Here is a 56,657-nt window from a genome sequence, read left to right on the forward strand (position 1 = left end):
GTCATCAAATGAGTAGACGGCCGTCCTCCCGGATAATCCCGCCATGGTCCTTGCCGAAATCACCGGCCTGTTCCTGTCCTGGCTGGCGCGCCTGATCACCGGCGCGCAGGGACATTGGAAAGGCTGTCCCCCGACGTCCGAACAACGCATCTACTTCGCCAACCATCAGAGCCACTTCGACTGGGTGCTGATCTGGGCCTCGCTGCCTGGCGAACTGCGTGCGCGCACCCGCCCCATCGCGGCGCGCGACTACTGGACGAGTTCCCCGCTCAAGACCTGGCTCACCAGCGCGGTCTTCAATGCGGTCTACGTGAGCCGCACGCGCGCCACGCCCGACGAGGATCCGCTCGAGCCGCTGGTCGACACGCTGCAGGGCGGCGATTCGCTGGTCATCTTCCCGGAGGGCACGCGCTCCCACAAGGGCGCGCCGCAGGCCTTCAAGGCCGGCCTCTACCACCTGTCCGAACAGTTCCCCGACGTGCAGCTCATCCCCACCTGGATCGACAACGTCCAGCGCGTCATGCCCAAGGGCGAGGTCGTGCCGGTGCCCATCCTGTGCACGGTCACCTTCGGGGCGCCGATCCGGATCGAACCCGGCGAGGACAAGCGCGCCTTCCTCGAACGCGCGCGCGCCGCGGTGATGGCGCTGCGTCCGGGAGGGTGGAAGGAATGAGATGGCTCAAATCCCTGAACAGCGGCGAGCAGGTGGCCTTCCTGTTCGTCGTGCTGTTCGGCGCGCTGCTGCTGGTGAGCATCGTCTCGGTGCTGTGGTCGCTGCGCGACCGTCCCGACGACGAGCAGGAAGCCTGGCAGGCGCGCTGGGCGCGCTTCCGGCACGAGCTCAACATGGTCTGGGTCGGCGCCTGCCTGTTCTGGGCCGCCTGGGTGTCGGGACCGGTGGGCGCGACGCTGCTGTTCGCGGTGTTCTCCTTCCTCGCGTTCCGCGAGTTCATCACGCTGCTGCACACCCGCCGGGCCGACCATCGCGGACTGATCATGGCCTTCTTCGTGATCCTGCCGCTGCAGTACGTGCTGGTGGGGACGCGCCACTTCGACCTGTTCTCGGTGCTGATCCCGGTCTACGGTTTCCTGGCGATCCCGGTGGCCAGCGCGCTGGCGGACGACCCGCATCGCTTCCTCGAACGCAACTCGAAGATCCAGTGGGGCATCATGGTCTGCGTCTACGGCCTGTCGCACGCGCCGGCGCTGCTGCTGCTGGAGTTCCCGAAGTACGAGGGTCGAGGCGCTTTCCTGCTGTTCTTCCTGGTGGCCGTGGTGGCCTGCGGCCAGATCGCGCAGGCGGTGGCGACCAGCCGCTTCCGGGCCAAGCCGGTGGCGCGACGGATCAGCCGCTCGTTCACGATGAAGGCCTGGTGGATAGGCGCGTTCGCGGCGGCCCTGGCGGGCGCGCTGCTGTACTGGATCACGCCGTTCAAGGCGGGCCAGGCGGCGATCGCCGCCTTCATCGCGGCGGGTTGCGGCAGCTTCGGCGTGTTCGTGATGCAGGCGCTCAAACGCGACGCGGGCATCAACGCCTGGGGCAATCGCAGCGCGATCACCGGCGCGGTCGGCCTGCTGGACCGCATCGCGGTGATGTGCTTCGCGGCGCCGGTGTTCTTCCATTCGGTGCGGTGGTATTTCCGCGCCGGTACCTGACGCGGCGGGAGGCGACGGCATGCGCATCCTCGGCATCGACCCCGGCCTGCAGACCACCGGCTTCGGCGTCATCGACGCGGACGGACCGCGGCTGTCGTACGTGGCCAGCGGCACGATCAAGACCAACGCGCTGCCGACCGGCGACCTGCCGGGACGGCTGAAGATCCTCTTCGACGGCATCCGCGAGGTGGTGTCGCGCTACCAGCCGACCTGCGCGGCGGTGGAGATCATCTTCGTCAACGTGAACCCGCAGTCGACGCTGCTGCTGGGACAGGCGCGCGGCGCGGCGCTGACGGCGCTGGTGTCGTGCGACCTGCACGTGTCGGAGTACACGGCGGTGCAGATGAAGAAGGCCATCACCGGGCACGGCGGCGCCGCGAAGGCGCAGGTGCAGGCGATGGTGGCGCGGCTGCTGAAGCTGCCCGGGGAACCGGGCAAGGACGCGGCCGACGCGCTGGGCATCGCGATCATGGACGCGCATGCGCGCGTGTCCTTCGAGGCGATGGGCAAGCAGACGACGCTGCAGCGGCGCCAGCACGCGCAGTTCAAGGGCTCGCGGACGTACTGAGCGCACGGGCGCATGTCGCGCGATACGCGCGCTTCGGCGGGTCTCTTCAAGGCTCATCCTGCCAGTAGTCGAGATCGCCCTCGCCCACCTTGCGGATGGCCTCGAAGGGGCGGGTCGCCTTGTCGGGGCCGTGCTCGGCCATGAACTTGTTCGAGTCCGGATAGACGCAGACTTCCGGCTGTTCCATCGTGCTGACGGACAGGTACTTCAGCGGCGCGTCCGAGGTGTTGATGATGTGGTGCGGGTACTCGGGCCCGGCGGGGATGAAGATCACGTCGCCGGCCTTGATCGGCAGACGCTCGCCGGCGACGCGCAGCGTGCCGGTGCCTTCGAGGACGATGAACATCTCCTCCTGCGCGTAGTGCAGGTGGTAGGGGCAGGTCGTCTTGCCGGGCTCGACGATGTCGTAGGACGCGCCGAGCTTGCGCGCGGCGGTCCCGCGCGCCAGGCGCGCGAAGCGCGACTCGTACAGCGGCTCGCGTTTGAACGAGGTCAGCTCGGCCTCGTGGAAGTTGCGGATCAGCTCGGCGGCGAGCGCCTGGGTGCGGTCGGTCATGCTGGGGTCTCCTGGCATCGCAGTCAGAACCCGCAGGCTAGTGCCCGGATCGTCATCGAGCAAATCGCGCTGTTGTCCCCGCTGCTGCGCGCCCCTGTCGCCCCTGCTGTTGCAACGGAATGTCTCACGATTGGAATAAGCTGCCCCTCTGCCGTGTTTCTTCAGCACCCATCCACCAGGAGACCCCATGAAGATCACCCTGAAGCTCACCACCGCCGCCTTCCTGATGGCGGCTGCCGGCCTGGCCGCCGCGCAGACGGCCCCCGCGACCGCCAAGGACGGCGCGCTGGTCGGCCCGAACGACATGACACTCTACACCTTCGACAAGGACACCGCCGGCAACGGCAAGAGCGTGTGCAACGGCGGCTGCGCCACCAACTGGCCGCCGCTGATGGCCCGCCCTGAGGACAAGGTCTCCGGCGACTGGTCCATCATCACCCGCGACGACGGCTCCAAGCAGTGGGCCTACAAGGGCAAGCCGCTGTACTTCTGGGCCAAGGACGCCAAGCCTGGCGACAAGACGGGCGACGGCATCAACCAGGTCTGGCATACGGCCAAACCTTAAAGGCTGAGCGCCCGCAGGCCGACCCACCCATGCCCCTGGTCCTCGACGAAGCGCTGCCGCTGCTTCCCCGCCTGCGCCGCCATGCGCGGCTGCTGTGCGGCGACCATGCCCGGGCGGACGACCTGTTGCAGGACACGCTGGAACGCGCCGCCCGCAAGGGCGCGCTGTTCCACGCCGAGGCCGGACCGATGCGCCAGGACGCCCTGCGCAACTGGCTGCTGACGCTGATGCACCGCCTCTACCTGAACCAGCGGCGCGACGCCCGCGAGGCGCTGCACGACTCGCTGGACGAGGACGACACGCCGCAGCCCGCGATCGAGGAGCCGCAGCAGCGCGTCGCCCTGCGGCTGGATCTCGAACGGGCGCTGGCGGCGCTGCCGGCCGCGTCGCGCGAGATCCTGCTGCTGGTCTGCGTCGAGGAACTGAGTTACCAGGACGCCGCCCGCGTGCTGGATGTGCCCGTGGGCACGGTGATGTCGCGGCTGTCCCGCGCCCGCGAACGGCTGCGGCTGTCCATGGACGGCGCCGCGCCGGGCCGCCCGCCGCTGCGGGTGGTGAAATGAGCGCCGCACCATGACGCACGACGAGATCGACATCGACGACCCCACCCTCCACGCCTACGTGGACGGACAACTGCCACCCGAGCGCGCCGCGCAGGTGGCGGACTGGCTGCTGCGCCACCCGCGCGCCGCGCAGCAGGTGCTCGGCTGGCGCGAACAGCGCGACTCGCTGAAGGCGCTGCATCGCGACTGGCTCGATGAGCCCGTGCCCCCGTCCCTCACCGCCGCGCTGCGTCCCCCCGCCGCGAAGGCCCCGCGCTGGCCGCGCGCCTGGGCGGCGGCGCTGCTGCTGGCGGTCGGCCTGGGTGCCGGCGTCGCCGGCGGCTGGGGCGGCCACGCGTGGTGGACCGGCAAGAAGGAAGCCGCCGAGATGGCGGCCGCCGCGGCGGCCTCCCGCGCCGCCGGCCGCGATCCGTCCATCCCCGAATACGTGCGCGACGCCGCCATCGCGCACGCCGTCTACCAGCCCGAGAAGCGACATCCGGTCGAGGTCGGCGCCGACCAGGCCGATCACCTGATCCAGTGGCTGAGCAAGCGGCTCGGCCAGCCGCTGTATGCGCCGACCCTGCGCGACTACGGCTGGAAGCTGGTCGGCGGCCGGCTGCTGCCCGCGGGCGACGATCCATCGACCGGCGCCTCGGCCGGCGCATCGGCCAGGACATCCGTCGGCGCGGCGCTGGCCCGCGCGCAGTTCATGTACGAGAACGAGGCCGGCGAGCGCTTCACGCTCTACGTGAGCACCGGCGCGAGTTCGCCCGAAGCGCCGGTGGCCTTTCGCCTGATGCAGCGCGTCGAAGGGGGCCAGACCACCCGCAGCCTGTTCTGGATCGACGGCAAGCTGGCCTATGCACTCAGCGGCAACTTCGACGAGCGACGGCTGCGCGTGCTCGCCGACCTGGTCCACGCCCGCATCGGCATGATCGCGCGGGCCTCGTCCGCGCCCGTGGCACCTTAGCGCCTTGGCGCCTTGGTGCCTTGGCGCTGCGGCGCGGCCCCGCGGCCCCGCGGCCCGCCCGGACCATGGCCCTGACCTTCCGACGGTCAGGAACCGCCGGGCACAATGCGCCGCCATGTCGTCGTCCCTCTCACGTCTGATCCTCGGCCATATCCGAGGCCATTGGCGGCCGTACGCCGCCAGCGCGCTGATGCTCAGCACCATCGCGGTCCTCACGGTCTGGATCCCGCGTCAGGTCGGTCACGTCGTCGACGCGCTGGTGTCACACCGCCTCGCCGGCTGGGACCTGGTCGGTCAGCTCGGCCTGCTCGTGCTGGCCGGCCTCGCGATCTACCTGCTGCGCGTGGGCTGGCGCCTGGCGTTGTTCCGCACCGCCTACGAACTCGGTCGTCAGCTGCGCATGCGCTTGTACGCGCAATTGACGAATCAAGGCCCCGCGTTCTTCCACGCCCAGCGCACCGGCGACCTGATGGCGCTGGCGACCAACGACGTCGACGCCATCGAGATGGCCGCTGGCGAAGCGCTGCTTGCCGCCTTCGACGGGTCGCTGACGCTGGTCCTCGTGCTGGGGATGATGACCATCAGCGTCGACTGGCGGCTGGGCCTGGCCGCGCTGGTGCCCTTCCCGCTGATGGCCTACGCGTTCTGGCGCATCTCGTCGCGCATCCATGTGGCATCCGCCGACTCGCTGAAGCGCTTCTCGACGCTCAACCAGCAGGTGCAGGACAGCCTCGCCGGCGTGCGCACCGTGCGGGCGCTGGGCCTGGTGCGCCGCAGCCGGGAGCAGTTCGGCGAACTGGCGCGCGAAGCCGGCGACGCCTCCTTCCAGGCGCAGCGATGGGAAGCGATGTTCGAACCGGCCGTGGGCCTGTCGCTCGGCGCGGCGACGGTGATCGCGCTGGGCGTCGGCGCGTGGCTGGTCGGCACCAACGTCATCAGCATCGGCCAGTTGACCGCGTTCACGATGTACCTCGGCCAGCTGATCTGGCCGATGTTCGCGGCGGGCTGGGTGCTGTCGCTGCTGGAACGCGGACGCGCCGCGTGGTCGCGTCTGCGGCCCGTGCTCGACGCGCCGGCCAGCCTGGTCGACACCGGCACGCGCGAGCTGCCGGCGAACGCCGACATCGCCTGGGACCGCGTGTCCTTCCGCTATCCCGGCATGGCGCAGCCGACGCTCGAGGACATCGCCCTGTCGCTGCCGCCGGGACGCACGCTGGGCATCGTCGGTGCGACCGGTTCCGGCAAGTCGACGCTGCTGCGGCTGCTGCTTCGCCAGTACGAGCCCGACGCGGGCGCCGTGCGGCTGGGCGGCGTCCCCGCGCCGGAGATCCGCCTGGCCGCGTTGCGCCGGGCACTCGCCTGGGTGCCCCAGGAGCCCTTCCTGTTCTCGGCCTCCGTGGCGGACAACATCGCCCTCGCCCGTCCGGATGCGACGCGCGAGCAGATCCGCGCGGTGGCGGAACTCGCGGCCGTGCACGACGACATCACACGGCTGCCGCAGGCCTACGACACGCTGGTCGGCGAGCGCGGCGTCACGCTGTCCGGCGGCCAGCGCCAGCGCATCGCGATCGCGCGGGCGCTGCTGGCCGAAGCGCCGGTGCTGCTGCTGGACGACGCGCTGTCGGCCGTGGACAGCGGCACGGAGACGCAGATCCTCGGCCACTGGCGCGAACTGCGCCAGCGGCACCCCGAGCGCAGCCTCGCCGTGGTCAGCCACCGCCTGTCGGCCGTGATGGAGGCCGACGAGATCGTCGTGCTGAAGCAGGGCCGCATCGTCGAGCGCGGTCGTCACGATGAACTTCTCGCGCTGGGCGGCTGGTACGCCGGCCAGTGGCGCTACCAGCAACTGGAGGCCAGCCTTGACGCCGCCTGAGACCGCGTCCGGCAAGGACGGCAAGAAACCGACGAACCCGCAGAGCGATCACTCGCCGCGCGAAGCGCTGGCGCTGCTGGCGCAGGCCGCCGCGCCGGAGCGCCGCGGGCTGATGAAGGGTCTGGGCTGGCTGGTCGTCGCCGCGGCGCTGGAAGCGATCGGTCCGATCCTGGGCAAGCACTTCATCGATGCGCACGTGCTGCCGCGCAACTTCGACCTGGGCTCGATGGCGCTGCTGCTGGGCGCGATGCTGCTCGCGGGCTGGACCGCCAGCCTGCTGCGCTACGCGCAACTGCGCCGCATGGCCTCGGTGGCGCGGCGTTCCGTGCTGCGCCTGCGCGAGCAGGTCTACGCGCACGTGCTCGCGCAGCCGATGGCCTTCTTCGACCGCAGCATCACCGGTCAGCTGCTGAGCCGAATCACCAACGACACCGACGCGGTCAACAACCTGTACCGGCAGGTGCTGTTCGTGATGCTGGATTCGACCATCGTCGTGGCCGGCGCGCTGGTCGCGATGGCGTGGCTGGACTGGCGGCTGATGCTGATCGTGCTGGCGCTGGTGCCGGCGAGTTCCGGGATCATCTGGCTCTACCAGCGCGCGAGCAGCGGTCCCGTGCAGCGCGCCCGCGCGCTGCGCGCCGACCTCAACGCGCAGATGGCCGAGAGCATGGCCGGCATGGCGATGCTGCAGTCGGCGGGCGCGGCGCAGCGCTTCGCCGCGCGCTACGAGACCGCCAACCGCGCGCAGCTGGAAGCGCGCGTGCAGGAGCTGCGCGCCAACGCCTGGCTGCTGCGTCCGGCGCTGGACCTGCTCAACGTGCTGCTGATCGTGACGGTGATCTACGGCTTCGGGCTGCGCGAGCTGTCGGGCCTGGAGGTCGGCCTGCTGTACGCCTTCCTCGCCTACATCGCGCGCGTCGTCGAGCCGCTGATCCAGATCACGATGCAGTTCAGCCAACTGCAGCAGGCGCTGGTGGCCGCGTCGCGCGTGCGCGCGCTGCTGCGCGAGCCCTGCGAGCCGAGGTCCTACCGGCCGGACCTCGTGGTCGGCGCGGGCGCGATCCGCTTCGAGCACCTGCAGTTCGCCTACAAGCCAGAGCAGCCGGTGCTGCGCGACCTGGACCTCGACATCCCGGCCGGCAGTTTCGTCGGCATCGCGGGGCACACGGGCTCGGGCAAGTCGACGCTGCTGGCGCTGCTGCTGCGGTTCTACCGGCCGCAGCAGGGACGCATCCTCATCGACGGCCAGCCGCTCGACCAGTTGCCCGACGAGACCTTCCACGCCGCGCTCGGCCTGGTGCCGCAGGAGCCCTACCTGGTGGCCGGCAGCGTGCGCGAGAACATCCGCATGGGTCGCGCGATCTCCGACGAGAAGATCGAGGCGGCGGCCCGCGCCTCGCGCGCGCATGACTTCCTCAGCGCGCTGCCGCAGGGCTACGACAGCCGGCTGGGCGACGGCGGGCTGGCGGTGTCGACGGGGCAGAAGCAGCTGATCGCGCTGGCCCGCGCGCTGGCCGGCGATCCGCGCATCCTGCTGCTGGACGAGGCGACGGCCAACATCGACAGCGCGACCGAGGCGCAGGTGGGCGAGGCCCTGCGCGCGCTGCGCGGCAAGGTCACGGTGATCGCGATCGCGCACCGGCTCTCGACCATCCGCGAGGCCGACCAGATCGTGGTGCTGAACCACGGCCACCTGGACGAACGCGGCACGCACGACGAGCTGATGGCGGTCGACGGCGGGATCTACCAGCGGCTGGTGCAGCTGCAGGCGTTGGAGGAGTAGATCTCCCGCCGCGGAAACACGAAGGCCGCTCGATGAGCGGCCTTCTTCGTTCTCGCGGGGTCGCGGGCCATGGGGCCGCGGCTACACCAGCAGCACCAACCGCTCCAGGATCAGCACCGCGAAGAAGCCGATGCCGGCGATCACGGTCCACTTGATCAGCAGGATGCCGCGCCGGCGCCAGATCGGCTGCTTCGTGCCGATGTAGATGGCGAAGCACAGCAGACCGGCAACCAGCAGCAGGGCGAAGACCAGGCGGAAAATCAGCATCAGCTCGCCGCCAGCGCAAAGCCGCTTCGAGCTGCAAGATCCGCGAACTTGTAGAAGTAGCGGCCATGGGTATTTCTCACCGCCTCTTCGCTAGGGGCGCTGAGCAACACGATCTCATTTTCGCGATCGCTCCGGAGCAGACTGAGTTCCAGCTTCAAACGGTCGTCCTGCGCCTGGAGCAACGCATCGTCTGAATAGCCAACAAATCGCTCCAGTCGCTGAGCGCGTCGATCGTAGTGAACGAGGAAGATCATGGTGATCTAGTCTGCCTTCAGAAGACGAACAGAAATGGCGTTCATGATTGAGCTGAGCAGTTCATGCAACGAGTCAAGATTTTTCCGAACCGTGGACAAGCGCTCTTGCAATGCATCGTCTGGCGACTTGGTACTTCCAAACAGATGTTCGAGTTCCCCGAGTTCCAGTTCGGCAACCTCCAACCTGGCCAGAACGTCCGAACACTTCGTCAGCATCTCGCCCACTTCTGGCGGACCGCCACCATACTTCACTGCATTGCCAAATCGATCCGCCAGTGTCTCGGAGAGTTGACCCCAAAGATGTTGAAGGGTGGTTCGCACCTGCACTTCGATGAGGAAGCCCTCATGGCGCACAACCACGTGCACCGCTCGATATCCGTGACTTGGCTTTTCCCGTCGGTCCTTGACTTCCACATCTGAGAATCGAGCGACCAGTTGTTCAACAACTTCTGACTGTACGCGTAGGTTCGGAACACTGATCCGGCAACCCGCGATGTCTTGGATGCGCCCCAGCCTCGACGTCTGGCGCCTCAGCTTCTCGATGATGGCTCTGCTGGACTTGGAGTTCCGTTCGGTCGGAACGATGCCCGTGCAAATGCGGACTTCGTTGGAGACCCATTTCCCGGGAACCTCGAAAGAGCGCCGGTACTCATCAAGAAGTTTCAGGTCCTGCTCTTGGGTGACATCCGCACGAAGGCGATCCCCGAGCTTGGTGAGCTGTGACTGGCTGAGCGGCATCCCGCCATCATCTCACCACGCCGGCGCCAGCTCGGCGAAGCCCGCCGGCGCGTCGCGTTCGTCCTCGAAGGTCACGATCTCGTAGGCCTCGGCGTCCTTCAGGAGCTCGCGCAGCAGCAGGTTGTTCAGCGCATGGCCGCCCTTGAACGACGTATACGCCGCCAGCAGCGGATGCCCCACGACCTGCATGTCGCCGATCGCGTCCAGGATCTTGTGCTTCACGAACTCGTCGTCGTAGCGCAGCCCTTCCGCGTTCAGCACGCGGTAGTCGTCGACCACGATCGCGTTGTCCATGCTGCCGCCCAGCGTCAGCCCGCGCGAGCGCATCAGCTCGATGTCCTTGGTCATGCCGAAGGTGCGCGCCCGCGCGATCTCGCGCTTGTACTGGCCGCTGCCCATGTCGAACACATACTGCTGCCCCGTCGCCGAGACCGCCGGGTTGTCGAACTCGATCTGGAAGCTCAGCGTGTAGCCGTGGTGCGGCGTCAGCTTCGCCCACATCAGGCTCTTGCCCTCGCCCTTGCGCACTTCCACCGGCTTCTTCACCCGCAGGAACTGCTTGGGCGCGTTCTGCAGCTCGATGCCCGCCGACTGCAGCAGGAAGACGTAGCTCGCCGCCGAGCCGTCCAGCACCGGGACCTCGTCCGCGTTGATGTCGATCAGCAGGTTGTCCAGCCCCAGGCCCGCGCAGGCCGAGAGCAGATGCTCGATCGTCTGCACCTTGGGCAGGCCCGGATCGCCCTGCGGGCTGATCGTCGTGGCCATGCGCGTGTCGCAGACGCTGTGCGTGTTCACCGGGATGTCGACCGGCTGCGCCAGGTCGACGCGCCGGAACACGATGCCGGTGCCGGGCGCCGCCGGACGCAGCGTGATCTCCACCTTCTGGCCGCTGTGGATGCCGACCCCGACCGCACGGGTCAGCGATTTGATGGTGCGTTGCTTGATCATGGGGCGTATTGTCCCAAAACGGGGTCAACCTTGCTGGCCGCTCGCCTGGACGACGGCCTCGCGATCAGCGCGCGACACCAGGAGCCGCAGCGTCACCACCGTGCCGTGACCCGGACTGCTGTCGACCCGCAGCGAACCGCCCAGCACCTTCGCGCGCCGCTGCAGCCCGCGCAGCCCGCGGCCCTGCGCGATCGAGGCCACGTCGAAGCCCTCGCCGTCGTCCTCGACGCGGATCTCCACGCGCTTGCCAAGGTCGCGCGTCACCACCCGCACCCGCGACGCCCGCGCATGCTTCAACGCGTTCGTGAGGGCCTCCTGCATCAGCCGCAGCACGTGCAGCGCGTCGGGCGGCTCCAGCCATTCCAGCGGCGGCAGGTCGTGCACGTCCCATTCGAGCTTGAGCCCGCCCAGCTGCAACCGCTTGCCCAGCCGGTAGCGCATCGTCGCCAGCAGCGACACGATGTCGTGCCCCACCGGCTCCAGCGAATCGATCACCAGCCGCAGGTCGTCCACGCATTCGCGCAGCACGGTCACCACCTGCTCCTGCGGCATCGTGCCCTGCTCCACCGCCACCATCGCCGACAGCAGCGACGAGCCCAGCCCGTCGTGCATGTCCTGCATGATCCGCTGCCGCTCCAGCAGCAGCGCCTGCTGCCGCTCGACCTCGCGCAGCTTGTCGTGCTGCGAACTCAGCTGGGCGCTCTGCTCCTGCAGCCGCTGGCCGAGTTCCCCGTTGGCGCGCTCCACGCCGCGCAGCGCCTCGATGTAGCGGAACTGCACCGCGTAGAGGAAGCTCGCCAGGATCACCAGCGTCGCGAAGGGCATGAGGTAGATGTGCTCCGGCCACCACCAGCCCGCGAGCAGCCCCAGGTCGTGCACGCCCAGCACGACGCCGATCACCAGCGCCGCGGCCATCACGCGCAGCTCGCGCGTGCCCTGGCGCCAGGCCACGCTGGCGACGAAACCGGTACCCGCCAGGCCGACGACCGCGTTGCAGAGGTGCAGCAGCACCAGCGCGTCGAAGCCGTTGCCCCACATCGGCATGGACGACAGGCTGGACACCAGCACGAAGAGCGCGATGCCCTTCTCGAAGCGGGCGAAGCGCTGCCGCGCGAAACGCAGCGCGAAGAGGAAGGTGAGCAACATCACCCACGACATCGAGGCATGCGTGACCCACCAGAACCATTCGAGCGCATCGCGCGTGCGCGGCAGGTCCAGGTGGTAATGCAGGTTGCGCACCAGCCATGCGACGCTGGCCAGCGAGAACAGCAGGTACGACGGATCCTCTCGCCGCTTGACCCAGAGCACGAGCGCGAACAGCCCCAGCGTCACCAGCGTCAGCCCGGTCGCCTGCGGGACGCCGATCTGCAGCACCCAGCGCCGGTCGTGGCGCGCCTCCAGGTCCTCGCGCGCGCCCAGCCAGACGCTGGACACCGAGTAGTAGCCGGACTGCATCACCGGCACCGCGATGACGACCTCGATCTCGCGCGCCTGCTGGATCTCGGTCAGCGCCGCGGGCAGCACCACCCACAGCGGCCGCACCCATTGCTCGCGCGCGCCGGACTGGTTGTCGAAGACCGGCCGCCAGCCGTCGTCCGTCTTCACCAACACCGCCGCCGCCAGCGCCACCAGGCGCGGCATGTAGAGCGCGACGCTGGTCGGCCAGCGGCCGTTCGGCGCGGCGTAGCGCACGCGGTACCAGCGCATCTGGAAGCGCGCGTCGCCGGTGTTGTTCGTGGCCTCGCGCTGACGGACTTCCGGGAGTTCGACGGCCTGCCATGCCTTCGGGTCCGAGGGCGGCAGCAGGCCTGGCGGCAAGGCGCCGTCCGCGCCGTCCATGACGCGCAATGCGCGCCACCAGGACTTCAACTGGTCCTGCGTCCAGTCGCTGGTGGCGACCTCGGCCGCGATCGCGCGCTGCGCGCCGGCAGGCTGCGCGGCTTCGGGCACCGGCCGGGCCGGTCCGAGCGGCGAGGCCTGCAGGACCTGCGCGTGCGGTGCCGCGCCGGTTGCATGGGCGGGCTGCCCACCCTGGGCGCGACCCACGTCGGGCGCCAACGCGAACAGCGCCAGCACCAGACAGGCCAGCAGCGCGATCAAGAGAGGCGTGGACGGACGCGACACCCACGCCAACCGCGCGCGCGCGGCCTGCGTTCCCGACGACGTTTCTCCAACCTCACCCTGGACCATGCATACGCTCTGTCTTGCTGCCTTGTGATCGCGCGCCAGTGTGCCGAAGTTCACGGCACGGCACGAGCGATCAATTGCAACAAGACCCCCCGGATCACGCGGCCTGGCGAATCGCGGTCACGTGACCGGCAGGGCTGCGATTCGGGATGCACCGCTAGGCGCAAACCGGAGCCATAGCCCAGCTATGGCGAGGATTTGCAACGACGCGGGGCGCCCGAAGCGCTGTCCTGCCGGTCGCGTGCGGAACTCAGTCGGCCTGCTTGCGCAGGAAGGCCGGGATCTCGATCTCGTCCATGCCGTTGGACGACAGCGCCTCGACCTTGGCCGCGGCGGTTCGGCCATGGCGCCAGACGCTGGGCACGCTCATGCCGCCGAAGTCGGTCGTGCTCATGGTCGCCGGCGCCTGCGCGCCCTGTGCGGCGGCCGAACCCGGCATGACCACCGGCTGCGTCAGCACCGGCATGTTGTCGGTGCCGGTGCGCAGCTGCGGTTGCTGCACGACCAGTTGCGGCTGCTGGCGCGCCGCGGCGCGCTGGCTCAGGCCGGTCGCGATCACGGTGACGCGCAGCTGGTCGCCCAGCGTGTCGTCGTAAGCCGTGCCGTAGATGATGTGCGCGTCTTCAGCGGCATAGCGCTTGATCGCGGTCATCGCGTTGCGGCTCTCGGCCAGCTTGAAGTTGTTGCGGCTCGCCGCGATCAGCACCAGCACGCCACGCGCGCCGGACAGATCGATGCCTTCCAGCAGCGGGCAGGCGACGGCGCCTTCCGCGGCCTTGGACGCGCGGTCCGGACCCGTGGCCACGGCCGTGCCCATCATCGCCTTGCCCGGCTCGCTCATCACGGTCTTCACGTCTTCGAAGTCGACGTTGACCAGGCCCGGCATGTGGATGATGTCGGAGATGCCGCCGACCGCGTTCTTCAGCACGTCGTTGGCGTGCGCGAAGGCCTGGTCCTGCGTGATGTCGTCGCCCAGCACTTCGAGCAGCTTGTCGTTCAGCACGACGATCAGCGAATCGACGTTCGCCTCGAGTTCCTGCAGGCCCAGGTCCGCAGCCTTGCCGCGGCGGTTGCCTTCGAACTCGAACGGCTTGGTGACCACGCCGACGGTCAGGATGCCCATCTCCTTGGCCACGCGGGCGATCACGGGCGCCGCGCCGGTGCCGGTCCCGCCGCCCATGCCGGCGGTGATGAACAGCATGTGCGCGCCGGTGATGGATTCGCGGATGCGCGCCTCGGCTTCCTCGGCGGCGGTTTTGCCGACCTCGGGTTTCGCGCCGGCGCCCAGGCCGGTATGGCCCAGTTGCAGGAGTTGATCGGCCTTGGAGCGATTCAGGGCTTGGGCATCCGTGTTGGCCACGATGAATTCCACGCCCTGGACACCTTGGCTGATCATGTGCTCGACCGCGTTGCCGCCGCCGCCGCCCACGCCGATCACCTTGATCTGGGTGCCTTGATCAAACTCTTCGATCATCTCGATCGCCATATCAAACCTCCTGTCCATATTGTGCAGTTGCCATCAGCAAAATAGAAGTGGATCCGGCCCTTTTTTAGGGGGCAAAACCCTCAAACGTCGTAAAGAAAGCGTCAACCCACCGGTCGGTGCCGGCTTCTCAGAAATTCCCCAGGAACCAATCCTTGGCGCGACCGAACAAGGTCTTCACAGACCCCGCCTGCTGCGCCGCCTTGAATCCCCGGGTGCGCGACAGCCGCGCTTCCTCCAACAATCCCATCACGGTGGCCGAACGGGGATTGGCCACCATGTCAAAAAGCGCGCCGTTGTAGGTGGGATTTCCCCGCCGTACCGGTTTCAGGAAAATATCCTCGGCCAGTTCCACCATCCCGGGCATCACCGAGGAGCCGCCCGACAGGACGATTCCGGAAGACAGCAGCTCTTCGTAGCCGGATTCCCGGATGACCTGGTGGACGAGCGAGAAGATTTCCTCGACCCGAGGTTCGATGACCCCGGCCAAAGCCTGCTTGGAGAGCATGCGGGGTGCCCGGTCGCCCAAACCCGGAACCTCCACCTGATCGGCGGGATCGGCCAGCAATTGCTTGGCCACGCCGTGCTCGACCTTGATTTCCTCCGCATCCTTGGTCGGGGTGCGCAGCGCCATCGCGATATCGCTGGTAATCAGGTCGCCGGCGATCGGAATCACCGCGGTATGGCGGATGGATCCGCCGGTGAAAATGGCCACGTCGGTCGTGCCGGCGCCGATGTCGACCAGCGCCACGCCCAGGTCGCGTTCGTCCGAAGTTAGTGCCGCCAAACTGGAAGCGCTTGGATTCAGAACGAGTTGCTCCACCTCCAGCCCGCAGCGACGCACGCACTTGACGATGTTTTCCGCCGCGCTCTGCGCGCCGGTCACGATATGGACCTTGACCTCCAGCCGGCCGCCGCTCATGCCGATCGGCTCTTTCACCTCGTGGCCGTCGATCACGAATTCCTGCGGTTCGACCAGCAGCAGGCGCTGGTCGTTCGGGATATTGATGGCCTTGGCGGTTTCCACCACCCGGGCGACATCCACCGGCGTGACTTCCTTGTCCCGCACGATGACCATCCCGGTCGAGTTCTGGCCGCGGATATGGCTGCCGGTAATCCCGGTATAAACCCTCGAAATCCGGCAGTCGGCCATCATTTCGGCCTCTTTCAGGGCCTGCTGGATGGACTGGACGGTGGCATCGATATTGACCACGACACCGCGCTTGAGCCCATGGCTGGGCGCAACACCCAGACCGGCGATGCGCAATTGGCCGTCCCCCATCACCTCGGCCACCACCGCCATGATCTTGGCGGTGCCGATGTCCAACCCGACGACCAAATCCTTGTATTCCTTGGCCATGCCTGTCCTCAATTCTTCTTGGCGCCCTTGGGCGCAGTGGTAACCGTCGTCACGCCCGCCAGCCGGACCGCATATCCGGATTCATGGCGGAGGTCCGCCGATACCAGCGCGGTGCGGTAACGGGCGGTGATCTGGGGAATGCTGGCGATGAACTGGCCATACCGGGCGACGACTTCGGCCTCGCTGCCGCGCCCGAGTTCGACGATGGCGCCTTTTTCCAGGGTCGCCTTCCAGGAACCGCGGCCGGACAAATCCAGCCGGGCGACGCCCTCGTCCAGTTTCCCGTGGGTCAGCGGATCGAGTTGCCGCCACATCGCCAGCATCGCCGCCGAGGATTTCGCCGGGCCGGCCAGCGTCGGCAGATCCTCGTCCTCGACGTCGCCGAGATTCGCCTCGAACACCTCGCCGAAACTGTTGACCAGCCGGGTATCGACGACCGCCTCGCTGTCGGCGTCGGCGTTGTCGACCTTGGTTTCCCAGTAGGCGGCGGGGCGGTGTTCCTCGAGCGCGACGATCAGGTGCAGCGGCCAGACGCGCCGCACCGTGGCGTGGCGCACCCAGGGCACCGCCTCGAAGGCGGCGCGCGCCTGCTGCAGGTTCATCGTCAGGAAATTGCCGCTCAGCCGGGGCAACGCGTTCGCGCGCAGCGAGGCGCTGCTGTTGCGGCTCACGTCGCCTTCGACCGTGATCGCCTTGATCGAGAACGCCGGTTGTCTGGCCAGCCAGTGCAGCCCCACGGCCCCGGCGGCCAGCGCCAGGACGGCCAGAAGCAGACCCGCGACGCCGTTCATCACGCGGATGTCCGGCGGCAGCGGGCTGGCAGTGTGGGTGAAGGTGGCGCCCATGGCGGTGGCTCGGGGTTTCGGGTGCGTGTCGGGGTCGTTCGGGGCCGGATCAGGCCTGGCTGTCCAGCCGCGCTTGCGACAGGAGGTAGAGGCACAGCTTCGGATAAGAGATGCCGACGGCGGCGGCCGCCTTAGGCACCAGCGAATGGGAGGTCATGCCCGGCGAGGTGTTGATCTCGAGGAGGAACAACTGGCCGTCGGACTTGCGACGCATCACATCGACGCGGCCCCAGCCGCGCGCGCCCAGCGAGCGGTAGGCGGCGAGCACCAGGTCCTGCACGCGGGCCTGCTCGTCGGCGGGCAGCTGACCGACCAGATACTGCGTCGTGTCGGTGAAATACTTGTTCTGGTAGTCGTAGTTGCCGCCCTCGGCGCGGATCTCGATCACCGGCAGCGCGATCGCGTCGGCGCCCTCGCCCAGCACCGGGCAGGTCAGCTCGGCACCGTCGACGAATTCCTCGCACAGCACTTCGGCGTCGTACTTGGCGGCGAGTTCGACGGCCTCCTGCATGTCGGAGTAGCCCATCACCTTGCTCGCCCCGATGGACGAGCCCTCGTGCGGCGGCTTGACGAAGATCGGCAGGCCGAGCTCGTCCGGCACGCCGCGCACGCGCTCGCGCTGCAGCTCGCCGCGCTTGAGACTGACCCAGCGCGGCGTCGACAGCTGGTCGGCCAGCCAGACGCGCTTCGTCGTGATCTTGTCCATCGCGATGGCCGAGGCCATCACGCCGGAGCCGGTGTACGGGATGCCCATCAGTTCGAGCGCGCCCTGCACGGTGCCGTCCTCGCCGTGGCGGCCGTGCAGCGCGATGAAGGCGCGCTGGAACCCTTCCGATTTCAGTTCGAGCAGGTTGCGCTGGCCCGGGTCGAAGGCATGCGCGTCCACGCCTTCGGACTGCAGCGCGGCGAGCACGCCGCTGCCCGACATCAGCGAGACCTCGCGCTCGGCCGAATCGCCGCCGAAGAGCACGGCGACCTTGCCGAGCGACTTCGCATCGATGCCGGCGATGGCCAGGTGTTGATAGAGCGCGGAATGCGCAGCGGGCGCCGAAGCGGCGTTGAGGTCCGTGGTCATGCGCGGCCTCCCTTCGTCATGAGTTCGACGGTGCGCGCGGGGACGGCGGCGATCGAGCCGGCCCCCATCACGATCACCACATCGCCGGCGCGCGCCTGGTGGGCGATCGCCTGCGGCAGTCCCTGCCAGTCGCCGACGAAGCCCGCCGCGGTGCCGCGGTCGGTCACCGCGCGCGCCAGGCTTTCGCCGCTGATGCCGGGCAGCGGGGACTCGCTGGCGGCATAGATCTCGGTGAGCAGCACGCCGTCGGCCTGCGCCAGGACGTCGGCGAATTCCTCGAAGCAGTCGCGGGTGCGCGTGTAGCGGTGCGGCTGGAAGGCCAGCACCAGACGACGGCCCGGATAGGCGCCGCGCGCGGCCTTGAGCACGGCCTGCATCTCGACCGGGTGGTGGCCGTAGTCGTCGATGAGCAGCGCGGTGCCTTCGGACGTCGGGCCATTCGCAGGCGACACCGGCAGCTCGCCATAGGACTGGAATCGACGGCCGACGCCGCCGAAGTTCGCCAGGCCCTGCAACAGCGCGGCGTCGTCGACACCCAGCTCCATCGCCATCGCGATCACCGACAGCGCGTTCAGCACGTTGTGCTGCCCGTTCAGACGCAGCATCACGTCCAGCGCCGGCAGCTCCCGGCCTTGACGGTCGCGACGTTGCGCGACGAAGCGCATGCCACCGCCGGCCTCCGCGGCGATGTCGGTCGCGCGCACGGCGTTGCCGTCGTCGACCCCGTACAGGATCACCGGCCGCGACAGCATCGGCACGATGCTGCGCACGCCCGCGTCGTCGCCGCACAGCACGGCCGCGCCCCAGAAGGGCATCCGGTGCAGGAAGTCGACGAAGGCCTGACGCAGACGGGCCATGTCGTGCCCGTAGGTGTCCATGTGGTCGGCGTCGATGTTGGTGACGATCGCCAGCTGCGGCAGCAGGTGCAGGAAGGAGGCGTCGGATTCGTCCGCCTCGACGACCATGTGCAGCCCGCCGCCCAGCGCCGCATTCGCTCCGGCGGCCAGCAGCTGCCCGCCGATCGCGTAGCTCGGATCGAGTCCGGCCTGCTGCATCACCGTCGTCAGCAGCGAGGTCGTCGTCGTCTTGCCGTGCGTACCGGCGACGGCGATGCCCAGCCGCGGGCGCATCAGCTCGGCCAGCATCTGCGCGCGCAGCAGCACGGGGATGCCGAGCTGGTGGGCGGCCATCAGCTCGGGGTTGTCGGCCTTGATCGCGCTGGACTTGACCAGCACCTGCGCCGCGCCGACGTGCTCCGCGGCGTGGCCGATCATCACGTCGACGCCCAGCGTGCGCAGGCGGCGTGTGGTGTCGCTCTCGCCCTGGTCGGAGCCGCTGACGCGGTAACCCTGCGCGGCCAGCAGCTCGGCGATGCCGCTCATGCCGGCGCCGCCGATGCCGGTGAAGTGGATGCGTTGGAGGGCGTGCTTCATGCGCGCGCTCCGTTCTCGGACTTGGCGTCGCGGGCGTTCACGAGTGCTTCGAGCTCATCGGCGACGCGCCCCGCCGCGCGCGGACGCGCCAGCGAGCGCGCCTTGGACGCCATCGCCAGCCAATGCTCGCGCGGCTGCTGCAGCAGGTCGAACAGCGCCTGCGCGCTGAGCTCGCCTTGCGGCAGGTGCGTGCCGGCGTTGTGCTGCGCCATGTATTGCGCGTTGTCGCGCTGGTGCGAGGTCGTGCTGACGACCAGCGGCACCAGGATGCTGGCGACGCCAGCGGCACACAGCTCGGACACCGTCACCGCGCCGGCGCGGCAGATCACCACGTCGGCCTCGGCCAGACGCTGCGCCATGTCGTTGATGAAGGGCACGACCTCGGCCTGCACGCCGACCTTGGCGTAGGCGGCCTGCACGAGCGGGAAGTTGGCCTCGCCCGTCTGGTGCGTGACCAGCGGACGCTGGTGCTCGTCCCACAACGCGAGCGTCTGCGGCAGCACGTCGTTGATCGCGCGCGCGCCCAGCGAGCCGCCCACGACCAGCACCTTCAGGGGACCGTTGCGATCGGCGAAACGCAGCTCGGGCGCGGGCAGGTCCTCGATCTCGACGCGCACCGGATTGCCGGTGACCACGCTCTTCTTCTGCTGCGCGGCGGCGAGGCCGTCGAAGCCGAAGGCGATCTTCTTCGCGACCGGCGCCAGCGCCTTGTTGGACAGCAGCAGCGCAGCATCGGCGTTCACCAGCATGAGCGGACGGCGCATCACCCAGGCCATCAGGCCGCCGGGGAAGCAGACGTAGCCGCCCATGCCGAGCACCGCGTCGGCCTTGCGCGCGCTGAACACATGCGCGCTCTGGCCGAGCGCCTTGAACATGCGCACGACGCCCAGCAGCGAATGCTTGAGACCCTTGCCGCGCAGGCCGGCGAAGGACAGCCGGTCCATCGGCAGGCCGGACGGCGGCACGAGCTTGTTCTCCATGCCGGCTTCGGTGCCGAGCCAGGACACGGTCCAGCCGCGACGCTGCATCTCCGCGGCGACGGCCAGTCCGGGAATCACGTGGCCGCCCGTACCGGCGGCCATCACGACGAGGTGACGCGTGCTCATGTGCGCCCTCCCCGCATCAGTTGTCTGTTCTCGATGTCGATTCGCAAGCAGATCGCCAATGCCACGCAGTTGAGGACGGTGGCCGAGCCGCCATAGCTCATCAGCGGCAGCGTCAGGCCCTTGGTCGGCAGCGCGCCGAGGTTCACGCCCATGTTGATGAAGGCCTGGCCGCCCATCCAGATGCCGATGCCCTGCGCGTAGAGCCCGGCGAAGACGCGGTCCAGCGCCACGGCCTGACGGCCGATGTGGAACAGCCGGCGCGACAGCCAGAAGAACGCGAAGATGACGATCGCGACGCCGATGAAGCCGAGCTCCTCGCCGATGACGGCGAGCAGGAAGTCGGTATGGGCCTCGGGCAGGTAGTGCAGCTTCTCGAGGCTGGAGCCCAGGCCCTGGCCGAAGAACTCGCCCCGGCCGAAAGCGATCAGCGAGTGCGTCAGCTGGTAGGCCTTACCCTGCGCGTACTTCTCGTCCCACGGATTCAGGTAGGCGAAGATCCGTTCGCGGCGGAAGTCGCTGAAGGTGATCATCAGCACGAAGGCGCCGATCAGCACCGCGACGCTGAGGAAGAACATGCGGCCGTTGACGCCGCCCAGGAACAGGATGCCCATCGCAATGGCCGCGATGACCATGAAGGCACCCATGTCCGGCTCGGCCAGCAGCAGCATGCCGGTGAAGGCGAGCGCGGCGGCCATCGGCCACACGGCGCGGACGAAGTTCTCCTTCACCTCCATCTTGCGGACCATGTAGTTGGCCGCGTACATCGCGATGGCCAGCTTGGCCAGCTCGGAGGGCTGGAAGTTCATGACGCCCAGCGGCAGCCAGCGGCGCGCGCCGTTCACGCCCTTGCCCACGTGCGGGATCAGCACGATCATCAGCAGCGCCAGCGCGACCACGAAGATCTTGGGCGCATGACGCTCCCAGAAGCTCACCGGCACCATCACGGTGATCCAGCCGGCCAGCAGGCCGATCACGATGAACAGGCTCTGACGCACGAAGAAGTGCATCGGCTGGTACTTCGCGAACTTGGGGTTGTCCGGCAGCGCAATCGACGCCGAATAGACCATCAGCAGGCCCAGCGCCAGCAGCGAGAGCACGACCCAGATCAGCGTGAGGTCGAAGCCCAGCAGCCGCGTGGGCTGGCCGGCCGAGGTGGAGACCCAGTCGCGCACCGGCACGTCGACGCTGCCGGCGCCGCCGGCGCCCGCGACGGTCGGACGGCGCGACGCCAGCGCGCGCACGCGCTCGCTCAGGGTTTCGAAGAAGGACGCGGCGCTCATCCGATGAGACCCTCGTCTTCCGCCATCTCGCGCACGGTGGCGATGAACACCTCGGCGCGATGGGCATAGTTGCGGAACATGTCCAGGCTGGCGCAGGCCGGGCTCAACAGCACGCTGTCGCCCGACAAGGCCTGCGCGAGCGACCAGCGCGTCGCGGCCTCGAGCGAGTCGTGGCGGTGCATGAGCACGCCGCTGTCCTGCAGCGCGGCCTCGATCTGCGGCGCATCCCGGCCGATCAGCGCCACCGCGCGGGCATGCAGCGCGATCGGCGTGGCCAGCGGGGAGAAGTCCTGCCCCTTGCCGTCGCCACCCAGGATCATCACCAGCTTGGCCGGTGCCCGGTCGGCGCCCAGGCCCATCACGGCGGCGACGGTCGCGCCGACGTTGGTGCCCTTGGAGTCGTCGTAGAAGTCGACACCCTTGATCGAGGTGACGAACTCGACGCGGTGCGGCTCGCCCTGGTATTCGCGCAGGCCGTGCAGCATCGGCGCCAGCGGGCAGTCGATGGAGGTGGCGAGCGCCAGCGCCGCCAGGGCATTCGCGGCGTTGTGGCGACCGCGCACGCGCAGCGCGTCGGCGGGCATCAGGCGCTGGATGATGAGATCTTCCTCGTCATCCTTGCGCCGCTTCAGGCCCTTCAGTTCTTCTTCCGCCTCGCGGGCGCGGACCAGCCACGCCATGCCGTTCTCGACCACGAGGCCGAAGTCGCCGGGACGGCGCGGCGCATCCAGACCGAAACGGACGACGCGGCGTTCGACGACCTTCGCCGGGCGACCGCGGCCTTGCTTGACGGTGATCGGCGCCGGGATCAGCGCTTCGACCTCGGGGTCGTCGCGGTTGATCACCAGCACACCGTGTTCGCCGAAGACGCGGCCCTTGGCGCGCGCGTAGGCCGGCATGTCGCCGTGCCAGTCCAGGTGGTCCTGCGTGATGTTGAGCACCGCGCCGGCGCTCGGCTCGAAGCCCTTCACACCGTCCAGCTGGAAGCTCGACAGCTCCAGCACCCAGACCTGCGGCAGCACCTCGAACTCGGCCGGCCTCGGTGGCGGCGGCTTGATCGGCAGCGGCTGCTCGTCGAGCAGTTCAGCGACGGTTTCCAGCGCCGTGCGATCGTCTGCAGGCACCTCGACAACAGGCTCGTCGACCGGCGCCAGCAGCACATCGGCCGGATCGTCGACGACAAGGTCGGCGGCTTCCTCTTCGGGCACTACGGCTTCGACCGCCAGATCGACGATCGCCTCTTCCGCCGGATCGACGTCAGTCGCCGCGTCGGCGACCTCGTCCTCCTTCGGCTGCGGCATCGGCTCCTTGTCGAGCGCGTCGCTCAAGGTGCCCAGCAGCGTCGGGCCGATGTTGCCGGCCATCGCGACGCGGCGGCCGGCGCGCTCGACCAGCAGCGCGGTCATGCTGGTGGTCGTCGTCTTGCCGTTGGTGCCGGTGATCGCGAGCACGCCCGGCTCGTAGCGGTACAGCGTCTTGAGCTCCGCCAGCGCCTGCGCGAACAGCTCCAGCTCGCCGCGCACGCGCAGGCCGATCTCCTCGGCGCGCTCGAACAGCGGCTTCAGCCGCGCGTCCAGCGGCGACAGGCCGGGGCTCTTCAGCAGCACCCAGCTGTGGTCGATCGTCGCCAGCAGTTCCGGCGAGAACTCGCCGTGCTCGAACGCAGCGTCCGGCAGACGCTCGCGCAGCGCGGCCAGCTGCGGCGGCTGCTCGCGGCTGTCCCAGACGGTGACGCGCGCGCCCAGGCGCGCGGCCCAGGCCGCCATCGCGAGCCCGGAGTCGCCCAGGCCCAGCACGAACGCATGCCGGTCCTGGAAGAGCGCCGGGAAGTGGAGGGAGGACATCGTCGTTCCGTTCCCGCTCAGCGCAGCTTCAGGCTGGCCAGGCCGACCAGGCACAGCAGCATCGTGATGATCCAGAACCGGATGACGACCTGCGTCTCCTTCCAGCCCGACTTCTCGAAGTGGTGATGCAGCGGCGCCATCTTGAAGATGCGCCGCCCTTCCCCGTACTTCTTCTTCGTGTACTTGAACCAGGTCACCTGGAGCATCACCGACAGCACCTCGGCGACGAAGACGCCGCCCATGATGCCGAGCACGATCTCCTGGCGCGTGATGACCGCCAGCGTGCCCAGGCCGCCGCCCAGCGCCAGCGCGCCCACGTCGCCCATGAACACCTGCGCCGGATGCGCGTTGAACCACAGGAAGGCCAGCCCCGCGCCGGCGAGCGCGGCGCAGAAGATCAGCAGCTCGCCGGCGCCCGGAATGTAGGGGAACAGCAGGTAGCGGCTGTACACCGACGAGCCCGTCACGTACGCGAAGACGCCCAGCGCCGAGCCCACCATCACCACCGGCATGATCGCCAGGCCGTCCAGGCCGTCGGTGAAGTTCACCGCGTTGCTGGTGCCGACGATGACCAGGTAGGACAGCCCGATGAAGCCGAACACGCCCAGCGGGTAGCTGATCGACTTGAAGAACGGCAGCATCAGGTCGGCCTTGGGCGGCAGCTCGGTCGAGAAGCCGCTCGTGACCCAGCGGAAGAACAGCTGCACGACGCCCAGGAAGCTGGTCTCCGACACGCTGAAGGCCAGGTAGATCGCCGCGATCAGGCCGATGATCGATTGCCACAGGAACTTCTCGCGGCTGCGCATGCCCTCGGGGTCCTTGTTGACCACCTTGCGGTAGTCGTCGACCCAGCCGATCAGGCCGAAGCCCATGGTCACCAGCATCACCACCCAGACGAAGCGGTTGGACCAGTCGAACCACAGCAGCGTCGACACGCCGATGCCGATCAGCACCAGCACGCCGCCCATGGTCGGCGTGCCGCTCTTGGCCAGATGCTGCTGCACGCCGTACTCGCGGATCGGCTGGCCGATCTTGAGTTCGGTCAGGCGGCGGATCACCCAGGGGCCGAAGGCCAGGCCGATCAGCAGCGCCGTCAGCGCCGCCATCACCGCGCGGAAGGTGATGTAGTTGAAGACGCGGAGGAACCCGAGTTCAGAGTAATTGGCCTGCAGCCATTGGGCCAGACTAAGCAGCATGGGGTTCTCCTGGGCCGCCGGACTGCAAGGCGGCCACGATCTGTTCCATCTTCATGAAGCGCGAACCCTTGACCAGGATGTTCTGCACTTGCGGGGCGTCCTGCGGCGCGTCCTTCAGCGCGGCGATCAGGTCGGCGACGGTGTCGAAGGCACGGGCGCCGGTGCCGTAGGCGGTCGCGGCGTCGCGCGCGGCGACGCCGGCGGTCCACAGCGCCGCCAGACCCTGGTCGGCCGCGTGGGCGCCGACTTCCTCGTGAAAGGCGGGGCCCTGCTCGCCCACTTCACCCATGTCGCCGAGGATCAGCCACGACGTGCCGGGCAGTTCAGCCAGGACGTCGATGGCGGCGCGGACGCTGTCGGGGTTGGCGTTGTAGCTGTCGTCGATCAGCGTGATGCGACGGCCCTGCCACACCGCCGTCTGCAGCGCGGAGCGGCCCTTCACGGCCTTGAACGACTGCAGCCCGTCGCGGATCGCCGCGAGCGGCGCGCCCGCGGCCAGCGTGCAGGCCGCGGCGGCCAGCGCGTTGCGCACGTTGTGCTGGCCCGCCATCGCCAGCGCGACGGGGATGGCCCCGGCGGGGGTGAGGATCTCGATCGCCCAGTGGCCCGCACTGCCGGCGGCGACGCTCGCGTCGGTCGGCGCGACCCATTGGGCGCGGCCCATCACGTCGGCCTGGCCCTGCAGCGCGAAGGTGAGCGTCGCGCGGCCCACGGCCTGCGACTGCCACACCGGCGCGCACGGATCCTCGGCCGGGAACACCGCGACGCCGGCCGTGCCGAGTGCGCCGATCACGGCGCCGTTCTCGCGCGCCACCGCCTCGACGGTGTGCATGAACTCCTGATGCTCGCGCTGCGCGTTGTTCACCAGCGCCACCGTCGGCTGCGTCATCGCGGCCAGCGGCGCGATCTCGCCGGGGTGGTTCATGCCGAGTTCGACGACCGCGGCGCGATGCCACGCGGCCTCGTTCTGGCGCAGGCGCAGCAGCGTGAGCGGCACGCCGATCTCGTTGTTGAAGTTGCCCTCGGTCGCGAGCATCGCCGCATCGCCCAGCCAGGCGCGCAGGATGGACGCGATCATCTGCGTCACCGTGGTCTTGCCGTTGCTCCCGGTGACGGCGATCACCGGCAGATGGTGCTGTTCGCGCCAGGCCTGAGAGAGCAGGCCCAGCGCGGTCTTCGCATCAGGCACGAGCAGGCCCGGCAGGCCGGTCTCGGCCAGGCCGCGCTCGGCGATGGCCGCGGCGGCGCCGGAGGCTTTCGCCTGCGCGAGGAAGTCGTTCGCGTCGAAACGCTCGCCGCGCAGCGCGACGAACAGGTCGCCCGCGCGCAGCGAGCGCGTGTCGGTGTGCACGCGCAGCAGCGGCGTGGACGGGTCGCCCACCAGCGTCGCGGCCGGCAGCAGCGGCGACAGCAGGTCGAAGGCGCGTGCGAGCGTCAGCATCACAGTCCCGCCCTCTCGATCAGAGCGGCGCGCGCCGCCTGCACGTCGGAGAACGCGCGGCGTTCGCCGTGGATCTCCTGGTAGTCCTCGTGACCCTTGCCGGCGACCAGCACGACGTCGCGCGCGCCCGCCTGGTCGACGGCGCGCGAGATCGCCGCGGCGCGGTCGGCGATCACTTCACGCGCGGCGCCCGCCGGCAGACCGGCCTCGATGTCGGCGAGGATCTTCAGCGGATCCTCGGTGCGCGGGTTGTCGCTGGTCAGCACGACATGCGCGGCCAGCCGGGCGGCGATCGCGCCCATCAACGGGCGCTTGGTCGGATCGCGGTCGCCGCCGCAGCCGAACACGACGCGCAGCTCGCCGCCGCGCGCGGCGGCCAGCGGTTGCAGCGCGCTCAGCGCCTTCTCCAGCGCGTCGGGCGTGTGCGCGTAGTCGACCACCAGCTGCGGCAGCTCACGGCCGCTGCCGACGCGTTGCATGCGACCGGGCACCGGCGTCACCAGCGCGGCGACGCCCGCGATGTCGTCGAGCCCATGGCCCAGCGCCCGCAGCCCGGCGATCACGCCGAGCAGGTTGGACACGTTGTAGTCGCCGATCAGGCCGGTCTGCACCGGCACCGACGCGGCGCCCTCGCGCAGCGTGAACGCGAGGCCGCTGGCGTCATGGCGCAGGTCGACGGCGCTCAGGCGCGCATCGGCGCGGTTGAGCCCGTAGGTCCACACGTCGAGCTGGCCGGCAGCGCGCAGCTCGGCGGCGAGTTCGACGCCCTTCGGATCGTCGATGTTGAGCACCGCGGCCTTCAGGCCGTCCCAGTCGAACAGCTTGCGCTTGGCCACCCAGTAGGCGTCCATGCCACCGTGGTAGTCCAGGTGGTCCTGCGTGAAATTGGTGAACAGCGCGACCTGGAGGGTGGTGCCGGTCAGCCGGTGTTCCTCGATGCCGATGGACGACGCCTCGATCGCGCACGCGCCGAAACCGTCGTCGGCCATGCGCTTGAAGGCTTCCTGCAGCCGGACGGGATCGGGCGTCGTCAAGCCGGTGGCTTCGATCGACGCGGCGGTCGCGGTGCCTGGCAGCGCGCCGGGCACCGGCGGCTGTCCGACGCCCAGCGTGCCGATCACGCCGCAGCGCGAGCCCAGCAGCGTCAGCGCCTGCGCGATCCACCAGGCGCTCGAGGTCTTGCCGTTGGTGCCGGTCACGGCGAGCACGTTCAGGCGCTGGCTCGGTTCGCCGTAGAACGCCGACGCGATGCGGCCGCAGTTCAGCTTGAGGTCCGGCAGCGACGCGATGCGCGCGTCGGTGAAACCGTACTCCGCCGCGCCGGCGTGTTCGACCAGCGCGGTCGCGGCGCCGGCTGCCAGCGCGCCGGCGACGAACTGACGCGCGTCCTTCGCATAACCCGGCCACGCGATGAACGCGTCGCCCGCGCCCACGGCGCGGCTGTCCGTGCGCAGCTGGCCGCTCGGGGTCCATTCCTGCAACCAGCGGGCGGCAGCTTCGGGGGATTTGAGATGCATCAACATGGTTCGTGCCCGCTCAGAAACTCTCGTCGACGGCTTGCAGCCGCTGCTGCGCCACGATCTGCGGCTTGACGTCGAGGTCCGGCGGCTCGCCCAGCAATCTGAGCGTCTGCGCCACGACCTGGCTGAACACCGGACCCGCGACCGCGCCGCCGAAGTACTGACCGTTCTTCGGCTCGTCGACCATCACCGCCACGATGATGCGCGGCTTGGAAATCGGCGCGATGCCCACGAACCACGAACGGTATTTGTGGCTCGCGTAGCCCTTGCCTTCCTGCTTGTGCGCCGTGCCGGACTTGCCGCCGACGCTGTAGCCCGGGACCATCGCCTGCGGCGCGGTGCCGCCGGGGCCGGCCGCCATCTGCAGCATCCCGCGGATCTCCGCGGCGACCTTGGGACTGAAGACCTTGATCCCGTTCACCGGCTGGTCGGCCGGACGCTTGGTCATCGTGATCGGGATGATGTCGCCTTCACGCGCGAAGACCGTGTAGGCGCGCGCCAGCTGCAGCAGCGACGCGGACAGCCCGTAGCCGTAGCTCATCGTCGCCTGCTCGATCGGCCGCCAGCTCTTCCACGGACGCAGCTTGCCGGTCACCGCACCGGGGAAGTCGATCTGCGGCCGCTGGCCCAGGCCGATCGCGGTGAACATCTCGTGCATCTCGCGCGGCTGCATCATCAGCGCGAGCCGCGCCGCGCCGATGTTGCTGGACTTCTGGATCACCTGCTGCACGGTCAGGTCGCCGTGCGGGTGCGCGTCGGTCGGCGACCAGCCCGAGATCACCACGCTGCGCGGACCGGTGCTGAGCAGCGTGTCGGGACGCACGCGGCCGGTCTCCAGCGCGAGGCCGGCGGTGAACGGCTTCATCGTCGAGCCGGGCTCGAACACGTCGGTCAGCGCGCGGTTGCGCAGCTGCTCGCCGGACAGGTTCTGCCGGTGGCCCGGGTCGTAGCTGGGGAAGTTGGCCAGCGCCAGGATCTCGCCGGTGCGCGCGTCCAGCACCACCACCGACCCCGCCTTGGCCTTGTTCTCCGCCACCGCGTCGCGCACGCGCTGGTAGGCGAAGAACTGGACCTTGGCGTCGATCGACAGCTCGATGTCCTTGCCGTTGGTCTCGGGGACGCGCTCGCCGATGTCCTCGACGACGCGGCCCAGCCGGTCGCGCACGACCGAGCGCGACCCGTCGCGGCCCTGCAGGTCCTTCTGGAACGCGAGCTCGATGCCTTCCTGGCCCTGCTCTTCGATGTTGGTGAAGCCGACGATGTGCGCGGCGGCTTCGCCTTCGGGATATTGGCGCTTGTATTCGCGGTCCTGGAACACGCCCTTGAGACCGAGTTCCTTGATCTTGCGCGCGGTCTCGTCGTCCGCCTGACGGCGCAGGAAGACGAAGCGGTTGGCCGGATCCAGGCGCTTGTCGAGCTCCGCGCGCGACATGTCCAGCAGCTTCGCGAGCTGGCGGCGCTTGTCGGGGTCGGTATCGACTTCCTTCGGGAAGGCCCAGATCGAGGGCACGGCGACGCTGGCGGCGAGCACCTGGCCGCCGCGGTCGCTGATCTTGCCGCGGCTGGCGGGCCGCTCCATCTTGTGCGCGTAACGGGCCTCGCCCTGACGCTGGAAGAAGTCCTCGCCGATCAGCTGGATGTAGGCCGCGCGCGCCAGCAGGCCGGTGAAGGCGAGCCCCACCAGCGCGACCAGGAAACGCGAGCGCCACGGCGGCGTCTTCGACGCCAGCAGCGGGCTGCTCGAATAGCTGACGCCGCGCGTCACGCCGTTTCTGGCGGCATTGCGAGACGCGTTGCGGGCGCTGTTGCCCAGCTTCCTGCGGAGCTTGCCGATCATCGGGCCGCTCCTTGCGCCGACCCTTGCGCCGACCCCTGCGCATTCGCCAGCGGGCGGCCGCGGACGCCGCTCGCCTCGATCGCCGGCGCGTCGGGATTGAAGGTGATCGCCGGCGAGATCGGACGCATCTTCAGCCGCTCGCGCGCGACCTGCTCGACGCGCAGGTTGGTCGCCTGCGCCTGGCGGTCGGCCATCAGCTTCTGGTAGTCGGCCTCGAGCCGGCGGCCCTCGGTCTGCGCGCGGTCGAGCTCGGTGAACAGGCGGCGCGAGTCATAGGCGCTGCGCACCATGTAGACGCCGGAGACCATCACGGCGGCGATCAGCAGGAGGTTGAGGCGGCCGATCATTTGCGGCCTCCCTTCCTGCGCTTGCCGGTGTCTGCCGGGACCGGCGGCGGCAGCGGCGCGTCGGTGCGTTCGGCCACGCGCAGGATGGACGAGCGCGCGCGCGGATTGGCCGACACCTCCGCCTCGCTCGGCTTGATGCGCGCGATGGCGCGCAGCGGCTGCGGCTTGGGCTCGGCGAACGGGGCGCGGCGGTCGAACACTTCCTTGCTGTGCTCGGCGATGAAGTTCTTGACGATGCGGTCTTCCAGGGAGTGGAAGCTGATGACCGCCAGCCGGCCGCCCGGCTTCAGCTTGGACAGCGCCGCGTTCAGCCCCTGCTGCAGCTCTTCAAGCTCGGCGTTGACGAATATCCGTAGAGCCTGAAATGTGCGCGTCGAAGGGTCCTTGCCCGGCTCGCGGGTTTTGACTGCACCAGCCACGACCTGGGAAAGCTCGGCGGTTGTGAGAACAGGGCGCCCGCCTTCCCGGCGAGCCACAAGCGCCTTTGCAATCGGGAGAGCAAACCGTTCTTCACCATAGTCGCGGATCACCTGTGCGAGTTGATCCACCTCCGCGCGGGCGATGAACTCCGCGGCGCTCTCGCCCCGCGTCGTGTCCATGCGCATGTCGAGGGGACCGTCGAAGCGGAAACTGAAGCCGCGCTCCGGGTTGTCGATCTGAGGGCTGGAGACGCCCAGGTCCAGCAGGATGCCGTCGACCTGCGCGATGCCCAGCGCGTCGAGTTGCGCGGCCATGTCGGCGAACGCGCTGTGGCAGATGTGGAAACGCGGGTCGTCGACCCGCGTTGGTCCGGTCGTCGCGGCCGCGACCGCTTCGGGGTCGCGGTCGATGGCGATCAACCGCCCTTTCTCCCCCAGCCGCGACAGCAGCAGGCGCGAATGGCCGCCGCGCCCGAAGGTGCCGTCCACGTACAGGCCGTCGGGGGTCGTGAAGACGCCGTCCACCGTCTCGTGCAGCAGCACGGTGGTGTGGGAGAAGGCGGGGGTGGCGGGGGACTGCTCGCTCATGACGGTCAGAAGCTGAAGTCTTGGAGCACGGCCGGCATCTCGGACTGCATGACGGCGGCCTCATGGGCGGCGTAGGTCTGGGCGTCCCAGAGTTCGAAGTGGCTGCCCATGCCGAGCAGCATCGTGTCCTTCTGCAGGCCGGCCGCGGTGCGCAGTTCGGGGGCGATCAGCACGCGGGCGGCGGCATCGATCTCGACGTCCTGGGCATTGCCGAGGAACACGCGCTTCCAGCCGGCGGCGGACATGGGCAGCGCGGCGACCTTGTCGCGGAACTGTTCCCAGGCGGGACGGGGGAAGACCATCAGGCAGCCTTCGGGGTGCTTGGTCAGCGTGAGCTGGCCGCCGCACAGCGCCTGAAGCACATCGCGGTGACGCGCAGGGACGGTCAAGCGCCCCTTGGCGTCCAACGCCAAGGCACTCGCCCCCTGAAACACGACATTCGCCACTTTGCCCCACCGAATTGCACTTTCTCCCACTTTAATGGCGGGTTGGAGGGCGGTCAAGGAAATTTGGCTTTTTTCCCAATCAAATCAATTACTTAGCTCCCATTATCAAGCCAGTGCATGAAATAAAAGTTGTTCAAAATGAAGGACTTAAGAACTGCTGTGCAAGTGATGGATCAACTCAAAGGGGCTGTCGTACCCACACGAAACCGGGACAGCCGCTTCGGACGGGTCGCACCGAAAAGCGGGGCCGGCGGCAACGACGCCCCCCTTCAAGCGGTCCGAAACGGCCCCGCGGTGGTGGAAAAGTGGGGGCCATGCAAAAAGCCCGGCCAGGCCGGGCTTTGGGGGAGGGAGGGGCGTTGCGGGAGCTTCGCGCAGACAAGCGGTGTTCTGCAGCTGGCGTTTGGTTCGCCCCCAACCGAGGCCTTGTGGCAACCTCTGAGGGCCGCTTCCCGCTGGCGTATATTCGTTTCCAGGGTAAGGCCCTTTTCTGGAGCGAATCGTGCAGAACGCGGACTTTGAACAACGTGCCATCGCCTTGGGCGAGAGCTTCGCCAACTCGGTTGAGTTGGGCGAGACGCTGCTCGCCGCCCAGCAGGCGTGGGCGGCTGCGGTTGGCGGCGCCGGCGGAACGAACTCGTCAACGGCATTGATCGAAAGACTGTGCGACCAGCCGTTCGCGTTGTCTCGCACGTACGACGACTTCTGAGCCCCGCGCCTCCACGATCAAGGCACGGTTCTCCGTGCCTTTTTTCTTGCCCGGTTCAGATGGCCACGGATTCCGCTACGACCAGCCCCTCTACCTATCGGCAGATGTTCTCGATCATCGTGTCGAGCTTCGCCGACAGCACTGATGTCGCAACCTGCTACGCCATCGCCTGTCCCGGCAGGGCCATTGACGACCAGGAGATCGTGGGCATCACGTTTCCACTGGAGGAACTGGTGCTGCGCAATCTGGAGGCATACGGCAGCGAGGTGCTGTCCAACCGGAACAGCCCGCATTACATGCTCAAGGACGTCACCCCTTTCATCGAGAAGTACATGATCCGGTTCGACGTGGCGCCGTCCGGTCCCGACCTTCTCAAGTACACGCTCGCCTTCGGTCTGGGCTTGGAGGCTTACGCCAAGAAGACGGCGGAACGTCCCATCGTGACGAAGATCGTCCAGATTCAGACCGTTCGCCGGGTGCGCACGGTCGCGGGCTTGGCCCGCGCCGATCGAGTGCCGCCGCCAGTGGTGATGGCCAAGAAGATTCTGAAGGTGTGGAACGAGGAACGCCGCAGCGACCTGCTCGGCCAGTACGGGACGTACGTGGCCTTCAAGACCTGGAGCCTTGGCTGACCCGAGGACACCTCTAGGTGAGCCGCTGATAGCCCTCGTTCAGCGACCGACCGCCGACGCCGCCGGCTCGCCAGCCATTCCGGCCTCCGGCGCACTCACCGCGGCCCCCTGCCACCATTGCGGCGTCGGCCCCGGCTGCTCGATCGCCAGGGGGGCACCGATCACCGGCGTCACCAGCTCGACGTTGCGCAGCCGCGCCAGCGCGCTGATGCGCTCGAAGGGGTCCTGCCAGCGGTGCATCGCCAGGTCGAAAGTGCCGTTGTGGATGGGCAGCAGGCGCTTGCCCTTCAGGTCGACGTGCGCCTGCATGGTCTGCTCCGGCTGCATGTGCACGTACGGCCAGCGCGGGTCGTAGGCGCCGGTTTCCATCAGCGTCAGGTCGAACGGTCCGAAACGCTCGCCGATCGCCTTGAAGCCGTCGAAGTAGCCGGTGTCGCCGCTGAAGAAAACGCGCAGATCGTCATCGATCAGCACCCACGAGGCCCACAGCGTCGAGTTGCGGTCGCTCAGGCTGCGGCCGGAGAAATGCTGCGCCGGCGTCGCCGTCAACTGGACGCCGGCGATCGAGGTGCCCTGCCACCAGTCGAACTGCTGCACCTTGGCCGCGGGCACGCCCCAGTCGATCAGGCGCTGACCCACGCCCAGCGGCGTCACGAAGTGGCGCACCTTGGGCGCGAGCGCGAGCACGGTGTCGTGGTCGAGGTGGTCGTAATGGTCGTGCGACAGGATGACCGCCTCGATCTCGGGCAATTCGTCGAGCGCGATCGGCGGGGCATGGAAGCGCTTCGGACCCATGAACGAGAACGGCGACGCGCGCTCCGAGAACACCGGATCCGTCAGCCAGAAGCGTCCGCGCAGCTTCAGCAGCACCGTCGAGTGTCCGAGACGGAACAGCGTCCGGTCCGGCGCCGCCAGCAGCTGGTCCTTCGTCAGCGCCCTCACCTCGATGGGCGCATCCGGCGCGGTGCCGGCAGGCTTGTGGAACATGAAGTCCCACATGATGCCCATCGTCTTCCAGAAGCCCTGCTCGGGCTCCACGGCGGGGTTGCGGAACTGGCCCTTCGCCCATTGGGGCGACTGCTCCAGGGACGGCTGGGTGCCCTCCTGAGCAGGAGCGGTGGCGCCATTGGCGGGCACCACGGCGGGGGAGGACATCACGCGGGAAGCGGTCATGGCAAGGGCTCCAACAATCAGGACGGCGGCAAGGCCGCTCAGCACGGTGAGCGGACGCAGCGCGCGGGCGGTGCGGACGGAACGAGCGACAGGGCGTCGGGGAGAGGGAAGGCTCATCTGAAACTTGCACTACACAGTGTAGTTTTTCTGGAGTCTAGAGCGTGGAATCTGAAAAGTAAACTCCCCGGTGTAAGATTCTGCCCATGACTTCCGACGACGCCGTGCCCCAATCCGCGCCGACTCCCGAAGACCTCACCGCCATCGGCGAGGCGGAGCGCACGCGGCTGACCGACCGCAAGCGGCAGGCGATCGTCGACGCGGCGATCGCCGAGTTCCGCGAGCACGGTTTCGAGGTCGCGAACATGGACCGTATCGCGGGTCGCGCGCAGGTTTCCAAGCGGACCGTCTACAACCACTTCAGCGGCAAGGACGCCCTGTTCGACGCGATCCTGGAGCGGCTGTGGGTCGCGACCGAGGCGACGCTGAAGCTGACCTACCGCGCCGACCTGCCGTTGCGCGAGCAACTGCTGACGCTGGTCGAGCAGAAGCTCGCGATGAGCGACGACCCGCAGTTCCTGGACCTGGCGCGGGTGCTGATCGCCGAGGCGATCCATGCGCCGCAGCGGGCGCGGGAGATGCTGTGCCGGCTCGGCGGCCGCGAGGAAGCGCTGACCGTGTGGATACGCGCAGCGATGGCCGACGGCCGGCTCAAGCCAGGAGATCCGGCGTTCGCCGCCTCGCAGCTGCAGGCGCTGGTGAAGGGCTTCGCGTTCTGGCCGCAGATCACGATGGGGCAGCCGCCGCTGGACAAGGCGCAGCAGCGGCAGGTGGCCGACTCGGCGACCGACATGTTCCTGGGCTTCCACGCCCTTCCCTGAACGGCGCGAAAGGCCCAAAGAAAAGGGCCGGGGCGTGGATCCCACGCCCTCGGCCCCAAGCGGAACATCCTTCTTCCGCGGCTCAGTCGGTCAGCGTCCCGAGGGCCCTGCCCCCTCGCGGCTTGCGTGATGTCGTCAGTTCGATTCCTTGATCAGGCGGCCCGACGGCGCCTGCAGAGGGCGGGCATTCATCGGGTACAGGTGTGAGAACACCGAGATCTGTTGCGCCGAGACCTGGACGGGTTGGCGCAGCACCAGCCACAGCACGCCTTCGGTGCAGGGCGGCGTCGTCATCGACCCCATGTACGAGAAATAACCCTGGTCCTTGGGCAGCAGCTGGGTCAGGTCGATGGGCACCGGCGCGGTGTAGGTGTCACCCCGTTCCAGCGGCAGGTGGTTCCACACCGTCTGGATCAGCGCCTGGTCCTGGCCGCGTTCCAGCAGCACCGCCACCGTGGCCTCGCGTCCGCCGGCATCCTTGTGGACCAGATGCGCCACCATGTCGTACTGGCGGCCGTTGATGCGTTCCTCGCTGGGGCGGTGGAAATGGAATTGCTGCAACTCGTACCGACGACCCATGATCGTCAGGCCGTTGCCCGGCGCCACGTTCACCTGGATCGTGTGGCCGTCGTCGACCACCGAGAAACTGCTGGGCTTGTAGTCGAACTGGATGCGCTCCTGATCGACCTTGATCGTGTCGCGCAGGTCGATCGGACTCTGGCGGGTGCCGATCGCGCACTGGCGGAATTCGGGCTGCAGCTGACCCCATTTGTCGGGGGCGCCCTCGCCGGTGTAGGACCAGGGCGTCGACGACTTCGCGCCGGATGCCGCGGCGGCGGGCTTGGCGGCGCGGCGGGCGCGCTGGTCGACCGGGTTGCTGGTCTTGACCTCCGGGGGCGCGCCCGCCGGCTTGGTGCTCAGCTTGAGCGCGGCGGCGTCCTCCTTCAGGCGGTCCGCCAGGCGGTCGCGCAGTGGTTCGCCGGAAACTTCCCCTTTCGGAGCGGGCGCGGGCGCGTCAGCCGCGCGGGACGCTGCCGGCCACAGCAGGAACAGGCAGAGGGCCGCCGGCAGCAGGGCGCCGGATCCGGGACGGTCAGACATGAAGGGGGCTCCGGGGACAGAAGGATCGCCCTTCTATTTCGGAGCCTGGCCCGCCATCTTGAGGGCGGGACGATGTCGCGATGTCACGCCTCGGGGCCGGGCGTCGGCGTGGGCGGCACGGCCGCCGCCGCGGACACCTCGCGCTTGACCCAGGTCCAGGCCGCCAGGCCGATGCACATCATCGCGGCGGACGTCACCGCCAGCGCCAGCATCGAATGCATCACCAGCGGCACCAGCACGCCGGCGACGAGGCCGTTGGCGGCGCTGCCGATGCAGGCCTGCAGCGACGACGCCATGCCGCGGCGCTCCGGCGCCTGGTCCAGCACCAGCAGCGTCACCACCGGCACCATCAGGGCCCAGCCGAACGCGAAGCTGCTGATCAGCGGGAAGGCCCAGTACGGGCTGTGCGGCAGCGTCAGGTTGCACACGACGTTGGCGATGGACGTGAAGCCCATGATCAGGAAACCGCGCCGGATCTGCTTGCGCGGCGCGATCTTGCCGGCCAGTCGGCCGCTCAGCCAGGCGCCGCCCATGATCCCGCCGATGCTGAACAGGAAGAAGATGAAGAACTGCGTCGGCGCCAGGCCCAGGTGCTCGCCCAGGAAGACCGGCGCCGCCAGCACGTAGAGGAACATGCCGTTGAACGGGATGCCGCTGGCCAGCGCCAGCAGCAGGAAACGCCGGCTGCCGACCAGCGAACGGTAGCCCCGCATCAGCGAGCCGACCCGGAAGGGCTGGCGGTGGTCGCGGTGCAGCGTCTCGGGCATCAGGCGCCAGGTGACCGCGAACAGCAGCGCGCCGATGAAGACCAGGAACCAGAAGATCGCGTGCCAGTCGGCGTGCACGTAGAGGAAACCGCCGATCATGGGCGCGATCGCCGGCGCGAGGCCGAAGAAGATCGTCACCTGCGACATCACCCGCTGCGCCTCGGATGGCGGGAACATGTCGCGGATGATGGCGCGCGAGACCACGACGCCTGCCCCGGCCGACAGGCCCTGCACCGTGCGCCAGAACACCAGCTGGCCGATGCTGCCGGCCAGGGCGCAGCCCATCGAGGACAGCGCGAAGACGGCCATGCCCCAGAGCACGACCGGCCGCCGGCCGAAGCTGTCCGACAGCGCGCCGTGGAACAGGTTCATCACCGCGAAGCCGAGCAGATAGCCCGACAGCGTCTGCTGCATCTCGATCGGTGTGGCGTCCAGCGCCTGCGCGATGCCGGCGAAGGCCGGGATGTAGGTGTCGATCGAGAACGGCCCCACCGTGGCCAGGGCGGCCAGCAGGATGGCGAGGGCCCAGCGCGGCGCGCGCCACAGTTGGCTGGCTTCGGGGTTCATGCGTGGGTGTGTTGCGAGCGTGCGGACGGGAAGCCGCCGACGATAACGCCCGGCAAGCGGCGGGACCGGCCGTCATGCCGACCGGGAACGACGCTTGCGGGGGAAGCGTGCGCGGGCCGCCCGGGTTGGCCGGACGGCGGTCGCCAGTGTAGCGGGGCCCCTACACTGCGGGACTTTTGCGGAACTTCGGGCGGGGAACGTGGTGCCAGGCGTATTGAGCATTGGGGTGGTCGGGCTGGGCGTGATGGGTCAGCGGATGCTGGCGCGTCTGGCGGGGCACGCCCGCCTGCGGGTGACCCGCGTCTGGGACGAGAACCCGGCCGTGCTGGCCCAGGCGCTGGCCCACTACCCGCTGCTGCGGGCGGCGACCAGCGCCGAGGCGCTGATCCAGGAACCGGGTCTGCACGGCCTCTACATCGCGACGCCGCCGGGACCGCACATCGCCTTGACGGAAGAGGCCTTCGACGCCGGTCTCGCGGTGCTGTGCGAAAAGCCCCTGACCACCGACTTCGCGGCCGCGCACGCCTGCATCGAGCGCATCGAGCGCGAGCGCCAGCGGGCGGCCGTCAACTACTCGCTGGCCTCGTCGACCGGGCTGGCGCAGCTGCAACTGGCCTTTGGTGCGGGATCGCGGCGGCCGCTGGGGGCCCTGCACGGCGTCAGCATCGACCTGCGCTTCTCGGCCTGGCCGCGGCCGTGGCAGGCCGGTGCCGGCGCGTGGCTGTCACAGCGCGCCGAGGGCGGCTTCTCCCGCGAGGTGCTGTCGCACTTCATCTTCGTGCTGCAACGGGTGCTGGGACCGGCCCGCGTCGTCCGCAGCACGGTCGACTACCCGGCCGACGGCGTCGGCTCGGAACAGGCGGTGGAGGCCGAACTGGTCGCCGGCGGCGTGCCGGTGGCGATCAGCGCGCGCCTGGAGGGCGACCGCGCCGACGACAACCGCATGCTGTGGCGCGCCAGCGAGGGCGAGATCGAGTTGCGCGACTGGTTCGGCGTGACGCAGCAGCGCCAGGGCGAACGCGTGCAGAGCATGGGCGACGCGGAGACGCTGCGCATGAACGGCATGACGGACCAGCTCAGCCACTGGTCGGCGATGCTGGACGGCCACTCGCACAGCCTGCCGGGCTTTGCCGAGGCGCTGGCGGTGCAGAAGACCATCGAAGCGGTGCTGGCCGGCAAGGCCTGACCCGCGGGGTAAACTCGCCCCCGTGAAGCAAGCCAGACCGCCGCTGGTGCGATCGTGGAAACACGGCACTGGAGGAAGGTCCGGACTGCATAGAGCGGCGTAGCAGCTAACGGCTGCCCGGCGAAAGCCGAGGATCAGAGCAACAGAGACGAGTCGATGGCGGCGCAAGCCGCCATCGGGTGAAACGGGCAATCTCTACGCGCAGCAACACCAAGTAGGCCAGCGTCGATGCGGCTCGCAGAGCTGGCGGGTAGGTGGCACCGAGCCGGGCAGTGATGCCCGGCCCAGAGGAATGGCGGTCACGCGGGGAATCGCAAGAGGATCCGCGCACAGAATCCGGCCTATCGGCTTGCTTCACATTTATGACGACGCTGCAGGCCCAACATCGGCTTGCAGTGCTTTTCAGGGTCTTTCACGGATCCCGTGCGTCTGGGCACATCGGTTGCTACCTTCGTGGCATGCAGATCGAACCCCTGGACCCTCACAGCCCCGCCGCGATGTCCCTGCTGGCGCAGTCTGACGCGTACATGGCGGCCCTTTATCCGAGCGAGAGCAATCACCTCGAGGACGCGCAGGCCCTGGCGCAGCCCCAGGTGCGCTTCATCGGCGTGTGGCTCGCGGAGTGGCTGGCCGGCTGCGCCGCGGTCAAGGTCGTCGACGACGCCGAAGGCCCGTACGGCGAGATCAAGCGGGTCTTCGTCCAGCCGCACTTCCGGGGGCGCGGGATCTCCAAGGTCCTGATGGAGGAGCTCGAATCCCATCTCAGGGCGAAAGGCATCGAACTGGCGCGCCTGGAGACCGGCGTGCACCAGCCCGAGGCCCTCAAGCTCTACGAGACGCTGGGGTACGACCGACGCGCGCCCTTCGGCAGCTATGCCGCGGACCCGCTGTCGGTCTTCATGGAGAAGCGGCTGACGGCCAACTGAGGACCGCCGGGCCGGATCACGCCTCGCTCACCCCTCGATCATTCTTCGTTGTCGCCGCTGCCGCCGGCCTGCTCGTTGCGCTTCTCGGCCTGGCGCAGCAGCGGCGCCTCGAGCTTGTCCATGCCGTCGATGAAGCTGTCGACCGGCTTGGGCGACACCAGGCGAAGAGACGGCGGCGCCAGCGTGGCCATGTAGCTCGGGCCCAGCCAGTACTGCTGCTCGGTGCGACGTCCCACGGTCAGGGCCAGGCCCACGAGGCACATCGCGCCGATGCCCACCGCCACCCGGCGCGAGGCGCGCGGCCACACGACGGTCGCATGCCACCACAGCAGCAGCGCCGCGCCCACCGACATGAGTACCGGCTCCAGCGCCAACAGGCGCGGGGCGTTCAGCGTGTAGCCCAGCAGCGGCAGCAGCAGGTCCAGCAGCTGCATCGCGACGGTGGCGACCAGGGCCCGCCACAGGTGCGCGCCGAACGCGAACCAGTGCCGGAACAGCTGCGTGACGAGCGCCCAGAGCGCGGCCCAGATCAGCGCCACGCCGATGGGCGCGAGCAGCGCGCTGACCGTGTCGACCCAGCTCGCGGAGCCGTCGTTGGCCGCCCAGTTCGCGCCCCACAGCATCAGGGCCCACAGCACCAGCAGCGCCGGCAGCGCCCACGACGGCCGCGCATCGCGCTTGACCGGCTCGTCGGCGCGGTTCAGAGGCTTCTCGGCCGGCAGCGCATCCAGCGCGGTGCGCAATCGCAGCCGCGTCGTGCCGATCTGCAGCAGGGCCGAGGACGGCCATGCCGCGCGGCTGCCGGCCGCCAGTCTGCGTCCGTCCAGCCAGGCGCCGTTCTGGCTGGGCAGCAGTTCCAGCACCGGGCCGTCGGCGGCCGGCGAGGCGCCCGCGTCCGGCGTCCCGTCGCTGCGTTCGGTGCCGGGTGCAGCGGCAAGGTCAGCGGCGGGTTCACCGCGATCCCAATGCAGCAGCGCATGCGCGCCGGCCAGGTGCGGGTCCGACAGGACGAGGTCGCAGTCCGGCGAACGCCCGATGCGCAGCGGCCACGCGCGCACCTTGTGCACCTCCCGGCAATGACCGTCCCGGTCGACGATCTCGATTACCGCGGCGTGGTCCATGCGAATCCTTGGAGATAGTGGCGCGTCAGCTGGGTGGCATTCGCGAAGCTGACGCCGCGGGCGTCGAAGCGGCCGAGGGCACCTTCGGTCGGGGCGTCCACGTTGGTGACCAGCACGGTGAGGTCGAAAAGGCCCTCCAGCTTGCGGTACGCCCGCAGGCAGGCGACGGCGCGCAGCGGCGGACCGTCCTTCTGCTGGACGAAGTCCTCCTTGCAGTAGGGCGCGGTGCGGTCGCGGTCCGGGCCGCCGAGGCGTTCGTTGCGGAAGCTCGCCGAGTAGATCGCCGAGAAACGCAGCGCGCCCAGCTTGCTGCCGTCGTAGACCTCCTCGGTGACGCCGAAGTAGCCGGTCTGCAGCGACTCGCTGATGAACAGCGCATGCTCCATCCGGCACTGCGTGCGCTGCATCTGCAGGCCCTGCTCGTCGGCGGAGGAACCGCTGCCCCAGCAGCGCATGTACTCCTCCTGCGGGATCGGGAAACGGTAGCGCGGATGCGTCAGCGTGCGCCACGGCTGCGCCAGGAAATTGCGCGAGAGCTCGTCCTGGTAAGCCATCAGCTGCTGGCGCAGCTTGGGCCAGGCGGCGCCCTTGATCGGCGTGGCGTTGCGGCTGCGCGCGAGCAGCGCGGCCGCGTGCTCGCCCGGGACCAGGAAGCTCATCTGCTGCGCGAAGATCATGGTCGACACGTTGATGCCGACGATCTCGCCGTCCTCGTCGATCACCGGACCGCCGCTCATGCCGGGGTTGATCGAGCCGGAATAGTAGATCAGCGGGTCGAAGCTGCGCTCGACCAGGCCGTTGTAGGTGCCCTCGACGACGGCGAAGGCGACGTCGTGCGGGTTGCCCATCGAGTAGATGCGCTCGCCCTTGGCCAGCGGCTGCTCGGCCTTGCGGAACACCAGCGGGGTGCCGGTCATGCGGGCGACGACGCCCTTGGGATCGGCCTTCGCGTCGCCGGGCTTGGCCACGATGCGCAACAGCGCGAGGTCGCGGCGGGCGTCGAAGTCCAGCAGCTCGATGTCGCCGCCGTCGCCCTCGGGCGTCTGGAACTTCAGCTGGTAGCGCTCGGGCTCCAGCGCGTGCTGGCTGATGACGTGGTAGTTGGTGATCACGTGGCCTTCGGCGCTGACCACGAAGCCCGAACCCACCGAGGCCTGGCTGCCGTTGTAGAGCGTGCGGACCTGCAGCAGCTGCGCGCGGCTGCGGTCATAGAGCCGGCGGGCGCTGGCCGAGACCGGCGCGGACGAGATCGCCTGGCTGGCGGCGGTCGCCGGAGCGCCTGGCGGAACGGTCGGCTGGGTCGGCACGGCGGGCGATGCCGGCGTCATGGCGGGCAGCGGCGCGGGGCGTGTCTGCGCCGCGGTGGGCAGGCCCAGCGCCGCGCTCAGCAGCAGCAGGACCGCCCCGACGGCGGCACGCCCTGGGGTGAGAGGTTTTCGCGACAACGCAGGAGACTCCAGGAGAAGAGCAGGTAAGGGCAGGAAGGGCAGGACGGGAGCGAAGGGCAAGGAAGAGCGGACGCCGCATGCTAGCGGCTTTGCAGAGGCCGCCAGCAATCCGGATGCCGGACGGCCTTGCCGGTCGCCCGGGCGACCTTGGTCGCCGCTTGCCTCACTGCTGTGGTCGTTCGCCCGCAGGCGGTTCCTCGGCCGCGGCGGGCTTCCTGGTGCGAGGCTCGCCCGGCCAGGGACCGAACAGCGGCAAGGGCATGCGCACCGGGGTCACGTCGAGGTAGAGATTGACCACCGTGTAGTCCTCGGGACCGAGTTCGTCCGTGCTCCAGCCGATGCTGCCCGGGCCCTTGTAGAGCCGGAACAGGAAGCCCAGGTCCGCCAGCGTGTCGCCGGCCTTGGGCGCGGCTTCGAAGCTCAGGCCGCGGAACTCGGGCTGGACGCTGTCGATCAGGATGGACATCGCCGTGGAGATCGTCGAATCGCCCAGCATGTCCGTGTAGAACTGTGGCAGCGTGTAATAGGGCTTGTAGTCGGGCGCGCCGGGTTCGAGCTTCTGGCCGCGCAGCTTCACCGGCGAGGGCGTGACGCCGCGCGTGCGCAGGTTCATGCGGTCGCCGTGGTCGAGGTAGGTCAGCCGGGCGTTCTTCAGGTTGAAGACACCGAGACTGCGGTCCGACGACGCCTCGCTCAGGTCGACCAGCAGCGCGCCCTTGTGGCCGAGGATCTCGACCTCGTCGCCGCGGATCACGGCGGCGGAGTTCTCGTCCACGCCCAGGCCCAGCTTGTAGCCCTTGGCCAGCATCAGCGGCACCATGCGGCCGAAGCGCCCGCGCTTGAGGAAGTGCTGGTCGACGAAGAGTTCCGGCCCGACGAAGCCCAGGCCGCGGTCGATCTGCTTGCCCTCCTCCCACTGGCCCTTGAGGATGCTGATGACGCTGGGGGCGTCGCGGAACATCACCGTGCTCATGATCGCCGCGCCGGCCGAGGTACCGGCGACGACGCCGCCCTTGCGGTAGACCTCCCAGATCGCGTCCAGCATGGGCGTCGAGTGCCCGCCCGGGTAGAGCACGTCGACGATGCGCTCCTGCGAGCCGCCGGTGAAGAAGATGCCCTTGGCGTTGCGCACCTTGGCGATCAGCGCGGCGTCGCGCACGACCTTGTTGAGGTCGACCCACGAGAACTTCGGCGCCACCGGCAGCGCCTCGGCGAAGGCGCCGCGGCGCTGCAGCTGCTCGACGACCTGCTTGGCGCTGGCCTCGGGGTCCTCGGCCGCGGTGCCGAAGACGACGAACCGCGCGCCGCGTCCGCCGGCCAGGGCGATCAGGCGGTTCCAGACTTCGTCGTTGTCGGCCTTGAGCGCACCGCCGATGGCCATGGCGTGACCTTTAATGGGGACATCCGACAGGGGGGCAGGCGTTGCCTGGCCGGACCACGCCAACAGAAGCGCAGCAGCGGCGCACCACAGCACACAGCGAACGGACATCGTCAGAGCCTCCCGCCGCGCGATGCGGCCTCTCACCCCACCATAGCCTCTCGAACCCACCAACGGGTGACCAATGGTCACCGCCCAGTTGCTTCGTCGCGACTGTCGCGGGTCATCACCCTTGTCCGTGACGGCCCGCTCCCTAGACTGGTTCGACAGAGCCACCCCCATCGGCCTCCGGGAGCCCCTCATGACCGTCCGATCCCCGCGCCCCTCGCCCGTCACGCTTCGACCGCCGTTCGCTCCGCGTGTCTGCGCGGCCGCGGCCCTGGTCGCACTATGCGGCGTGGCGCACGCACAGGTCGCGCCGCCGGACCCGGCGGCCTCCGCGCCGTCGGCGCAGAAACTGCAGCGCGTGGAGATCACCGGCTCCGCGATCAAGCGCATCGCCGACGAAGGCGCCCTGCCCGTGCAGGTGATCAACCGCACCGACATCGTGAAGGCCGGCGTCACCACGGCAGCCGAGATCATGGCGACGGTCTCGGCCATGAGCAACGCGCTGACCGACGGGGTCAGCATCGGCACGGGCGGCGTCAAGGACCAGATGGGCTTCAACTCGGCCAACCTGCGCGGACTGGGCACGTCGTCGACGCTGGTGCTGCTGAACGGCCGACGCATGGCCAACTTCGCCTCGCCGGGCGACGACAACGGCGTCGACCTCAACAACATCCCCGCCGCCGCGATCGAGCGCGTGGAGGTGCTGCTCGACGGCGCCTCCGCGATCTACGGCACCGACGCCATCGGCGGCGTCGTCAACTTCATCACCCGCAAGGACTACCAGGGCGTGCAGCTCGACGTCTACGGCGGCAAGACCGGCGAAGGCGGCGCGGGCAAGCGCACCGCGTCCATCGCCGCCGGTCACGGCGACCTGGCGCGCGACGGCTTCAACGTGATGGGCGTGCTGGACTTCCAGAAGACCGACGCGCTGCGGACCTCGCAGCGCGACTTCATCTCCGACCTGCGCATCCCCGAGCGGCTGCCGCACCTGCTGTCGGGCGTGACCTTCCCGGGCAACATCCGCCTGAGTTCCGACCAGCGCGACTATCTGCAGGAACAGGGCTTCCTGCTCAACGGCCGGCCCATCACGAACCGCACGATCAACCTGAGCATCCCGGACTGCCAGGCGCCGCACACGCTCTACCTGCCGGCCGGCATCGGCGGGGTCGACGCCTGCTCGTACGACTACATGCGCGACCTCGAGCTGTATCCCAAAACCGAGAAGGGCAACGTCCTCGGCCGCGGCGTCGTGGCGCTGGGCGGCAACCACCAGCTCTTCGTGGAGGCCTCCTACTCGCGCAGCAAGAGCTGGTACGTGGGCACGAGCAACCGGATCGACGCACTGCTCGACGTGTCCATGATCCCGGCGCTGGCGGCGACCGGCCTGGCCGACGTGGATCCGGAGATCGAGGTCCGCACCCGCATGCTCGAAGCCGGCAATCGCGCCAGCGAGCTCACCAGCACCGGCAGCCGCGTGGTGCTGGGCATGACCGGCACGGTCGGCGCGTGGGACTACGACTGGGGCCTCAACCACAGCGTGAACCGGATCTCCGACCGCGACGTGCGCGGTTACCTGCCCTACAACGCGACGATGCAGGCCTATGCCGACGGCCTCCTGAATCCGTTCGGCCCGTCCAGCCAGGCGGGGCTGGACTTCCTGCGCGACAACAACATCAACCAGGAAGTGCGCCGCGCGCGCGGCACCATGGACAGCCTGGACGTCAAGGCGACGCGCACGCTGAGCCGTCTGGCCGGCGGGGACATGGCGATCGCGGTCGGTGCGGAAATGCGGCGCGAGAAGTCCGAATCGTCGGCCAGCGACCTGCTGCTGTCGGACGACATCCTCGGCGACCCGACGCCCGGCGACGCGCAGTTCACCAAGAACGCGCGCAACATCTGGGCCGCGTACGGGGAGCTGCTGGTGCCCTTCGCCAAGCAGTGGGAACTGCAGCTGGCGCTGCGTCATGACCACTACCAGAAGATCGGCGGCTCCACGAATCCCAAGATCGGCCTGCGCTTCGCGCCGATGAAGGACCTCACCTTCCGCGCCTCGGCAGGCACCGGCTTCCGCGCGCCGTCGATGAACGACCTCTACCGCTCGGTGAAGACCAGCACGACGCCGGTGCTCGCCGACCCGGTCTGCATGCGCGAGAACGACAACGACCTGACCAGTTGCTCGGACTTCTGGGAAACGCGCATCTACTCGAACGCCAAGCTGAAGCCGGAGAAGTCGCGGCAGTTCTCGATCGGGGTACTGACGGATCCGACGCCGAACTGGAGCATCGGCCTGGACTACTGGAACATCGAGAAGCGCAACCTGATCAGCACGATCGGGGAGGACGTCATCCTGGCCAACGCCGACAAGTACGCCTCGCTCATCCACCGCTACAACGACGCGGTGCCGGTCGACGGCTGCGACTTCGACCCCGACGATTCGTCGATCTGCTTCATCGAGCTGCACAAGGAGAACCGCGGCAAGCAGAAGGCCTCCGGGCTGGACCTGACGCTGCAGTTCCGCTCGCCCGCCACCGATTGGGGACGCTTCGGCGCCCGGCTGGTGGGCACGCTCACGCTCTCGTCGAAGAAGCAGACCGGCGACGGAGATCCGTTCATCAGCAACCTGGGCCGCTTCGTCACCGACGGCGTCGTGCAACGCTGGCGCCATCGGCTGAACTTCGACTGGTCGCGCGGACCGTGGAGCCTCAACCTCGCCAACACGTTCTACAGCGGCTACGACGACCAGAACTCGGCCATCGACAACGACGCCGGGAACATCGTCTCGAGGAACAGGGTGAAGGCGTACTCGCTGTGGGACCTGGCAGGCGGATGGGAAGCCACCTCCGCGCTCACCCTCCGCGCCGGGGTGAAGAACCTGTTCGACAAGGCGCCGCCGTTCTCGAACCAGGCCTACTTCTTCATCTCGGGATACGACCCGAGCTATACCGACCCTCGCGGACGGTTCTTCTATCTGTCGGCGTCGTATCAGTTCAAGTGAGGGTCAGTCGAGCTTCCAGGTCATGACTTCACCGCCGCGCAGCGGCTTGAGCTGCGCCGCCTCGCCAAAGGGGACGGCGTCGGGGAGCGTCCAGTCGGTCTTGCGCAGCGTGACCTGCGTGGTGTTGCGCGGCAGGCCGTAGAAGTCGGCGCCGTTGAAGCTGGCGAACGCTTCGAGCTTGTCGAGCGCGCCCGCGGCCTCGAAGGCCTCGGCATAGAGCTCGATCGCGGACAGCGCAGTGAAGCAGCCGGCGCCGCACACCGAGTTCTCCTTCATCACCGACGCATGCGGGGCGCTGTCGGTGCCGAGGAAGAACTTGGCGCTGCCCGAGGTCGCCGCCTTGATCAGCGCGAGGCGATGCTCCTCGCGCTTGAGCACCGGCAGGCAGTAATAGTGCGGACGCAGCCCGCCCATGAAGATCGCGTTGCGGTTGTAGAGCAGATGCTGCGGCGTCACGGTCGCGCCGGTGAAGCGGTCGGCACCGGTCACGTACTGCGCGGCTTCCTTCGTCGTGATGTGCTCGAAGACGACCTTCAGCTCGGGGAAATCCTTGCGCAGCGGCTGCATCACGCGGTCGATGAAGAAGGCCTCGCGATCGAAGACGTCGACGTCGCCGTCGGTCACTTCGCCGTGCACCAGCAGCAGCAGGCCGGCCTTCTGCATGGCCTCCAGCGTCGCATAGGTCTTGCGGATGTCGGTGACGCCGGCATCGCTGTTGGTCGTGGCACCGGCTGGATACAGCTTCAGCGCGACGACGCCAGCAGCCTTGGCGGCGGCGATGTCCTCGGGCGTGGTGCGATCGGTCAGATAGAGCGTCATCAGCGGCTCGAAGTCCACGCCGGCGGGTACCGCGGCGAGGATGCGCTGGCGATACGCGAGGGCCTGTTCAGCCGTCGTGATCGGCGGCTTCAGGTTCGGCATCGCGATCGCGCGCGCGAACTGGCGCGCGGTATACGGGACGACGCTCTGCAGGGCGGCACCGTCGCGCAGGTGCACGTGCCAGTCGTCGGGACGGGTCAGGACAAGGGTTTCGCTCATGGGGCGGGATTGTCGCACCGCCCCAAATGCTGCCCCGCCAGCAGCATCAACATGCCGATGCTCCTGGATTGATGCCAGGTGTTGCCGGGCGGATTCCCGCACGACGTCACCACACCTCGTGCGACTCGCCGCACAAATCGGTCAGATCGCGACCACCTCGATGGGTGTCAGAACGCAAAAGGCCCGCACCTTGCGGAGCGGGCCTTCTGGACGGAACGCGGGACGCCGGAGGCGTCGGGGTTCAGTGCTGCAGGATCTTCGCCAGGAAGTCCTTGGCGCGCGGCGAGCGCGCTTCCGGATCGCCGAAGAATTCGTCGCGGGTGCAGTCCTCGATGATCTTGCCGGCGTCCATGAAGATGACGCGGTGGCTGACCTTGCGCGCGAAGCCCATCTCGTGCGTCACGCACATCATGGTCATGCCCTCGTTGGCCAGCTGGACCATCACGTCCAGCACCTCGCCGACCATCTCGGGGTCCAGCGCCGAGGTCGGCTCGTCGAACAGCATGACGATCGGGTCCATCGACAAGGCCCGCGCGATCGCCACGCGCTGCTGCTGGCCGCCCGACAGCTGGCCCGGGAACTTGTCCTTGTGCGCCATCAGGCCCACGCGCTCCAGCATCTTCAGCCCGCGGGTCTTGGCGTCGGCCATGTTGCGGCCCAGCACCTTGACCTGCGCCAGCGTCAGGTTCTCGGTCACCGACAGGTGGGGGAACAGCTCGAAATGCTGGAACACCATGCCCACGCGCGAGCGCAGCTTGGGCAGGTTGGTCTTGGGATCGGTCAGGCTGGTGCCGTCTACCACGATGTCGCCCGCCTGGATCGGCTCCAGCGCGTTGACGGTCTTGATCAGCGTGGACTTGCCCGACCCCGACGGGCCGCACACCACCACCACCTCCCCCTTCTGGATGGTGGTGGAGCAATCGGTCAGCACCTGGAACGGGCCGTACCACTTGGAAACGTTCTTGATGTCGATCATGGAGCGGACCTCAACGGATGATGGCGATCTTCTTCTGCAGCCGGCGGACCAGCATGGAGAGGCTGAAGCAGATCACGAAATAGACGACGGCGACGAAGAGATAGGTCTCCATCGGCCGACCGAAGTTCTTGCCGGCGACCTCGAAGCCCTTCAGCAGGTCGTACGCGCCGATCGCATACACGAGCGACGTGTCCTGGAACAGCACGATGGTCTGCGTCAGCAGCACCGGCAGCATGTTGCGGAAGGCCTGCGGCAGCACCACCAGGCTCATGGTCTGGCGGTAGGTCATGCCCATCGCGTACCCCGCGTAGACCTGGCCCTTGGACACCGACTGGATGCCCGCGCGCATGATCTCCGAGTAGTAGGTGGCCTCGAACAGCGTGAAGGTGATCAGCGCCGTGGTCTCCGGCTTGAAGGTGCTCCAGCCCAGCGCGCCCGTGGCGTACGGCAGCAGCAGGTAGCACCACAGGATCACCATCACCAGCGGGATGGAGCGCAGCGTGTCGACGTAGAACGCCGCCGGCCTTTCCAGCCACCACCGGCCCGACAGGCGCATCAGCGCCAGCACCGTGCCCAGCACGATGCCGCCGATCATGGCCGAGATCGTCAGCTGGATGGAGAACCACAGGCCCTTGGCCACGAAGGACGTCAGGACGTCCCAGGTCAGGAACGAGAAATCGAGTTGCGTCATGTCACTTCGCTCCCAGGATGCCGGGCACGCGCACGTACCACTCGATGCCCTTGGCCACGCGGTTGATCGCGTAGGCCGAGACGAAGTACAGCAGCGTCACGGGCAGGAAGATCTGCACGAAGCTGGACTGCTCCGACGCCTGCAGCGCGAACTGCGCCAGCTCGGGCACGCTCACCGCGAAGGCCACCGCCGAGTTCTTGACGATGTTCATGCTTTCGCTGGTCAGCGGCGGGATGACGATGCGGAACGCCATCGGCAGCAGCACATGGCGGTAGGTCTGCGGCAGGGTCAGCCCCAGCGCCTGGCCCGCATAACGCTGACCCTTGGGCAGCGTCAGGATGCCGGCCTTGACCTGCTCCGCGACCCGTGCCGAGGTGAACAGGCCGATCGCGATCACCACCAGGATGGTGGGCGGCAGGTCCAGCACCGGGAACAGGCGCGGCACCACGTGATACCAGATGAACACCTGGACGATCAGCGGAATGTTCCGGAACAGCTCCGTCCAGGACTCGCCGAACATCGCCAGTTTCCTGTTCGGCACCGTGCGCAGCACGCCGATCAGCGATCCGGCCACGAGCGCCACCAGCAGCCCCACGACCGAGACGAACATCGTCCAGCCCCAGCCGTGGATCATCGCGTCCAGGTAAGTCTCATAACCGGGAGCACCGAAACACTTCGGCGCGACCTCCTCGGTCACCATGTCTGTGCAGTACAACTGCCAATCCCAGCTCGCCATGGCGTGCTCCATCCAACACTACGAAGGCCTGTTGCGACAAGGCGCCCCGCGGGGCGCCTTGTGCTCAGGCGAGGACCATCACTTCTTGGCGTATTCCTCGACGGGCTTGTCGTTCGGGTTCGCCCAGGCGTCCTTCGTCGCGGCCGTGGCCGGCAGGCCCACCTTGGTGTTGGTCGGCGGGATCGGCTGCGTGAACCACTTGTCGTACAGCTTGGCGATCTCGCCCGACTTCATCAGGCCCTTGATGCTGTCGTCCACGGCCTTCTTGAAGGCCGGGTCGTCCTTGCGGACCATGATGGCGATCGGCTCGACCGACAGCACTTCGCCGACGATCTTGAAGCCCGCCGGGTTGCGCGACTTGGCGATGTTGCCGGCCAGGATCTGGCCGTCCATCACGAAGGCGTCGGCGCGGCCCGACTCCAGCAGCAGGAAGCTGTCGGCGTGGTCCTTGCCCAGCACTTCCTTGAAGTCCACGCCGTTGGCGCGCTCATGCTTGCGCAGCAGCTGGACCGAGGTGGTGCCGGTGGTCGTCGCGACCGTCTTGCCGTTCAGCTGGGCGATCGAGGTGATGCCCGAATCGGCCTTGACCGCGATGCGCACTTCCTCGACGTAGGTCGTGACGGCGAAGGCCACGTCCTTGGCGCGGGTCATGTTGTTGGTGGTGGAACCGCACTCGATGTCCACGGTGCCGTTCTGCACCAGCGGCACCCGGTTCTGCGAGGTCACCGGCAGGTACTTGATGTCCAGCTTGGACAGGCCCAGCTGCTTCTGGACGTCGCCCAGCACCTTCTGGCAGATCTCGACGTGGTAACCCACGTACTTGCCGTCGCCGAGCGTATAGGACAGCGCGCCCGAGGACTCGCGAACGCCCATGGTCACGCTGCCTGTGTCCTTGATCTTCTTGAGCGTGTCGGCCTGCGCCACGCCAACCAACGCCGCGCCAAGGGCCAGTACCAGCAATGCCTTCTTCATAGATGCTCCTGCTTGTTCGGATTCAAAAAGCGGATTCAGGGAGGTTCGACCGGTGAGCCTCCCAAACGGCAGAGCAGACCATGAGCGGTCGCTTTGCTGGGTAGGGAGTATCACGCATCTCGACTTGTTGCGTGGCTTACGTATGCAGGTTCCGTGCCCGGTTCAGGTCGGCATGTCGGGCGTCGACCGGCCTGTCGCTTCAGCCGCCGACTCAAGCGTCGATCTTCTCGGCGTGGGTCAGGAAATTCCACAGCGCCTGCGCGACCGGCTTGACCCGTCGCGTCGATCCCTGGCGCTCGCGGTACATGCGCAACTCCATGTTGAGCTCGTACTGGCCGGGCTCCGCGGCCCGCACCAGGCGGCGCGCCTTCACTTCCTTCTTCACCGAGCTGGCCGGCAGGAAGGCCAGTCCGTGCCCCTCGATGGCCATGGCCTTGAGGCTCTCGGCCATGTCGGTCTCGAAGACGGATTCGAAGTTCAGCGGCTGCGCCGCGCCCTTGACGATCAGTTCCACCAATCGCCCGAGATAGGCGCCCGAGGCGTAACTGAGGAAGGGGATCTTCTGCCCCGGGTGTCCGGAAATCCGGAACATCGGCGCGCCGCTTGTGTCAGCTTTCGCATAGGCGGCCAGCGTCTCGTGGCCCAGCGAGACCGATTCGTAACGTTCCGGGTCCAGCTGCAGCGGCTGGCTCGGGTGGTGGTAGACGACCAGCAGGTCGCAGTTGCCTTCGCTGAGCTGCAGCGTCGCGTCGTGGACGTTGAGCGCGTTGAGCCGGCACTTCACCTCGCCGAAGCGCTGGCGCAGCTCCATCAGCCAGTGCGGGAAGAAGCTGAAGGACAGCGAGTGCGGGACGGCGAACTCGATCATGTCCTGCCCCGCCGACTGGTGGCTGCGCAGCATGTTGCGCGTGGCCTGCAGATTGCCGAGCAGGTCCACGGCCTGGCCCAGCAGCGTCTCGCCGGCGGCGGTGAGTCGCGTCGGATAGGACGAGCGGTCGACCAGATCGACGCCGGCCCAGGCTTCCAGCGCCTGGATGCGGCGCGAGAACGCGGGCTGCGTGACATGCCGCAGTTGAGCCGAGCGGGAGAAGCTGCGCGTCTCCGCCAGGCTCACGAAGTCTTCAAGCCATTTGGTTTCCACGGCGCGGGAGTTTATCCCCGCGGCGCGATGGCACCTTCCGGCAGGTCCTGCCGATCCTGGCCGTCCTGCTGCAGCGACCACATCTGCGCGTACCGGCCGCGTTGCGCGAGCAGCGCGGCGTGCGTGCCGCGCTCGACGATGAGGCCCTGCTCCATCACCAGGATCTCGTGCGCGTCGACCACCGTGGAGAGCCGGTGCGCGATGACCAGCACGGTCTTGTCCTGCGCGGCGGCCTCGAGCTCGGCCTGGATGGCGCGCTCGTTGCGCGAGTCCAGCGCCGACGTCGCCTCGTCGAAGATCAGGATGGGCGGATTCTTCAGCAGCGTGCGCGCGATCGCGACGCGCTGCTTCTCGCCGCCGGAGAGTTTCAGGCCGCGCTCGCCGACCATGGTCTGGTAACCCAGCGGCAGCGCGCTGATGAAGTCGTGGATGTGCGCGGACTTCGCGGCGGCCTCGATCTCCTCCGTCGTCGCCTCGGGGCGGCCGTAGGCGATGTTGTAGGCGATCGTGTCGTTGAAGAGGACGGTGTCCTGGGGCACGATGCCGATCGCGCGGCGCACGCTCTGCTGGGTGACCTCGGCGAGCGACTGGCCGTCGATGGCGATGCGGCCCGACTGCGCATCGTAGAAGCGGTAGAGCAGCCGGGCCAGCGTGCTCTTGCCCGACCCGCTCGGCCCGACCACGGCGACCTTCTTGCCCGCCGGGATCTCCAGGCTCACGCCCTTCAGGATGGGACGCTGGGGCTCGTAGGCGAAGTGCACATCCTCGAAGCGCACGGTCGCGCCGTCCGCGCCGATCACGCGCAGCGGCTGGGCGCCGGGCGCGTCGGCGATCTCGCGTTCGCGGGCCAGCAGGCCGAACATCTTCTCCAGATCGGTCAGGCTCTGCTTGATCTCGCGGTAGATCACGCCGAGGAAATTCAGCGGGATGTAGAGCTGGATCATGAAGGCGTTGATCATGACCAGATCGCCCAGACTCATGCGGCCGTCGACCACGCCCTGCGTTGCGCGCCACAGCATGGCCACCAGCGCGGCGGCGATGATCACCTGCTGTCCGCTGTTGAGCAGCGACAGCGTGCGCTGCGACTTGAGCTGCGCGCGGCGCAGGCGCTCCAGGCTCTGGTCGTAGCGGGCGGCCTCGAAGTCCTCGTTGTTGAAGTACTTCACCGTCTCATAGTTCAGCAGCGAGTCGATCGCCTTGCTGTGCGCATGCGAGTCGAGCTCGTTGAGCAGCTTGCGGTACTTGGTGCGCCACTCGGTGACGACGATCGTGAAGCCGATATAGAACACCAGCGCCGCGCCGGTGATCCAGGCGAAGCGCACGTCGAACTTCACCGCGAGCAGGCTGAGCACCAGCACGACCTCGACCAGCGTCGGGAAGATGCTGTAGAGCGAGTACGAGATCAGCGCGTGCACGGCGCGCGTGCCGCGCTCGATGTCGCGGGTCATGCCGCCCGTCTGGCGTTCGAGGTGGAAGCGCAGGCTGAGGTCGTGCAGATGGCGGAACACCTGCAGCGAGATGCTGCGCGAGGCGCCCTCGGTGGCCTTGGCGAAGATCAATTCGCGCGCCTCGGTGAACAGCGAGGTGCACAGCCGCAGCATCCCGTAGGCGAGCAGCAGACCGACCGGCACGACCATCAACGCCTGTGCGCTGCCGGCGGGGATGTCGAGACTGTCGACCAGTTGCTTGAGCAGCAGCGGCACGCCGACGTTGGCGAGCTTGGCCGCGACCATGAAACCCAGCGCGATGCCGACGCGCCAGCGGTATTGCCAGAAGTACGGGAGCAGGCGCGCGATGGTGTGCCAGTCGCCGCGCGCTTCGGGCGCGGCTGCGGACGACGCGGACACGGCGGCGCCGTCGGTGGAAGGAGCGGGAGGGGTCGGCGCGGTGCCGGCGAGTGTGGAACGGCGCATGGAGGGGTGCGTGGTCTTGCCGTGGAGTCGGGCACCCGCCCTGGCGAGGGCGGACATGCTGGACGACAATGCCGCTCATTGTCACCGTTTGGCCATCATGAGCGACTCCACCGTTCCCAATGCCCCCGCCGAGGGCCCCGCCGTCCCGCCCGCCGCGGCACCCGTCGCAACGTCCGTCACGACGCCCGGCAGCCTGCTCTCGCCCGAGACCATCGGACCGCGCGAGCTCGTGATGCGCGTGATGCCGATGCCCGCGGATGCCAACGGCAACGGCGACATCTTCGGCGGCTGGATCATGGCGCAGGTCGACCTGGCCGGCTCGGTGCTGCCGGCGCGCATCTCGCGCGGCCGCATCGCGACGGTGGCGGTCAACCAGTTCATCTTCAAGCAGCCGGTGTCGGTGGGCGACCTGCTGAGCTTCTACGCACAGGTCACGCGCATCGGGCGCACCTCGATCACCGTGCACGTCGAGGTCTTCGCCGAGCGCAACCCGGCGAATCCGCATGTGGTCAAGGTGACCGAAGCCAACCTCACCTACGTCGCGATCGACCGCGAAGGCAAGTCGCGCGTCTTCGGCCAGGAGGCCTGACCCGATCCGTGCACGGGGGCCCCGCGATAGGGCCGTCCGGTCGGTCTGCGCCCCGCGGTGCGAATGGGCATTCACCTCTCAGGGTTTGTAGGTAGATCCCGCAGCATCGGAAAAACCTCGGATGGGATACTGCCTGGCCGCAACCGGAGCCGTATTCCATGCTGACCCCTTCCGCCTCCGCCGCGCCGGCCGTGCCCGTGCCGTGGTATCGCCACCTCTACCTGCAGGTCGTCATCGCGATCGCGATCGGCATCACGCTCGGCTATTTCCAGCCGGCGCTGGCCGTCAAGTTCCAGCCGCTGGGCGACGCCTTCATCAAGCTGGTGAAGATGATCATCGCGCCGGTGATCTTCCTGACCATCGTGACCGGCATCGCCAGCATGACGCAGCTGAGCGCCGTCGGCCGCGTGTTCGGCAAGGCGATGGCCTACTTCCTGTTCTTCTCCACGCTGGCGCTGATCGTCGGCCTGGTGGTGGCCAACGTCGTGCAGCCGGGCGCCGGCATGAACGTCAACGTGGCCGACCTGGACCAGAAGGAAGTGCACCGCTACGTCGAGAAGACGCATGACCTGACCCTGGTCAGCTTCCTGATGGACGTGATCCCCAAGTCGCTGATCGGCGCGCTGGCGGATGGCAACATCCTGCAGACGCTGTTCGTGGCGGTGCTGTTCGGCATCGCGCTGGCGCTGACGGGCGATCGCGGCAAGCCGGTGCTGCACTTCTTCGAGGCGCTGACCGCGCCCGTGTTCCGGATGGTGCACATCCTGATGAAGGCGGCGCCGGTCGGTGCGTTCGGCGCGATGGCCTTCACCATCGGCAAGTACGGCGTGGCCTCGCTGCTCAACCTGGGCATGCTGGTGGGCAGCTTCTACCTGACCTCGCTGCTGTTCGTGCTGGTCATCCTGGGCATCGTGGCAAGACTGTGCGGCTTCTCGATCCTGAAGCTGATCCGCTACCTGAAGGCCGAACTGCTGCTGGTGCTGGGCACCTCGTCGTCGGAGTCGGCGCTGCCGTCGCTGATGGAGAAGATGGAGAAGGCCGGCTGCAAGAAGACGGTGGTGGGGCTGGTCGTGCCGACGGGGTACTCGTTCAACCTGGACGGGACCAACATCTACATGACGCTGGCGGCGCTGTTCATCGCGCAGGCGACCAACACCGAACTGACGCTGACCCACCAGATCACGCTGCTGCTGGTGGCGATGCTGAGCTCCAAGGGCGCGGCGGGCGTGACGGGCGCGGGCTTCATCACGCTGGCGGCGACGCTGTCGGTGGTGCCGGAAGTGCCGGTGGCCGGCATGGCGCTGATCCTGGGCGTGGACCGTTTCATGTCGGAGTGCCGCTCGCTGACCAACTTCGTCGGCAACGCGGTGGCGACCATCGTCGTGTCCAAGTGGGAACGCGCGCTGGACCACGACGCGCTGGACCTGGCGCTGTCGGGCAAGTCGGGTGACACGGACGACCTGCCGGTCCGCGTGGCCGGACCGGCCGAGACCGCGTGAGCGATCGGCACCCATGAACGACAACGCGCCCTGAGGGGCGCGTTTTTCATTGTGCTTCGCGACCCGCAACGCCACTTCGCATCGTTGCGGTACCGGAGGTCCGCGAGACTGATACGCGGTTGAGGCGTCATCGGGACAACCGCTACACAGTGATGCAAAGGAGTATCACCAACCCGGCCCTCGGGTATCAACGCAGCAACTGCGAGTGGCTATCGTTCGACCTCAGCGCCGGCTCGATCCGGTGGCCAAGACCGATACCCATAACAGGAGACTCCCGATGCCCCGCTTCGTCCGTATCGACCGGTCGCGACTGCCCCTGCTCACCGCAACCACGCTCGCCGGCCTGGTCGCTCTCTGTGGCCTCGTCGGCGCGGCCCAGGCCCAGACGCCCACCGAGCTGGTGATCGCCACCGTCAACAACGGCCACATGATCGAGATGCAGAAGCTCAGCAAGCATTTCGAGGACGCCAACCCCGACATCAAGCTGAAGTGGGTGACGCTGGAAGAAGGCGTGCTGCGCCAGCGTGTCACCACCGACATCGCCACCAAGGGCGGCCAGTTCGACGTGATGACCATCGGCCTGTATGAGGCGCCGATCTGGGGCCGCAAGGGCTGGCTGCAGGAACTCAAGACCGACCCGGCCTACGACGTCGACGACCTGCTCCCCACCGTGCGCAGCGGCGTGTCGGTGGACGGCAAGCTCTTCGCCGCGCCGTTCTATGCCGAGAGCTCCATGCTCATGTACCGCAAGGACCTCGCCGACAAGGCCGGCGTGCAACTCGGCGACCATCCGACCTGGACGCAGGTGAAAGACCTGGCCGCGAAGATCCACGACCCCAAGCACGGCGTCTACGGCATCTGCCTGCGCGGCAAGCCGGGCTGGGGCGACAACATGGCCTTCATCACCACGCTGGTGAACACCTTCGGCGGCCAGTGGTTCGACATGCAGTGGAAGCCGCAACTCGAGTCCAAGCCCTGGAAGG

The 56,657-nt window shown here is 68.4% G+C and carries 51 protein-coding genes and 1 other RNA gene (1 of these 52 cut by a window edge); 18 read left to right on the plus strand and 34 right to left on the minus strand.

The genetic code is table 11. The annotated features are described in order from the left end of the window. The first annotated feature begins 43 nt into the window (after positions 1-43). The 3 genes from PV762_RS08730 to ruvC are packed head-to-tail and all read left to right on the plus strand — an operon-like array spanning position 44 to position 2,224. Positions 44-673 carry a lysophospholipid acyltransferase family protein gene (locus tag PV762_RS08730; RefSeq protein ID WP_421034635.1) on the plus strand — a complete coding sequence of 210 codons (630 nt, stop codon included), beginning with the start codon at positions 44-46 and terminating at the stop codon, positions 671-673. Next, complete coding sequence (locus PV762_RS08735) at positions 670-1,656, plus strand: phosphatidate cytidylyltransferase (protein ID WP_421034636.1); 987 nt, start codon at positions 670-672, stop codon at positions 1,654-1,656. The genes PV762_RS08730 and PV762_RS08735 overlap by 4 nt, the downstream gene beginning before the upstream one ends. Before the next feature lie 19 nt (positions 1,657-1,675). Next, on the plus strand, positions 1,676-2,224 hold the full coding sequence (gene ruvC / locus PV762_RS08740; RefSeq protein WP_088406119.1) for a crossover junction endodeoxyribonuclease RuvC: 549 nt from the start codon (positions 1,676-1,678) through the stop codon (positions 2,222-2,224). A gap of 46 nt (positions 2,225-2,270) precedes the next feature. On the opposite strand, the gene PV762_RS08745 is transcribed toward ruvC, so the two are convergent. Continuing rightward, positions 2,271-2,780 carry a cupin domain-containing protein gene (locus PV762_RS08745; RefSeq protein WP_421034637.1) on the minus strand — a complete coding sequence of 170 codons (510 nt, stop codon included), beginning with the start codon at positions 2,778-2,780 and terminating at the stop codon, positions 2,271-2,273. A 187-nt stretch (positions 2,781-2,967) separates the two neighbouring features. Between PV762_RS08745 and PV762_RS08750 the strand changes: the two genes are divergently transcribed. The 5 genes from PV762_RS08750 (at position 2,968) to PV762_RS08770 (ending at position 8,516) form a co-directional block, all read left to right on the plus strand. Continuing rightward, the gene (locus PV762_RS08750; protein ID WP_421034638.1) at positions 2,968-3,345 is read left to right on the plus strand and encodes a hypothetical protein; all 378 of its coding nucleotides are present in this window, start codon (positions 2,968-2,970) and stop codon (positions 3,343-3,345) included. A gap of 29 nt (positions 3,346-3,374) precedes the next feature. Continuing rightward, on the plus strand, positions 3,375-3,908 hold the full coding sequence (locus PV762_RS08755; protein ID WP_421034639.1) for an RNA polymerase sigma factor: 534 nt from the start codon (positions 3,375-3,377) through the stop codon (positions 3,906-3,908). 10 nt (positions 3,909-3,918) lie between these two features. Next, the gene (locus PV762_RS08760; RefSeq protein WP_421034640.1) at positions 3,919-4,860 is read left to right on the plus strand and encodes an anti-sigma factor family protein; all 942 of its coding nucleotides are present in this window, start codon (positions 3,919-3,921) and stop codon (positions 4,858-4,860) included. Positions 4,861-4,975: 115 nt separating this feature from the next. Continuing rightward, positions 4,976-6,733 carry an ABC transporter ATP-binding protein gene (locus PV762_RS08765; RefSeq protein WP_421034641.1) on the plus strand — a complete coding sequence of 586 codons (1,758 nt, stop codon included), beginning with the start codon at positions 4,976-4,978 and terminating at the stop codon, positions 6,731-6,733. Continuing rightward, the gene (locus tag PV762_RS08770; protein ID WP_421034642.1) at positions 6,720-8,516 is read left to right on the plus strand and encodes an ABC transporter ATP-binding protein; all 1,797 of its coding nucleotides are present in this window, start codon (positions 6,720-6,722) and stop codon (positions 8,514-8,516) included. Before PV762_RS08765 ends, PV762_RS08770 begins: the two co-directional genes overlap by 14 nt. Before the next feature lie 81 nt (positions 8,517-8,597). Here PV762_RS08770 and PV762_RS08775 read toward each other — a convergent pair whose 3' ends face one another. The 20 genes from PV762_RS08775 to mraZ form a co-directional block, all read right to left on the minus strand. After that, positions 8,598-8,783, minus strand: coding sequence for a hypothetical protein (locus PV762_RS08775; RefSeq protein WP_421034643.1), 186 nt, complete (start codon positions 8,781-8,783; stop codon positions 8,598-8,600). Beyond that, positions 8,783-9,037, minus strand: a complete 255-nt coding sequence (locus tag PV762_RS08780) for a hypothetical protein (protein ID WP_421034644.1) — start codon at positions 9,035-9,037, stop codon at positions 8,783-8,785. The genes PV762_RS08775 and PV762_RS08780 overlap by 1 nt, the downstream gene beginning before the upstream one ends. Before the next feature lie 6 nt (positions 9,038-9,043). After that, on the minus strand, positions 9,044-9,775 hold the full coding sequence (locus PV762_RS08785; protein WP_421034645.1) for a hypothetical protein: 732 nt from the start codon (positions 9,773-9,775) through the stop codon (positions 9,044-9,046). 12 nt (positions 9,776-9,787) lie between these two features. Further along, entirely contained in the window at positions 9,788-10,723 is a 936-nt protein-coding gene (lpxC, locus tag PV762_RS08790) for a UDP-3-O-acyl-N-acetylglucosamine deacetylase (protein ID WP_421034646.1), read from the minus strand. A 24-nt stretch (positions 10,724-10,747) separates the two neighbouring features. Beyond that, complete coding sequence (locus PV762_RS08795) at positions 10,748-12,847, minus strand: sensor histidine kinase (RefSeq protein ID WP_421034647.1); 2,100 nt, start codon at positions 12,845-12,847, stop codon at positions 10,748-10,750. Between the two features lie 313 nt (positions 12,848-13,160). Then, positions 13,161-14,396: a cell division protein FtsZ gene (gene ftsZ / locus PV762_RS08800; protein WP_421034648.1), complete on the minus strand. Its 1,236-nt coding sequence runs from the start codon at positions 14,394-14,396 to the stop codon at positions 13,161-13,163. 127 nt (positions 14,397-14,523) lie between these two features. Then, positions 14,524-15,753 carry a cell division protein FtsA gene (ftsA, locus tag PV762_RS08805; RefSeq protein ID WP_067276931.1) on the minus strand — a complete coding sequence of 410 codons (1,230 nt, stop codon included), beginning with the start codon at positions 15,751-15,753 and terminating at the stop codon, positions 14,524-14,526. 8 nt (positions 15,754-15,761) lie between these two features. Further along, positions 15,762-16,598 carry a cell division protein FtsQ/DivIB gene (locus PV762_RS08810; protein WP_421034649.1) on the minus strand — a complete coding sequence of 279 codons (837 nt, stop codon included), beginning with the start codon at positions 16,596-16,598 and terminating at the stop codon, positions 15,762-15,764. Between the two features lie 49 nt (positions 16,599-16,647). Beyond that, positions 16,648-17,673, minus strand: coding sequence for a D-alanine--D-alanine ligase (locus PV762_RS08815; RefSeq protein ID WP_421034650.1), 1,026 nt, complete (start codon positions 17,671-17,673; stop codon positions 16,648-16,650). Next, complete coding sequence (murC, locus tag PV762_RS08820; RefSeq protein ID WP_421034651.1) at positions 17,670-19,106, minus strand: UDP-N-acetylmuramate--L-alanine ligase; 1,437 nt, start codon at positions 19,104-19,106, stop codon at positions 17,670-17,672. The genes PV762_RS08815 and murC overlap by 4 nt, the downstream gene beginning before the upstream one ends. Then, the gene (gene murG / locus PV762_RS08825; RefSeq protein ID WP_421034652.1) at positions 19,103-20,212 is read right to left on the minus strand and encodes an undecaprenyldiphospho-muramoylpentapeptide beta-N-acetylglucosaminyltransferase; all 1,110 of its coding nucleotides are present in this window, start codon (positions 20,210-20,212) and stop codon (positions 19,103-19,105) included. Before murG ends, murC begins: the two co-directional genes overlap by 4 nt. Next, positions 20,209-21,492, minus strand: coding sequence for a putative lipid II flippase FtsW (gene ftsW / locus PV762_RS08830; RefSeq protein WP_421034653.1), 1,284 nt, complete (start codon positions 21,490-21,492; stop codon positions 20,209-20,211). The genes murG and ftsW overlap by 4 nt, the downstream gene beginning before the upstream one ends. Beyond that, positions 21,489-23,336: a UDP-N-acetylmuramoyl-L-alanine--D-glutamate ligase gene (murD, locus tag PV762_RS08835; RefSeq protein WP_421034654.1), complete on the minus strand. Its 1,848-nt coding sequence runs from the start codon at positions 23,334-23,336 to the stop codon at positions 21,489-21,491. The genes ftsW and murD overlap by 4 nt, the downstream gene beginning before the upstream one ends. Positions 23,337-23,353: 17 nt before the next feature. After that, complete coding sequence (gene mraY, locus PV762_RS08840; RefSeq protein WP_088406135.1) at positions 23,354-24,532, minus strand: phospho-N-acetylmuramoyl-pentapeptide-transferase; 1,179 nt, start codon at positions 24,530-24,532, stop codon at positions 23,354-23,356. Further along, positions 24,522-25,973, minus strand: coding sequence for a UDP-N-acetylmuramoyl-tripeptide--D-alanyl-D-alanine ligase (locus PV762_RS08845; protein WP_421034655.1), 1,452 nt, complete (start codon positions 25,971-25,973; stop codon positions 24,522-24,524). The genes mraY and PV762_RS08845 overlap by 11 nt, the downstream gene beginning before the upstream one ends. Further along, complete coding sequence (locus tag PV762_RS08850) at positions 25,973-27,496, minus strand: UDP-N-acetylmuramoyl-L-alanyl-D-glutamate--2,6-diaminopimelate ligase (RefSeq protein WP_421034656.1); 1,524 nt, start codon at positions 27,494-27,496, stop codon at positions 25,973-25,975. Before PV762_RS08850 ends, PV762_RS08845 begins: the two co-directional genes overlap by 1 nt. A gap of 13 nt (positions 27,497-27,509) precedes the next feature. Continuing rightward, the gene (locus PV762_RS08855) at positions 27,510-29,330 is read right to left on the minus strand and encodes a peptidoglycan D,D-transpeptidase FtsI family protein (protein WP_421034657.1); all 1,821 of its coding nucleotides are present in this window, start codon (positions 29,328-29,330) and stop codon (positions 27,510-27,512) included. Beyond that, the gene (gene ftsL / locus PV762_RS08860) at positions 29,327-29,677 is read right to left on the minus strand and encodes a cell division protein FtsL (RefSeq protein ID WP_421034658.1); all 351 of its coding nucleotides are present in this window, start codon (positions 29,675-29,677) and stop codon (positions 29,327-29,329) included. Before ftsL ends, PV762_RS08855 begins: the two co-directional genes overlap by 4 nt. Next, positions 29,674-30,684 carry a 16S rRNA (cytosine(1402)-N(4))-methyltransferase RsmH gene (gene rsmH, locus PV762_RS08865; protein ID WP_421034659.1) on the minus strand — a complete coding sequence of 337 codons (1,011 nt, stop codon included), beginning with the start codon at positions 30,682-30,684 and terminating at the stop codon, positions 29,674-29,676. The genes ftsL and rsmH overlap by 4 nt, the downstream gene beginning before the upstream one ends. 5 nt (positions 30,685-30,689) lie before the next feature. Continuing rightward, complete coding sequence (mraZ, locus tag PV762_RS08870) at positions 30,690-31,118, minus strand: division/cell wall cluster transcriptional repressor MraZ (protein WP_421034660.1); 429 nt, start codon at positions 31,116-31,118, stop codon at positions 30,690-30,692. A gap of 514 nt (positions 31,119-31,632) precedes the next feature. On the opposite strand from mraZ, the gene PV762_RS08875 reads away from it, so the two are divergent. After that, entirely contained in the window at positions 31,633-31,839 is a 207-nt protein-coding gene (locus PV762_RS08875) for a hypothetical protein (protein ID WP_421034661.1), read from the plus strand. A gap of 104 nt (positions 31,840-31,943) precedes the next feature. Beyond that, positions 31,944-32,471: a hypothetical protein gene (locus tag PV762_RS08880; RefSeq protein WP_421034662.1), complete on the plus strand. Its 528-nt coding sequence runs from the start codon at positions 31,944-31,946 to the stop codon at positions 32,469-32,471. Positions 32,472-32,510: 39 nt separating this feature from the next. On the opposite strand, the gene PV762_RS08885 is transcribed toward PV762_RS08880, so the two are convergent. Beyond that, complete coding sequence (locus tag PV762_RS08885) at positions 32,511-33,626, minus strand: MBL fold metallo-hydrolase (protein WP_421034834.1); 1,116 nt, start codon at positions 33,624-33,626, stop codon at positions 32,511-32,513. A gap of 221 nt (positions 33,627-33,847) precedes the next feature. Here PV762_RS08885 and PV762_RS08890 point away from each other — a divergent pair, with 221 nt between their 5' ends. Beyond that, on the plus strand, positions 33,848-34,522 hold the full coding sequence (locus PV762_RS08890; protein WP_421034663.1) for a TetR/AcrR family transcriptional regulator: 675 nt from the start codon (positions 33,848-33,850) through the stop codon (positions 34,520-34,522). Positions 34,523-34,657: 135 nt separating this feature from the next. Here the strand turns inward: PV762_RS08890 and PV762_RS08895 are convergent, their stop codons facing one another. Together PV762_RS08895 and PV762_RS08900 are read right to left on the minus strand one after the other, a co-directional pair. Further along, positions 34,658-35,623 (minus strand): carbonic anhydrase, encoded by a 966-nt coding sequence (locus PV762_RS08895; RefSeq protein ID WP_421034664.1) that lies wholly within the window; start codon positions 35,621-35,623, stop codon positions 34,658-34,660. A gap of 83 nt (positions 35,624-35,706) precedes the next feature. Further along, entirely contained in the window at positions 35,707-36,957 is a 1,251-nt protein-coding gene (locus PV762_RS08900; RefSeq protein ID WP_421034665.1) for a multidrug effflux MFS transporter, read from the minus strand. A 214-nt stretch (positions 36,958-37,171) separates the two neighbouring features. Here PV762_RS08900 and PV762_RS08905 point away from each other — a divergent pair, with 214 nt between their 5' ends. From PV762_RS08905 to PV762_RS08915, 3 genes are all read left to right on the plus strand, one after another. Beyond that, on the plus strand, positions 37,172-38,143 hold the full coding sequence (locus tag PV762_RS08905) for a Gfo/Idh/MocA family protein (protein ID WP_421034666.1): 972 nt from the start codon (positions 37,172-37,174) through the stop codon (positions 38,141-38,143). Between the two features lie 24 nt (positions 38,144-38,167). Next, an RNA gene (rnpB, locus tag PV762_RS08910) (RNase P RNA component class A) lies at positions 38,168-38,503 on the plus strand. A gap of 98 nt (positions 38,504-38,601) precedes the next feature. After that, on the plus strand, positions 38,602-39,069 hold the full coding sequence (locus PV762_RS08915) for a GNAT family N-acetyltransferase (RefSeq protein WP_421034667.1): 468 nt from the start codon (positions 38,602-38,604) through the stop codon (positions 39,067-39,069). A gap of 38 nt (positions 39,070-39,107) precedes the next feature. Here the strand turns inward: PV762_RS08915 and PV762_RS08920 are convergent, their stop codons facing one another. From PV762_RS08920 to PV762_RS08930, 3 genes are all read right to left on the minus strand, one after another. Continuing rightward, entirely contained in the window at positions 39,108-40,190 is a 1,083-nt protein-coding gene (locus PV762_RS08920) for an FHA domain-containing protein (protein WP_421034668.1), read from the minus strand. Continuing rightward, a complete protein-coding gene (locus tag PV762_RS08925; RefSeq protein WP_421034669.1) occupies positions 40,172-41,635 on the minus strand; it encodes a trypsin-like peptidase domain-containing protein in 1,464 nt (487 codons plus the stop codon). Before PV762_RS08925 ends, PV762_RS08920 begins: the two co-directional genes overlap by 19 nt. Positions 41,636-41,801: 166 nt before the next feature. After that, positions 41,802-43,019 (minus strand): cyanophycinase, encoded by a 1,218-nt coding sequence (locus PV762_RS08930; RefSeq protein WP_421034670.1) that lies wholly within the window; start codon positions 43,017-43,019, stop codon positions 41,802-41,804. A gap of 298 nt (positions 43,020-43,317) precedes the next feature. On the opposite strand from PV762_RS08930, the gene PV762_RS08935 reads away from it, so the two are divergent. Beyond that, complete coding sequence (locus PV762_RS08935; protein ID WP_421034671.1) at positions 43,318-46,119, plus strand: TonB-dependent receptor; 2,802 nt, start codon at positions 43,318-43,320, stop codon at positions 46,117-46,119. A 3-nt stretch (positions 46,120-46,122) separates the two neighbouring features. On the opposite strand, the gene pyrC is transcribed toward PV762_RS08935, so the two are convergent. The 7 genes from pyrC to PV762_RS08970 all read right to left on the minus strand — a co-directional run bounded on the left by pyrC (position 46,123) and on the right by PV762_RS08970 (position 53,586). After that, positions 46,123-47,157 (minus strand): dihydroorotase, encoded by a 1,035-nt coding sequence (pyrC, locus tag PV762_RS08940; RefSeq protein ID WP_421034672.1) that lies wholly within the window; start codon positions 47,155-47,157, stop codon positions 46,123-46,125. Between the two features lie 241 nt (positions 47,158-47,398). Beyond that, positions 47,399-48,133 carry an amino acid ABC transporter ATP-binding protein gene (locus tag PV762_RS08945; RefSeq protein WP_421034673.1) on the minus strand — a complete coding sequence of 245 codons (735 nt, stop codon included), beginning with the start codon at positions 48,131-48,133 and terminating at the stop codon, positions 47,399-47,401. Between the two features lie 10 nt (positions 48,134-48,143). Then, positions 48,144-48,824, minus strand: a complete 681-nt coding sequence (locus PV762_RS08950; RefSeq protein WP_421034674.1) for an amino acid ABC transporter permease — start codon at positions 48,822-48,824, stop codon at positions 48,144-48,146. A gap of 1 nt (position 48,825) precedes the next feature. Continuing rightward, positions 48,826-49,560 (minus strand): amino acid ABC transporter permease, encoded by a 735-nt coding sequence (locus PV762_RS08955; protein WP_421034675.1) that lies wholly within the window; start codon positions 49,558-49,560, stop codon positions 48,826-48,828. A gap of 78 nt (positions 49,561-49,638) precedes the next feature. Next, complete coding sequence (locus tag PV762_RS08960) at positions 49,639-50,532, minus strand: amino acid ABC transporter substrate-binding protein (RefSeq protein WP_421034676.1); 894 nt, start codon at positions 50,530-50,532, stop codon at positions 49,639-49,641. 211 nt (positions 50,533-50,743) lie between these two features. Next, the gene (locus tag PV762_RS08965) at positions 50,744-51,673 is read right to left on the minus strand and encodes a LysR substrate-binding domain-containing protein (protein WP_421034677.1); all 930 of its coding nucleotides are present in this window, start codon (positions 51,671-51,673) and stop codon (positions 50,744-50,746) included. Positions 51,674-51,684: 11 nt separating this feature from the next. Beyond that, the gene (locus PV762_RS08970; RefSeq protein WP_421034678.1) at positions 51,685-53,586 is read right to left on the minus strand and encodes an ABCB family ABC transporter ATP-binding protein/permease; all 1,902 of its coding nucleotides are present in this window, start codon (positions 53,584-53,586) and stop codon (positions 51,685-51,687) included. Positions 53,587-53,683: 97 nt separating this feature from the next. Between PV762_RS08970 and PV762_RS08975 the strand changes: the two genes are divergently transcribed. The 3 genes from PV762_RS08975 to PV762_RS08985 form a co-directional block, all read left to right on the plus strand. Further along, a complete protein-coding gene (locus PV762_RS08975) occupies positions 53,684-54,175 on the plus strand; it encodes an acyl-CoA thioesterase (protein WP_421034679.1) in 492 nt (163 codons plus the stop codon). Positions 54,176-54,333: 158 nt separating this feature from the next. Further along, complete coding sequence (locus PV762_RS08980) at positions 54,334-55,674, plus strand: dicarboxylate/amino acid:cation symporter (protein ID WP_421034680.1); 1,341 nt, start codon at positions 54,334-54,336, stop codon at positions 55,672-55,674. Positions 55,675-55,951: 277 nt separating this feature from the next. Then, positions 55,952-56,657 carry the 5' portion of an ABC transporter substrate-binding protein gene (locus PV762_RS08985; RefSeq protein ID WP_421034681.1) on the plus strand. Its footprint extends 653 nt past the window's final position, so the window shows 706 of its 1,359 coding nt (coding positions 1-706); it begins with the start codon at positions 55,952-55,954; its stop codon lies beyond the right edge, outside the window.

The organism is Mitsuaria sp. CC2 (assembly GCF_048957715.1).
In the GTDB taxonomy this organism is placed as follows: Bacteria; Pseudomonadota; Gammaproteobacteria; order Burkholderiales; family Burkholderiaceae_C; genus Roseateles.

Bases quoted from the DNA above. Each gene is read 5' to 3' on its own strand.
- ftsW (WP_421034653.1), bottom strand. From the start codon at position 21,492: ATGAGCGCCGCGTCCTTCTTCGAAACCCTGAGCGAGCGCGTGCGCGCG.
- PV762_RS08960 (WP_421034676.1), bottom strand. From the start codon at position 50,532: ATGAAGAAGGCATTGCTGGTACTGGCCCTTGGCGCGGCGTTGGTTGGC.
- PV762_RS08735 (WP_421034636.1), top strand. From the start codon at position 670: ATGAGATGGCTCAAATCCCTGAACAGCGGCGAGCAGGTGGCCTTCCTG.
- PV762_RS08980 (WP_421034680.1), top strand. From the start codon at position 54,334: ATGCTGACCCCTTCCGCCTCCGCCGCGCCGGCCGTGCCCGTGCCGTGG.
- rsmH (WP_421034659.1), bottom strand. From the start codon at position 30,684: ATGAGCGAGCAGTCCCCCGCCACCCCCGCCTTCTCCCACACCACCGTG.
- PV762_RS08930 (WP_421034670.1), bottom strand. From the start codon at position 43,019: ATGGCCATCGGCGGTGCGCTCAAGGCCGACAACGACGAAGTCTGGAAC.
- PV762_RS08955 (WP_421034675.1), bottom strand. From the start codon at position 49,560: ATGGCGAGCTGGGATTGGCAGTTGTACTGCACAGACATGGTGACCGAG.
- PV762_RS08915 (WP_421034667.1), top strand. From the start codon at position 38,602: ATGCAGATCGAACCCCTGGACCCTCACAGCCCCGCCGCGATGTCCCTG.
- ruvC (WP_088406119.1), top strand. From the start codon at position 1,676: ATGCGCATCCTCGGCATCGACCCCGGCCTGCAGACCACCGGCTTCGGC.
- PV762_RS08890 (WP_421034663.1), top strand. From the start codon at position 33,848: ATGACTTCCGACGACGCCGTGCCCCAATCCGCGCCGACTCCCGAAGAC.
- PV762_RS08970 (WP_421034678.1), bottom strand. From the start codon at position 53,586: ATGCGCCGTTCCACACTCGCCGGCACCGCGCCGACCCCTCCCGCTCCT.
- PV762_RS08785 (WP_421034645.1), bottom strand. From the start codon at position 9,775: ATGCCGCTCAGCCAGTCACAGCTCACCAAGCTCGGGGATCGCCTTCGT.
- PV762_RS08880 (WP_421034662.1), top strand. From the start codon at position 31,944: ATGTTCTCGATCATCGTGTCGAGCTTCGCCGACAGCACTGATGTCGCA.
- PV762_RS08920 (WP_421034668.1), bottom strand. From the start codon at position 40,190: ATGGACCACGCCGCGGTAATCGAGATCGTCGACCGGGACGGTCATTGC.
- PV762_RS08810 (WP_421034649.1), bottom strand. From the start codon at position 16,598: ATGGGCGCCACCTTCACCCACACTGCCAGCCCGCTGCCGCCGGACATC.
- PV762_RS08755 (WP_421034639.1), top strand. From the start codon at position 3,375: ATGCCCCTGGTCCTCGACGAAGCGCTGCCGCTGCTTCCCCGCCTGCGC.
- PV762_RS08765 (WP_421034641.1), top strand. From the start codon at position 4,976: ATGTCGTCGTCCCTCTCACGTCTGATCCTCGGCCATATCCGAGGCCAT.
- ftsA (WP_067276931.1), bottom strand. From the start codon at position 15,753: ATGGCCAAGGAATACAAGGATTTGGTCGTCGGGTTGGACATCGGCACC.
- PV762_RS08975 (WP_421034679.1), top strand. From the start codon at position 53,684: ATGAGCGACTCCACCGTTCCCAATGCCCCCGCCGAGGGCCCCGCCGTC.
- mraY (WP_088406135.1), bottom strand. From the start codon at position 24,532: ATGCTGCTTAGTCTGGCCCAATGGCTGCAGGCCAATTACTCTGAACTC.
- PV762_RS08845 (WP_421034655.1), bottom strand. From the start codon at position 25,973: ATGCTGACGCTCGCACGCGCCTTCGACCTGCTGTCGCCGCTGCTGCCG.
- PV762_RS08900 (WP_421034665.1), bottom strand. From the start codon at position 36,957: ATGAACCCCGAAGCCAGCCAACTGTGGCGCGCGCCGCGCTGGGCCCTC.
- PV762_RS08745 (WP_421034637.1), bottom strand. From the start codon at position 2,780: ATGACCGACCGCACCCAGGCGCTCGCCGCCGAGCTGATCCGCAACTTC.
- PV762_RS08945 (WP_421034673.1), bottom strand. From the start codon at position 48,133: ATGATCGACATCAAGAACGTTTCCAAGTGGTACGGCCCGTTCCAGGTG.
- PV762_RS08935 (WP_421034671.1), top strand. From the start codon at position 43,318: ATGACCGTCCGATCCCCGCGCCCCTCGCCCGTCACGCTTCGACCGCCG.
- PV762_RS08885 (WP_421034834.1), bottom strand. From the start codon at position 33,626: ATGTCCTCCCCCGCCGTGGTGCCCGCCAATGGCGCCACCGCTCCTGCT.
- ftsZ (WP_421034648.1), bottom strand. From the start codon at position 14,396: ATGGCGATCGAGATGATCGAAGAGTTTGATCAAGGCACCCAGATCAAG.
- murD (WP_421034654.1), bottom strand. From the start codon at position 23,336: ATGTCCTCCCTCCACTTCCCGGCGCTCTTCCAGGACCGGCATGCGTTC.
- PV762_RS08855 (WP_421034657.1), bottom strand. From the start codon at position 29,330: ATGATCGGCAAGCTCCGCAGGAAGCTGGGCAACAGCGCCCGCAACGCG.
- PV762_RS08815 (WP_421034650.1), bottom strand. From the start codon at position 17,673: ATGACCACGGACCTCAACGCCGCTTCGGCGCCCGCTGCGCATTCCGCG.
- PV762_RS08950 (WP_421034674.1), bottom strand. From the start codon at position 48,824: ATGACGCAACTCGATTTCTCGTTCCTGACCTGGGACGTCCTGACGTCC.
- PV762_RS08775 (WP_421034643.1), bottom strand. From the start codon at position 8,783: ATGCTGATTTTCCGCCTGGTCTTCGCCCTGCTGCTGGTTGCCGGTCTG.
- PV762_RS08760 (WP_421034640.1), top strand. From the start codon at position 3,919: ATGACGCACGACGAGATCGACATCGACGACCCCACCCTCCACGCCTAC.
- PV762_RS08850 (WP_421034656.1), bottom strand. From the start codon at position 27,496: ATGTTGATGCATCTCAAATCCCCCGAAGCTGCCGCCCGCTGGTTGCAG.
- PV762_RS08750 (WP_421034638.1), top strand. From the start codon at position 2,968: ATGAAGATCACCCTGAAGCTCACCACCGCCGCCTTCCTGATGGCGGCT.
- murG (WP_421034652.1), bottom strand. From the start codon at position 20,212: ATGAGCACGCGTCACCTCGTCGTGATGGCCGCCGGTACGGGCGGCCAC.
- PV762_RS08780 (WP_421034644.1), bottom strand. From the start codon at position 9,037: ATGATCTTCCTCGTTCACTACGATCGACGCGCTCAGCGACTGGAGCGA.
- ftsL (WP_421034658.1), bottom strand. From the start codon at position 29,677: ATGATCGGCCGCCTCAACCTCCTGCTGATCGCCGCCGTGATGGTCTCC.
- murC (WP_421034651.1), bottom strand. From the start codon at position 19,106: ATGAAGCACGCCCTCCAACGCATCCACTTCACCGGCATCGGCGGCGCC.
- pyrC (WP_421034672.1), bottom strand. From the start codon at position 47,157: ATGAGCGAAACCCTTGTCCTGACCCGTCCCGACGACTGGCACGTGCAC.
- lpxC (WP_421034646.1), bottom strand. From the start codon at position 10,723: ATGATCAAGCAACGCACCATCAAATCGCTGACCCGTGCGGTCGGGGTC.
- PV762_RS08730 (WP_421034635.1), top strand. From the start codon at position 44: ATGGTCCTTGCCGAAATCACCGGCCTGTTCCTGTCCTGGCTGGCGCGC.
- PV762_RS08895 (WP_421034664.1), bottom strand. From the start codon at position 35,623: ATGTCTGACCGTCCCGGATCCGGCGCCCTGCTGCCGGCGGCCCTCTGC.